Here is a 57,502-nt window from a genome sequence, read left to right on the forward strand (position 1 = left end):
CGAGCTTCGAGGCGCTGCGGCGGGGCTTCCGGTGGCTGGGTATGTGAGCGGTGTGGGACATGAGGACAACCGCTATCAGGGCTTCACGGTTCCCTTCAAGAAACGTGGGTTGCGCCACAGTTACGTTCGGAATCTCCTAATCCGCTTCCGTGGCGCCCTTATTGACGCCGTAACGGGCAAATCGGGCACGGCTCATCTGGCCCTTGATCACGGGTTTTCAATGAAACGCCCGAATTGCCCGACGCTTACCACCTCTTGACGCGCATGGCCAAGCCCCATGTTTTCGAGAGCTTCGGGGTGTGGCGCACGTCACAGATCCGTCTCACGAACGCTCGTGAACGGGCGCACGCGTCCACCGTCGTACGCCGGACCCCCCGACCGGGCGACGGGCGCTGTCTTTATCACCCGGATGCGTCCATCGCCAATTTGCCTGTAGTGACCATCACTTGATAGTGCGACACCCCCTCCGAGCAGCGATTTCCGGTCCGGATGTCACATCTGGTGATCACCTGGGCGCTTCGCGCAACAAGATCACCGCTCATCCGACTTCATGATCCTTCGTCAGGTGGTGGAGATCACAAAGTCGTTGCTGTACCCCGTGTCGCAGATCACAGAGGGGCGGGCATAAGATGCGGGGCAGCCGGGCTTGTGAACTGCCTCACATGGGGGCGATCTTTCACGGTCCGGCCGTGCGGTCCAACGGTCAAGGACGACTGGAAGGAGCGAGGAGCGTGAATGCGTACGCGCCCGTCCTCGTGCTCGGTGCCCTGGGTGCGGGGTTTGCGATCTTCTCCGTGGTCATGGCCACGCTTATCGGGCCAAAGCGGTACAACAGGGCAAAACTTGAGGCGTACGAGTGCGGCATCGAGCCGACACCCACTCCCGCCGGAGGCGGCCGCTTCCCGATCAAGTACTACCTGACGGCGATGCTCTTCATCGTCTTCGACATCGAGATCGTCTTCCTCTACCCCTGGGCCGTCACGTTCGACGCCCTGGGGCTTTTCGGGCTCGTGGAGATGCTGCTCTTCGTGCTCACCGTCTTCGTCGCCTACGCGTATGTGTGGCGTCGCGGCGGCCTGGAATGGGACTGAGGGGCTGAGGGGCACCTATGGGACTCGAAGAGAAACTCCCGAGCGGCTTTCTGCTGACGACGGTCGAACAGGCCGCGGGCTGGGTGCGCAAGGCGTCCGTGTTCCCCGCGACCTTCGGCCTCGCCTGCTGCGCCATCGAGATGATGACCACCGGAGCCGGCCGGTACGACCTGGCCCGCTTCGGCATGGAGGTCTTCCGCGGCTCACCGCGCCAGGCCGACCTGATGATCGTGGCCGGCCGGGTCAGCCAGAAGATGGCGCCGGTCCTGAGGCAGGTCTACGACCAGATGCCCAACCCCAAGTGGGTCATCTCCATGGGCGTCTGCGCCTCCTCGGGCGGCATGTTCAACAACTACGCGATCGTCCAGGGCGTCGACCACATCGTGCCGGTCGACATCTACCTGCCCGGCTGTCCGCCGCGCCCGGAGATGCTGCTCGACGCGATCCTCAAGCTCCACCAGAAGATCCAGGGCTCCAAGCTCGGCGTGAACGCCGAGGAAGCGGCCCGGGAGGCGGAGGAGGCGGCGCTCAAGGCGCTGCCGACGATCGAACTGAAGGGTCTGCTGAGGTGACCGACGCACGCGCGGCCGCCGGGCCGCAGAAGGCGACGACGGCCGCACCTCCGCGCCGCGTGGGCGGAGAAGGGAACAGGGCAGCACAGTGAGCGACGAGACACCCAATCCCGAGAAGGACCTCAGCGCGCAGAACCTGCCGGGGCAGCGGGGGGAGCACGGCGAGGAGGTCCGCGTCCAGCGCGGCATGTTCGGCGCCGACAAGGGCGGCGACACCTCCGGCTACGGCGGACTCGTCCGCTCGATCCGGCTCCCCGGACCGGCCTCCCGCCCCTACGGCGGCTGGTTCGACGAGGTGGCCGACGAACTCGAGGGCGCACTGGAGGAGCAGGGCCTGCTCCCCGGGAACGCCATCGAGAAGACGGTCGTCGACCGGGACGAGCTCACCTTCCACATCGAGCGGGAGCACCTCGTCCGCGTGGCCCGGACCCTCCGCGACGACCCGGCGCTCCGCTTCGAGCTGTGCACCGGCGTCTCGGGCGTCCACTACCCGGGCGACAAGGGCCGCGAGCTGCACGCCGTCTACCACCTGCGCTCGCTCACCCACGGCCGGCTGATCCGGCTGGAGACGTCCGCGCCGGACACCGACCCGCACGTGCCGTCGCTCGTCGCGGTCTACCCGACGAACGACTGGCACGAGCGCGAGACGTACGACTTCTTCGGCATCGTCTTCGACGGCCACCCCGCCCTCACCCGGATCATGATGCCGGACGACTGGCAGGGCCACCCGCAGCGCAAGGACTACCCCCTCGGTGGCATCGCCATCGAGTACAAGGGCGCCCAGATCCCGGCTCCGGACCAGCGGAGGTCGTACTCGTGAGCACTTCCCACGCGTCTCCTCGCGAGACGACAGAAGGCGCCGTCTACACGGTGACCGGCGGCGACTGGGAAGAGGTCGTTCAGTCCGCCGCGAAGGCCGACGACGAGCGCATCATCGTCAACATGGGCCCCCAGCACCCGTCCACCCACGGTGTGCTCCGGCTCATCCTGGAGATCGACGGCGAGACCGTCACCGAGGCCCGCTGCGGCATCGGCTACCTCCACACCGGCATCGAGAAGAACCTCGAGTACCGGACCTGGACGCAGGGCACCACCTTCGTCACGCGCATGGACTACCTCACCTCGTTCTACAACGAGACGGCGTACTGCCTGGGCGTCGAGAAGCTGCTCGGCATCACCGACCAGATCCCGGACCGGGCGAGCGTCATCCGCGTCCTGCTGATGGAGCTCAACCGGCTCTCCTCCCACCTGGTGTGCATCGCCACCGGAGGCATGGAGCTCGGCGCCACCACGATCATGATCTACGGCTTCCGGGACCGCGAGATGATCCTGGACCTGTACGAGCTGATCACCGGCCTGCGTATGAACCACGCGTTCATCCGCCCCGGCGGCCTCGCCCAGGACCTCCCGCCCGGCGCCGTCGACGCCGTGCGCGAGTTCGTGAAGACCATGAAGAAGAACCTGCCGGAGTACGACAAGCTCGCCACCGGCAACCCCATCTTCAAGGCCCGCATGCAGGACGTCGGCTACCTCGACCTCACCGGCTGCATGGCGCTCGGCGCCACCGGACCGATCCTGCGCTCGGCGGGCCTCCCGCACGACCTGCGCAAGACCGACCCGTACTGCGGCTACGAGAACTACGAGTTCGAGGTCCCCACCGCCGACACGTGCGACTCCTACGGACGCTTCCTCGTCCGCCTGGAGGAGATGCGGCAGTCCCTCCGGATCGTCGAGCAGTGCCTCGACCGGCTGGAGCCGGGCGACGTCATGGTCGGCGACAAGAAGATCGCCTGGCCCGCGCAGCTCGCGCTCGGCGCCGACGGCCTCGGCAACTCGATGGACCATATCGCGAAGATCATGGGCACCTCCATGGAGGCCCTGATCCACCACTTCAAGCTGGTCACCGAGGGCTTCCGGGTCCCGGCCGGGCAGGCGTACGCGGCCGTCGAGTCGCCCAAGGGCGAGCTCGGCGTGCACGTCGTCTCCGACGGCGGCACCCGCCCCTTCCGGGTCCACTTCCGCGACCCGTCCTTCACCAACCTCCAGGCCATGGCCGCGATGTGCGAGGGCGGCCAGGTCGCCGACGTCATCGTCGCCGTCGCCTCCATCGACCCCGTGATGGGAGGCGTCGACCGATGACCGACCAGATCAGTCTGGGCATGCCCCAGCTCCCCGCCCCCGCGTACCCGGCGGAGGTCCACGCCCGCCTGACCGAGGACGCGCGGGCGATCATCGACCGCTACCCGGACTCCCGCTCCGCGCTCCTGCCGATGCTGCACCTGGTGCAGGCGGAGGAGGGGCATGTCACCCGTACCGGCATGGCGTTCTGCGCCGAGACCCTCGGTCTGACCACCGCCGAGGTCACCGCCGTCGCCACCTTCTACACGATGTACCGGCGCAAGCCCTCCGGCGACTACCAGGTCGGCGTCTGCACGAACACGCTCTGCGCGGTCATGGGCGGCGACGCCATCTTCGAGGAGCTCAAGGAGCACCTCGCCGTCGGCAACAACGAGACCACCGACGACGGCAAGATCACGCTCGAGCACATCGAGTGCAACGCGGCCTGCGACTTCGCCCCCGTGGTGATGGTCAACTGGGAGTTCTTCGACAACCAGACCCCCGAGTCCGCCAAGGCGATGGTGGACGACCTGCGGGCCGGCCGGACCGTCGAACCCACCCGCGGCGCCCCGCTCTGCACCTTCAAGGAGACGGCCCGCATCCTCGCCGGCTTCCCCGACGAGCGTCCCGGCGCCGTCGAGGCCACCGGCGGCGCGGGCCCCGCCTCGCTCGTGGGCCTCCGACTCGCCAAGGGCGAGCAGCCGCACCACCGAATCGTCCACCCGCGCGGTGAGACCTCCGGTCAGGAGGGGGAGTGATGACCTTGGCCGCCGAGATCAACAACAGCAGCCCCGAGAAGCTCCTGTCGCCCGTCCTCTCCGCCTTCTGGGACCAGCCCGACTCCTGGACACTGGAGACGTACGAGCGGCACGAGGGATACCAGGGGCTCAGGCGGGCCCTCGCGATGAGCCCCGACGCCCTCATCGCGTACGTGAAGGAATCCGGCCTCCGCGGACGCGGCGGCGCCGGCTTCCCCACCGGCATGAAGTGGCAGTTCATCCCGCAGGGCGACGGCAAGCCGCACTACCTCGTCGTCAACGCCGACGAGTCCGAGCCCGGCACCTGCAAGGACATCCCGCTCCTCTTCGCCAACCCGCACTCCCTCATCGAGGGAATGATCATCGCCTGCTACGCGATCCGCTCCGAGCACGCGTTCATCTATCTGCGCGGCGAGGTCGTCCCCGTCCTGCGCCGCCTCCACGAAGCGGTGCGCGAGGCGTACGCCGCCGGTTACCTCGGCCGGGACGTCCTCGGCAGCGGGCTGAACCTGGACATCACCGTGCACGCCGGCGCGGGCGCGTACATCTGCGGTGAGGAGACCGCACTGCTCGACTCGCTCGAAGGGCGCCGCGGCCAGCCCCGGCTGCGCCCGCCCTTCCCCGCGGTCGCCGGTCTGTACGCCTGCCCCACCGTGGTGAACAACGTCGAGTCCATCGCGTCCGTTCCCGCGATCCTCAACCGGGGCAAGGAGTGGTTCACCTCGATGGGCAGCGAGAAGTCCCCGGGCTTCACGCTGTACTCGCTCTCCGGGCACGTCTCCTCGCCCGGCCAGTACGAGGCCCCCCTCGGCATCACCCTGCGCCAGCTCCTCGACATGAGCGGCGGCATGCGCCCCGGCCACCGGCTCAAGTTCTGGACGCCCGGCGGCTCCTCCACCCCGATGTTCACCGACGAGCACCTCGACGTGCCCCTCGACTACGAGGGCGTCGGCGCCGCCGGATCGATGCTCGGCACCAAGGCGCTCCAGTGCTTCGACGAGACCACCTGCGTCGTCCGGGCCGTCACCCGCTGGACCGAGTTCTACGCCCACGAGTCCTGCGGCAAGTGCACACCCTGCCGCGAAGGCACGTACTGGCTGGTCCAGCTGCTCCGTGACATCGAGGCCGGCAAGGGCAAGCTGTCCGACCTCGACAAGCTCAACGACATCGCCGACAACATCAACGGCAAGTCGTTCTGCGCCCTCGGCGACGGCGCTGCCTCGCCGATCTTCTCCTCGCTCAAGTACTTCCGCGAGGAGTACGAGCAGCACATCACCGGCCGCGGCTGCCCCTTCGACCCGGCCAAGTCGACCGCCTGGGCGGACAACCACAAGGAGGTGACCGCATGACCGTCACCACGCCCCAGCCCGCCGGCGGCGGCAACCCGGTCGTACCACGGGAGGATCTCGTCTCGCTGACGATCGACGGCATCGAGATCTCCGTCCCCAAGGGGACCCTGGTCATCCGCGCCGCCGAACAGCTCGGCATCGAGATCCCCCGCTTCTGCGACCACCCCCTCCTCGACCCCGCCGGCGCCTGCCGCCAGTGCATCGTCGAGGTCGAGGGCCAGCGCAAGCCGATGGCCTCCTGCACCATCACCTGCACCGACGGCATGGTGGTGAAGTCGCAGCTGACCAGCCCCGTCGCCGAGAAGGCCCAGCACGGGGTGATGGAGCTGCTGCTCGTCAACCACCCCCTCGACTGCCCGGTCTGCGACAAGGGCGGCGAGTGCCCCCTGCAGAACCAGGCCATGTCCCACGGGCAGGCCGAGTCCCGCTTCGAGGGCGTCAAGCGCACCTACGAGAAGCCGGTCCCGATCTCCACCCAGGTGCTGCTCGACCGGGAGCGCTGCGTCCTGTGCGCCCGCTGCACCCGCTTCTCCAACCAGGTCGCGGGCGACCCGATGATCGAACTCATCGAGCGCGGCGCCCTCCAGCAGGTCGGCACCGGAGAGGGCGACCCCTTCGAGTCGTACTTCTCCGGCAACACCATCCAGATCTGCCCGGTCGGCGCCCTCACCTCGGCCGCCTACCGCTTCCGCTCCCGCCCCTTCGACCTCGTCTCCTCGCCGTCCGTCTGCGAGCAGTGCGCCGGCGGCTGCGCCACCCGCACCGACCACCGGCGCGGCAAGGTCATGCGGCGGCTCGCCGCCGACGACCCGGAGGTCAACGAGGAGTGGATCTGCGACAAGGGCCGCTTCGGCTTCCGGTACGCCCAGCAGCGCGACCGGCTCACCACCCCGCTGGTCCGCAACGCCGACACCGGTGAACTGGAGACCGCGTCCTGGCCCGAGGCCCTGGAGGCGGCCGCCCGCGGTCTCGTCCGCGGCCGCACCGGCGTCCTCACCGGCGGCAGGCTGACCGTCGAGGACTCCTACGCGTACGCCAAGTTCGCCCGCGTCGCCCTCGACACCAACGACATCGACTTCCGGGCCCGGATCCACTCCGGCGAGGAGGCCGACTTCCTGGCCTCCGCCGTCGCCGGCCGCGGCCGCGATCTGGACGGCACAGGCGTCACCTACACCTCGCTCGAAGGCGCCCCGGCCGTCCTCCTCGTCGGCCTGGAGTCCGAGGAGGAGGCCCCCGGCGTCTTCCTGCGGCTCCGCAAGGCCTGGCGCAAGCACGGCCAGAAGACCTACGCAGTCGCCGCCTTCGCCACCCGCGGCCTGGAGAAGTCGGGCGGCACCCTGCTGCCCGCCGCCCCCGGCACCGAGACCGAGTGGCTCGACGCGCTCACCTCCCGGGTCGGTCTCGAAGGCGACGGACTCGCCGCCGCCGAGGCCCTCCGCCAGGACGGCGCGGTCCTCGTCGTCGGCGAGCGCCTCGCCGGCGTCCCCGGCGCCCTGACCGCCGCCCTGCGCGCCTCCGCCGCCACCGGCGCCCGGCTCGTGTGGATCCCGCGCCGCTCCGGCGAACGCGGAGCCGTCGAGGCCGGAGCGCTCCCCGCGCTGCTGCCCGGCGGCCGTCCCGCGACCAGCCCCCGCGCGCGCGAGGAGGTCGCCGCCGCCTGGGGCGTCCGCGAACTCCCGCACGGCTACGGCCGCGACACCGGCCAGATCGTGGAGGCCGCCGCCACCGGCGAACTCGCCGCCCTGCTCGTCGGCGCCGTGGAGGTCTCCGACCTCCCGGACCCGGCCCGCGCCCGGGAGGCCCTCGACGCGGCCTTCGTCGTCTCCCTGGAGCTGCGGCCCAGCGAGGTCACCGCCCGCGCCGACGTCGTCCTCCCGGTCGCCGCCGTCGCCGAGAAGCCCGGCACCTTCCTCAACTGGGAAGGCAGGGCCCGGATGTTCGAGGCCGCGCTCAAGCCCGAGCAGATGACCCGCCCGCTGGCCCCGGCCGACGCGCGCGTGCTCCACATGCTCGCCGACGCCCTCGACGCCCACCTGGCGCTGCCCGACCTCAGGGCCGTACGCCGGGAACTCGACCGGCTCGGCGGCTGGACGGAGGAGCGGGCCTCCGAGCCCGTCGAGCCCGGCCAGGCCGCGCCCCGTCCCGGCGACGGCGAGGCCGTCCTCGCCGGACACCGGATGCTGCTCGACCTCGGCCGGCTCCAGGAGGGTGACACCGCCCTCGCGGGCACCCGGCACGCGGCCGTCGCCCGGCTCTCCGCCGCCACCGCCGCCGACACCGGCGTCAAGGACGGCGACACCCTCGAAGTCACCGGCCCCGCGGGCTCCGTCGTCTTCCCGCTCCGGGTCACCGAGATGCCCGACCGCGTCGTCTGGCTCCCGCTGAACTCAGCCGGGCGCGGCGTCCTCTCCGACACCGGTGCCCACCCCGGCGACCTGGTCCGCATCGGCCCGGCGACCCCGAGCCCCGTCGATGCCACGGAGGTGCAGGCATGACCACGCCGCTCGCCGCCGAAGACCTGTCCATGTTCGGTACGGACCCCTGGTGGCTCGTCCTGATCAAGGCCGTCTTCTGCTTCGCCTTCCTGATGATCACCGTGCTGTTCTCCATCGTGTGGGAGCGCAAGGTCGTCGCCTGGATGCAGCTGCGCATCGGCCCCAACCGGCACGGCCCCTGGGGCCTCCTCCAGTCCCTCGCGGACGGCGTCAAGCTGATGCTCAAGGAGGACGTGATCGTCAAGAAGGCCGACAAGGTCGTCTACGTCCTCGCACCGATCATCGCGGCCATCCCGGCGTTCATGGCGATCGCCGTGATCCCCTTCGGCCCGGCCGGCAACGAGGTCTCGATCTTCGGCCAGCGCACCTCGATGCAGCTCACCGACCTGCCGATCGCGATGCTGTACGTCCTCGCGGTCGCCTCCGTCGGCATCTACGGCATCGTCCTCGCCGGCTGGTCATCCGGTTCCACGTACCCGCTGCTCGGCGGCCTGCGCTCCTGCGCGCAGATGATCTCGTACGAGATCGCGATGGGTGCGGCCTTCGCCTCCGTCTTCCTCTACTCCGGGTCGATGTCGACCTCGGCGATCGTCGAGGCGCAGGCGGACCGCTGGTTCGTGATCCTGCTGCCGGTCTCGTTCATCATCTACATCGTCACGATGGTCGGTGAGACGAACCGCGCCCCGTTCGACATGCCGGAGTCCGAGGGCGACCTCGTCGGCGGCTTCAACACCGAGTACTCGTCCATCAAGTTCGCGCTGTTCATGCTCGCCGAGTACGTGAACATGGTGACGGTCTCGGCCGTGTCGGTGACGCTCTTCCTGGGCGGCTGGCGGGCCCCGTACCCGGTCTCCACCTTCTGGGAGGGCGCGAACCACGGCTGGTGGCCGATGCTCTGGTTCGTCATCAAGGTGCAGCTGCTGCTCTTCTTCTTCATCTGGCTCCGCGGCACGCTGCCCCGCGTCCGCTACGACCAGCTGATGAAGCTCGGCTGGAAGGTCCTCATCCCGGTCTCCGTGGTCTGGCTGATGCTGGTCGCCACCGTCCGGGCGCTGCGGAACGAGAACATCGCCTTCGGCAACATCGTCCTCTACGTCGCCGGAGCCGTCCTCGGACTGCTGCTGCTCTCCTTCGTCGTCGATGTGTTCCGCGACCGGAAGGCCAAGGCCGCGGCGCCCCCGCCGGAGGACACCCGCTCCTTCGACCCGATGGCCGGCGGCTTCCCCGTACCGCCCAAGCCCGGACAGTCCCTGCCGCCCGTGCCCCGGCGCAGGCCACGGCAGGACCGGGACCTCGTTGTCAGCGGCGCCCCCGATACAGCTCCTGCGAGTGATGGAAAGGAGACGGACGGTGTCTGATTTCCAGAATCCGGTGGCCGGCTTCGGCGTGACCTTCAAGGCCATGTTCAAGAAGCGGCTGACCGAGCAGTACCCGGAGCAGCAGAAGACGACCGCGCCCCGCTTCCACGGCCGGCACCAGCTCAACCGTCATCCCGACGGTCTGGAGAAGTGCGTCGGCTGCGAGCTGTGCGCCTGGGCCTGTCCCGCCGACGCGATCTACGTCGAGGGCGCGGACAACACGGAAGAGGAGCGCTACTCCCCGGGCGAGCGGTACGGCCGCGTCTACCAGATCAACTACGCCCGCTGCATCCTCTGCGGACTCTGCATCGAAGCCTGCCCCACCCGGGCGCTGACGATGACCAACGAGTTCGAACTGGCCGACTCCTCCCGCGAGAACCTGATCTACACCAAGGAGCAGCTTCTCGCGGGCCTCGAGGACACCATGGTCGACTCGCCGCACGCGATCTTCCCGGGCATGACGGAGCAGGACTACTACCTGGGCCTGGTCGAAGGGGCCGCACCCGGGACCGTCCGTCAGGTCGCCGTGTCCAAGGGGGAGAAGGGCGAGCCGGAGGGGGCGGACTCATGAGCAACCTCGCGGCCTACGCGACCTCTTCGGGCGAGGCCTTCCAGTTCTGGGTCCTCGGCATCGTCGCCGTCATCGGCGCCCTCGGCACGATCCTGATGAGGCGGGCCGTGCACTCGGCCCTCTGCCTCGCCGGAACCATGATCATCCTGGCGGTCTTCTACCTGGCCAACGGGGCGTACTTCCTCGGCATCGTGCAGATCGTCGTCTACACCGGCGCGATCATGATGCTCTTCCTCTTCGTCGTCATGCTGGTCGGTGTCACGGCCGCGGACTCGCTGAAGGAGACCATCAAGGGACAGCGCTGGTGGGCCGTCGCCTGCGGCCTCGGCTTCGGCATCCTGCTCGCCGCCGGCATCGGCAACGCCTCGCTGAAGGAGTTCGCCGGACTCGGCGCCGCCAACAGCGCCCACGGCGGGAACGTCGAGGGCCTCGCCGCCCTCATCTTCACCAAGTACGTCTTCGCCTTCGAGATCACCGGCGCGCTCCTCATCACCGCCGCCGTCGGCGCGATGGTGCTCACCCACCGCGAGCGCACCGAGCGGGCCGCCACCCAGCGCGAGCTGGCCGAGCAGCGCGTGCGGGAAGGCAAGCACCTCCCGCCGCTCCCCGCGCCCGGCGTCTACGCCCGGCACAACGCCGTGGACATCGCCGGTCTGCTGCCCGACGGCACCCCGGCGGAGCTCACCGTCATGCAGACCCTGCGCAAGCGGGGCCAGATCCGGGACGTGTCCACCGAGGCCCTCGCCGACCTCAAGGCCCTGGAGCAGCGCTCCGAGGAGCGGCTCGGCCGGGACCGGGACGAAGAGGAGGCCACCCGGTGAATCCCGTCAACTACCTGTACCTCGCCGCTCTGCTGTTCACCATCGGTGCGGCCGGGGTGCTGATCCGGCGCAACGCGATCGTGGTCTTCATGTGCGTGGAGCTCATGCTCAACGCCTGCAACCTCGCGTTCGTCACCTTCTCCCGCATGCACGGAAACCTCGACGGCCAGATCATCGCCTTCTTCACGATGGTCGTCGCCGCCGCGGAGGTCGTCGTCGGGCTCGCGATCATCGTGTCCGTCTTCCGTGCCCGCCACTCGGCCTCGGTCGACGACGCCAGCCTGATGAAGCTGTGAGGGGCTGACCGTGGAAAATCTCATTGCGCTGCTCATCGGGGCACCCCTGCTCGGCGCGGCCGTCCTGCTCCTGGGCGGACGCCGGCTCGACAAGGTCGGGCACTGGATCGGCACGCTCCTCGCGGGCGCCTCCTTCGCCATCGGCCTCGCGCTCTTCGCCGACATGCTCGGCAGGAGCGCCGACGACCGGGCCCTGCACCAGCGGCTCTACACCTGGATCCCCGTCGAGGGCTTCCAGGCGGACATGGCCTTCCAGCTCGACCAGCTGTCGATGACCTTCGTCCTGCTGATCAGCGGCGTCGGCACGCTCATCCACGTCTACTCCATCGGGTACATGGAGCACGACGAGCGCCGCCGCCGCTTCTTCGGCTATCTCAACCTGTTCGTCGCGGCGATGCTCCTGCTCGTCCTCGCCGACAACTACCTGCTCCTGTACTTCGGCTGGGAGGGCGTCGGCCTCGCCTCGTACCTCCTGATCGGTTTCTGGCAGCACAAGCCCACCGCGGCGACCGCCGCGAAGAAGGCCTTCCTGGTCAACCGGGTCGGCGACATGGGCCTCTCCATCGCCATCCTGATCATGTTCACCACCTTCGGCACCTTCGCCTTCGGACCGGTGCTCGGGGCGACCGGCGAGACCAGCGAGGGCAAGCTGACCGCGATCGGTCTGATGCTGCTCCTCGCCGCTTGCGGCAAGTCGGCCCAGGTGCCGCTGCAGTCCTGGCTCGGAGACGCGATGGAGGGCCCGACCCCGGTCTCGGCCCTCATCCACGCGGCGACGATGGTGACCGCCGGTGTCTATCTGATCGTCCGCTCCGCCGACATCTTCAACGCGGCCCCCGACGCCCAGCTCGTCGTCACCGTGGTCGGCGCCGTCACGCTCCTCTTCGGTGCGATCGTCGGTTGCGCGAAGGACGACATCAAGAAGGCCCTCGCCGGCTCGACGATGTCGCAGATCGGCTACATGATCCTGGCCGCCGGCCTCGGCCCCATCGGCTACGTCTTCGCGATCATGCACCTGGTGACCCACGGCTTCTTCAAGGCCGGGCTGTTCCTCGGCGCCGGTTCGGTCATGCACGGCATGAACGACGAGGTCGACATGCGGAAGTACGGCGGCCTGCGGAAGTACATGCCGGTCACCTTCATCACCTTCGGCCTCGGCTACCTCGCGATCATCGGCTTCCCCGGCCTGTCCGGCTTCTTCTCCAAGGACAAGATCATCGAGGCGGCCTTCGCCAAGGGCGGCACCGAGGGCTGGATCCTCGGCGCGGTCACCCTGCTCGGCGCCGCCATCACCGCGTACTACATGACCCGCGTGATGCTGATGACCTTCTTCGGCGAGAAGCGCTGGGAGCCCGACGCGGACGGCAACCCGCCGCACCCGCACGAGTCGCCCAGGTCCATGGTCATCCCCATGGTCCTGCTCGCCGTCGGCTCCGTCGCCGCGGGCGCGATCTTCGAGTTCGCCGGGTTCGTCGAATGGCTGGAGCCGGTCACCGGATACGCCCACGGGCACTCGCCCCTCAGCGCCGCGGCCGTCACCACCGCCACCGTCGTCGTCATGGTGATCGGCGTCGGCCTCGCGTACGTCCAGTACGGGCGCAAGCCCGTCCCGGCCGTCGCCCCGCGCGGCTCGCTCCTCACCCGGGCCGCCCGCCGCGACCTCCTCCAGGACGACCTCAACCACGCCGTCTTCGTCCGCGGCGGCACCCACCTGACCCGCTCGCTCGTCTACGTCGACCACACCCTGGTCGACGGCGTGGTCAACGGCACCGCGGCCTCCGTCGGCGGACTCTCCGGCCGGCTGCGCAAGCTCCAGAACGGCTACGCCCGCACGTACGCGGTCTCCATGTTCGGAGGTACGGCGGTGCTGATCGCCGCGACCCTGCTGATGAGGGCGGTGTAACTTCCATGTCCTTCCCGCTCCTTACGGTCACGGCAGCGGTTCCGGCGGTCGGTGCGATCCTCACCGCCGCCGTCCCCGCCGCCCGCCGCACCGCCGCCAAGTGGCTGGCGCTGCTGGTCTCGCTCGCCACCCTCGTGCTCGCCGCCGTCGTCTTCGCACGGTTCGAGCCCGGCGGCGAGCGGTACCAGATGACCGAATCGCACTCCTGGATCAAGGACTTCGGGGTCCGCTACGAGCTCGGGGTCGACGGCATCGGGGTCGCGCTCATCGCGCTGACCGCGCTGCTGATCCCGTTCATCGTGCTCGCCGGCTGGCACGACGCCGACCCCCTGGAGACCTCCTCCAAGCGGTGGCGGCCCACCCAGGGCTTCTTCGCGCTGATCCTCATGGTCGAGGCGATGGTGATCCTCTCCTTCGAGGCCACTGACGTCTTCCTCTTCTACATCCTGTTCGAAGCCATGCTCATCCCGATGTACTTCCTCATCGGCGGCTTCGGCGACCGGGCCCACAGCGGCTCCGACGAGAACGCGGCGGCCCAGCGCTCGTACGCGGCCGTCAAGTTCCTCCTCTACAACCTGGTCGGCGGCCTCATCATGCTGGCCGCCGTCATCGGGCTCTACGTGGTCGCGGGGAACTTCTCGCTCACCGAGATCGCCGAGGCCCGGGCCAACGGCTCGCTGGAGATGGCGACCAGCACGGAACGCTGGCTGTTCCTCGGCTTCTTCTTCGCCTTCGCGGTGAAGGCCCCGCTCTGGCCGCTGCACACCTGGCTGCCGAACGCGATGGGGGAGGCGACCGCCCCGGTCTCCGTCCTCATCACCGCCGTCGTCGACAAGGTCGGCACCTTCGCGATGCTCCGCTTCTGCCTCGGGCTCTTCCCCGAGGCGAGCAAGTGGGCAACCCCGGCGATCGTCGTCCTGGCCCTCATCAGCATCGTGTACGGCGCGCTGCTCGCCGTGGGCCAGCGGGACATCAAGCGCCTGGTCGCCTACGCGTCGATCTCGCACTTCGGCTTCATCATCCTGGGCATCTTCGCGATGACCACCCAGGGCCAGTCGGGCGCCACGCTCTACATGGTGAACCACGGCATCTCGACGGCCGCCCTGATGCTCGTCGCCGGCTTCCTGATCTCCCGGCGCGGCTCGCGGCTCATCGCCGACTACGGCGGGGTGCAGAAGGTCGCCCCGGTGCTCGCCGGCACCTTCCTCATCGGTGGTCTGGCGACCCTGTCGCTGCCCGGACTGGCGCCGTTCGTCAGCGAGTTCCTCGTCCTGGTCGGCACGTACGCCCGCTACCCGGTGGCCGGTGTCATCGCCACCACCGGCATCGTCCTCGCCGCGCTCTACACCCTCGTCCTGTACCAGCGGACGATGACCGGGCCGGTGAAGGAGGAGGTGCGGGAGCTTCCCGACCTGCGGGTGCGCGAACTCGCCGTGGTCGTGCCGCTGATCGCGCTCCTGATCTTCCTCGGGGTCTTCCCGAAGCCGCTGACGGACGTCGTCAACCCCGCCGTGCAGCACACCATGTCCGACGTCCAGCAGAAGGACCCCCAGCCAGAAGTGGAGGCGGCCAAGTGAGTTCGATCGCCGTCGCATCCTCTGTCCACAGCCTGTGGACGACCGCCGCCGAACCGCTGGACAAGATCCCGGCACCGCACATCGAGTACGTCCAGCTCTCGCCCGTCCTCATCGTGCTCGGCGCCGCGATCGTCAGCGTCCTCGTCGAGGCCTTCGTTCCCCGCAAGGCCCGCTACTACAGCCAGGTCTTCCTCAGCGTCGTGGCGCTCGTCGCCGCCTTCGCCGCCATCGTCGGCCTCGCGGCCGGCGGCTACGGCTCCACCAAGGCCCACATCGCGGCCATGGGCGCCATCGCCGTCGACGGACCCGCCCTCTTCCTCCAGGGCACCATTCTCCTCGCCTCCGTCGTCGCGATCTTCACCTTCGCCGAGCGCAGGCTCGACCCGGCCGACCACGGCCACCGGGTCGACTCCTTCGCCGCCGAGGCCGCCGCAGTCCCCGGCAGCGACCACGAGAAGGCCGCCGTCAAGGCCGGGTTCACCACCACCGAGGTCTTCCCGCTCGCCCTCTTCGCCATCGCCGGCATGCTCGTCTTCCCGGCCGCCAACGACCTCCTGACGCTCTTCGTCGCCCTGGAGGTCTTCTCCCTCCCGCTCTACCTGCTCTGCGCCGTCGCCCGCCGCAAGCGGCTGATGTCGCAGGAGGCGGCCGTCAAGTACTTCCTGCTCGGCGCCTTCTCCTCGGCCTTCCTGCTCTTCGGAATCGCCCTGCTCTACGGCTACGCGGGCTCCGTCTCGTACGCCACCATCGCGCAGGTCGTCGACGGCTCGATCGCCACCGTCAACCCGGCGCTCGCCGACACCATGGGCAACGACGCACTGCTGCTCATCGGCTTCGCCATGGTCCTCACCGGGCTCCTCTTCAAGGTCGGCGCCGTGCCGTTCCACATGTGGACCCCGGACGTCTACCAGGGCGCCCCGACCCCGGTCACCGGCTTCATGGCCGCCGCGACCAAGGTCGCCGCCTTCGGCGCGCTGCTCCGTCTGCTGTACGTGGTGCTGCCGGGCCTCACCTGGGACTGGCGGCCGGTCATGTGGGGCGTCGCCATCGTCACCATGCTGGGCGGTGCGATCGTCGCCATCACCCAGACCGACATCAAGCGGCTCCTCGCCTACTCGTCGATCGCCCACGCGGGCTTCCTGCTCGCCGGTGTCATCGCCGCCACCCCCAGCGGCATCTCGTCCGTCCTCTTCTACCTGGGCGCCTACTCCTTCGTGACCATCGGCGCCTTCGCGGTCGTCACCCTCGTCAGGGACGCGGGCGGCGAGGCCACCCACCTCTCCAAGTGGGCCGGTCTCGGGCGTCGTTCGCCGCTCGTCGCGGCGGTCTTCGCGGTGTTCCTGCTCGCCTTCGCCGGCATCCCGCTGACCTCGGGCTTCTCCGGGAAGTTCGCGGTCTTCAAGGCGGCGGCGGAAGGCGGCGCCGGCGCGCTCGTCGTGGTCGGTGTGATCTCCTCGGCGATCGCCGCGTTCTTCTACATCCGGGTCATCGTGCTCATGTTCTTCAGCGAGCCGAAGGCGGACGGCCCCACGGTCGCGGTGCCCTCGGCCCTGACGACGGTCACGATCACGGCGGGTGTGGCGGTCACGCTGGTGCTCGGCTTCGCGCCGCAGTACTTCCTGGATCTCGCGAACCAGGCGAGCGTGTTCGTCCGGTAGCTCCGGCCGTACGCGTGAAGGGCCCGGCTCGGGGGCGAGCCGGGCCCTTCGTCGTACGCGGGGGTGACCCGGGGAGGTGTCCGTGCCATCGTGGAACCGCCCCAGTGGTCTGTACCAGTAGAGGAGAGGGGAGCCGCGCCATGAGCGGCACGACCGCCTTACCCGGGACCCCCTGCACCACCCCCAGGCCCGGCGACCCGCCCATGCACCGCCTGGAGGTCCGGCTGCCCGACCAGGTGCCCTTCGCCGTGGGGACCTTCGACACCATCGGCCCCATGTCCCGGGCCGCCTTCCCGCACCGGCACACCTTCTACGAGATCGTCCACGTCACCGCCGGGACCGGCACCCACGTCGTGGACCTCGCCCGCTGGGAGCTCCACCCGCCCCACCTGGGCCTCATCCTCCCCGGACAGCTGCACCACTGGGAGGACGCCCGGGGCCTGGACGGCACCGTCGTCCTCTTCACCGACGACTTCCTCCTCGACCACCCCGGCGACCGGGACCTCCTCCGCCGTCTCGGCGAGCGTCCCTGGCTCACCCTCGACGGACCCGCGCACGCGCGGACCGGCCGTCTGATGGGCGAACTCGTCGAGGAGTACGGACACGGCGCCGACGGCTTCGCGACCGTCCTGCGCTCCCTGCTGCACGTCCTCCTGGTCCGTACGGCGAGACTGCGCGGCCCCGGCACCCACGCGGCCCCACAGGGCCGACCCGCGGCCGTCGCCGGGGAGTTCGGCCGCCTGCTCGCCCGTACCGGAAGGGAAGGGCTGACCGTACGGGAGTGCGCCGAGCTGATCGGGGTCACCCCGGGCTACCTCGCCGAGGCCGTCAGGACCGCCACGGGCCGCACCCCCGGCGCGCTGCTCCGCGAGGCGCGCTCCAGGGAGGCCCAGCGGCTGCTCGTCGGCACCGGGCTGTCGATCCGCCAGGTCGCGGACCGGGTCGGTTTCGACGACCCCGCGTACTTCTGCCGCTTCTTCCGCCGCGAGACGGGACTCAGCCCCGGGGACTTCCGGAGGTCACACGAGCACAAGCACGGCGACCGGCAGGAGCACCAGCGGAAGCACCGCGGTCGGAAACACCACGACCGCCGTGATCCGTCCATCGAAGGCGGCGCACGGTCCGCCTAGGTTCGATGCCGACCCCCCTCAGCCCCCACGCGAGGAGCAGGCAGGCATGGACAACGAGACCAGTACCGGGCACGTCACCCGTAAGGCGGTGCTGCGGGCCGCGCTCGCGGCCGGCATCGCGGCGCCCACGGTCCTCATGGGCGTACCGGCGCTCGCCCGTACCCTCACCGCGGGAGAGGCGGCGCCCGCGCTCACCCCGGAGTGCGACGACGGCGACGACCCGACGGTGCCGCAGACCGAGGGCCCGTACTTCAAGCCCAACTCGCCGCTGCGCACGAGCCTGTTGGAGTCGGGCACGGTCGGCGTCCGTCTGACGGTGAGCGGCTACGTCTTCGGGCTCGCCTGCCGGCCGATAGCCGGCGTCCTGCTCGACTTCTGGCAGGCCGATACCAACGGCGCCTACGACAACACCGGCTTCCGGTTCCGCGGGCACCAGTTCACCGACGCCCAGGGCGCGTTCAGGCTGACCACGATCGTGCCCGGCCTCTACCCGGGCCGCACCCGGCACCTCCACGTCAAGGTGCAGGCGCCCGGCCGCCCGGTGCTCACCTCGCAGCTCTACTTCCCGGGTGAGCCCCGCAACAACACCGACAGCATCTTCGACGCCCGGCTCCTGATGACCGTGCGGGACGCGGGCGCGGCCAAGGAGGCGGCCTTCGACTTCGTCCTGAACGTGCCGCAGACCCCCGGACCGACGCCGACGGCCACCGCCACCACCCAGCCGCCCGGCGGGAGCTGGGCCGCCGGGACCGCCTACCGGGCGGGGGACCGGGTCACGTACGGCGGCCCGGCCTACGTGTGCCTGCAGGCACACACGGGCCAGGCCGGCTGGGAGCCGCCGAACGTGCCCGCGCTCTGGCGGGCCGTGTAGGCGGGCCGGTCAGGCCGAGGGGACGATCCGGCCCCGGACCTCGCCCAGCCCCACCCGCGTGCCGTCCGGGCCCGGCGCCCAGGCCGTCATGACGACCTCGTCGCCGTCCTCCAGGAACGTCCGCTTGCCACCGGCGAGTTCGATCGCGTCCCGGCCGTTCCAGGTGAGTTCGAGCAGCGAACCGCGCTGGTCCACCTCGGGCCCGGAGACCGTCCCCGAGCCGTACAGGTCACCCGTGCGCAGCGAGGCGCCGTTCACCGTCATGTGGGCGAGCTGCTGCGCGGCCGTCCAGTACATGGTGGAGAACGGCGGCTCGGCCACCCGCTCGCCGTTGATCTCCACCGTGATCCGCACGTCGAAGCCGCCCGGCTCCTCCTCACCCGCGTCGTCCAGGTACGGAAGGAGCGGGAAGTCCCGCGCGGGCGGGGCGGTCCGGGCGGCGTCCAGCGCCTCCAGGGGCGTCACCCACGCCGCCACCGAGGTCTGGAACGACTTGCCCAGGAACGGGCCGAGCGGCACGTACTCCCAGGCCTGCACGTCCCGCGCCGACCAGTCGTTGAGCAGCGTCAGACCGAAGACGTGCTCCCGGAAGTCGGCGAGCGCGACCGGTGTCCCCAGCTCCGACGGGGTGCCGACCAGGAAGCCGACCTCCGCCTCGATGTCCAGCTTGACGGAAGGGCCGAAGACCGGCGCCGGGTCCGACGGGGCCTTCCGCTGCCCCGAAGGGCGTACGACATCGGTGCCGGAGACCACGACCGTGCCCGCGCGACCGTGGTAACCGATCGGCAGGTGCTTCCAGTTGGGGGTCAGCGCGTCGCCGTCGGGGCGGAAGATCCTGCCCACGTTCGTCGCGTGGTGCTCGCTCGCGTAGAAGTCGACGTAGTCCGCGACCTCGTACGGCAGATGCAGCGTCACGGCGTCGAGCGGGTGCAGCAGCGGCTCGATGTCCGCCCGGTGCGCGGGCACCGTCACCCAGGCGGTGAGCGCCCGGCGGACGTCACGCCAGGTGGTCCGCCCGGCCGCGAGCAGCGGGTTGAGGCTCGGCCGGTCGAGGAGTGCCGCGTACGGGGAGCCGAGCGCGTGCGCCGCGGCACCCGCGTCCAGCACGTGCCCGCCGATCCGGACGCCGAGCCGGCGCCGGTCGGGCTCGTCGGCGGTGGAGAAGACGCCGTACGGGAGGTTGTGCGGGCCGAAGGGATCGCCTTCGGCCAGGTCGAGCGGGCTGTGCTCGGACATCGGTACGTGCCTCGCTTTCCACGGGTGTGGGGGACACGTTACGGGGCGCGCTGTCGGGCGTGGATGACATGGATCACACAGAAAGTGCGGCCTCCGTGGGCAACTGTCCGGCTTGATCCGCTTTACGTCTCCCGGGGGCGTCCGGCCCCGATCCGAGCTGCGAGAACAGGTCTCCCCATCTGTGGTTTCCCGCCATACGATCACGGTGGTGGCGCGCCGCGTGAAGGTACCGCAGGCGCACACCCCGTATTTCTTCATCCTTCCCTGACCAGGAAAAAGGTCCCGCACTGTGAAGATTCGTCGCATCCTCGCGACCGCCGTGGCCGCCGCTGTGACCACACCGGTCGTGTTCCTCTCGGCCGCGCCCGCCTTCGCCGACACGAAGCCGACGCCCGCGTCGACGCAGAAGACCACGCCGGGTGACGAAGACCCCGACTTCGACGAGTACGAGAAGCTCGTCGCCGCCGTCGCGAAGGCGGAGGCGAAGGTCGAGGGCCTGGAGAAGCAGCGCGAAGCCGTCGAGAAGAAGATCGACGCCGAAGACGTCGGCGAGGCCGTCAAGACCGAGCTGGCCGAGGCGAAGAAGGCCCTTGAGGCCGCCAAGGCCGCCAAGACCGCGGCCGACGAGACGCTGGCCAAGGCCGAAGAGGCGCTGAAGAAGCTCCTGGAGACCCCGGCCGAGGGCCAGGAGCCGCCCACCGAGCAGCAGAAGGCGGACGCCGAGAAGGCCGTCGCCGACGCGAAGAAGGCCGTCGAGGCCGCCGAGGCCGCCAAGACCGCCGCGCAGCTCCGGTTCGACGCCGCCGACGAGGCCTACGACGACGCCGAGGTGGAGCTCTTCCGTCAGCTCGGCCGCATCGACAAGGAACTGAAGACGGCGAAGGAGGAGCTCGCCGCCGCCGAGAAGGCCCTGGAGGAGTTCGAGGACGGCGGCTTCGGGGACTGCAAGGAGGACGACGCCGTCAAGGTCGCGCTCTCCGGTCCCAAGACGGTCACCGTCGGCACGAGCGCCGTCTTCTCCCTGCGCATCACCAACAACGCCGACCGGGTCCTGGACCAGGTCGGCGCCTACGCCGCCGCGGCCGCCCTCCCGGACGGTGAGGCGCCGATCGACGACGACGGCTTCTTCGAGCGGTACATCGACGTCGAGTGGACCGGCGCCGGCAACCCGCACTGGACGCCGATCAACGAGGAGTTCGACACCATCGAGGTCGGCACGATCGCCAAGGGCGGCCACGCCGACGTGAAGCTGCGCCTCACGCTCGACGCCAAGACCCCGGTCGGCCCCGGTGTCGCCTTCGCCGTCGGCGCGTACGAGAACAACGACAAGACCTGCGGCATCGGTGAGGAGTACGCGAGCGCGGACTTCGACATCCTCGCGGCCAAGACCGACAAGCCGAAGCCGGAGCCCAAGCCGACCCCGTCGGAGACCACCGCGACGCCCACCCCGGCGCCCACCAGCGGTGGCAACGGCAACACCGCCCAGCAGGGCGGTTCCTCGAACACCCCGGTGAAGGGCAACCTCGCCGCCACCGGCGCGAACGAGAACCTCACCCAGCTCGGCCTCGCGGCCGCCGCGACCGTCGCCCTCGGCGCCGGCGCGCTGGTGATCGCCCGCCGCCGCAAGGCCGGCGCGAGCGCGTAACCCCCCCGTTCCCCCCGTACGGCGTGTGCTCAGCCCGCCGTACGGGGGATCGTCTTCTCCCACGTCCGGTGGAAGACGACCTCCCCGCCCTCCTTGCACACCACCTCGTTCGTCGTGAAGAACGCGTCCGCGTCGCAGGTGATCTCCGAGCGGGTGTCGACCGTGACGTCCCAGGCCAGCTCCGGGCGGTGGAGGCGGATGGTCCACTCCGAGCGCGTACGGGCGGACAGCGGGCCGCTCTCGTCGATCGTGTACGTCTCGACCGCGTCCTCCGTGAACTCCAGGCCGTCCGGGTACACGCGCGTGCCGCCGTACTTCGGGTCGACCTCCAGAGTCCATTCGCCCTTCGCCACGTCCCTGACCACCACCCGCTCCGGGCGCGGTTCCTCCAGGGTGCGCGGGAAGACCACGCCGAGCGGCTCCGACTGCTCCGGCTCCTCCCAGGTGACGGAGTCCTGCGTGGGGCGGCGGACCGGAAGGGTCAGCGAGGAGCCCGCCGGGTCGAGGGTGAAACCCGCCGCGTCCGGCTGCGGCCAGATCCACGGCCAGTACGTGGACGAGACCGCGAGACGCACCCGGTGGCCCGGAGCGAAGGCGTGGCCGATGCCGTTCAGCTCCAGCACGAAGCTCTCCGTCTCGCCGATCTGCGCCTCCACGGCCCGGTCACGGCCGTAGCGGGCGGAGAAGTTCAGCACGCCCCGGGTGACCAGGGTGGAGGAGCCGTCGGGGGCGATGTCGCAGAGCCGGGCGACGACCTGTCCGGTCGGGGCGGCCGTCCGCAGGGCGAGGCTCACCGACGGGCGGCCGAGGATCTCCAGGGGGCCGCCGTCCTCCGGGACGGGGAAGTCGAAGCAGGCCGAGTGGGCGTCCTCGTCGCGCTGGTCGGGCGGCAGGTCGGCGTCGTTGCCGAAGGGGAAGAAACGGCCCGCGTCGAGCCCGGTCTGCTGCGGCGAGTCGACCACGACCGGCACGCCCTGGAAGGCGTACGTCACGGGGGTGACGTGCGGGGAGGGCCAGGCGGGGTCGGTGACCCAGCGCCCGGGCAGCTCGTCGTACACCGTCGCCGGCAGGTGCGAGTCGCTGATCCAGGAGCGGAGCAGCGGCTCGGCCATCACGTCGTTGTCGGCGTCCTTGAGGTGGTGGTCCCACCAGCGCAGGGTCTCCTGGAGGAAGCCGATGGCCGGTCCGGGCGGCAGGCCGCGGTCCGGGTACTGGTGCGACCAGGGGCCGATGATGCCGCGCACCCGGTCCTGGGGGAGGTGCTGGGCGAGCCGCAGGACGGTGTCGCGGTACGGGTCGTGCCAGCCGCCGACGGCGAGGACGGCGGCCCGGATCGCGCCGTAGTCCTCGCAGACGCTGCCGTGCCGCCAGTACGCGTCGCGGGTCTGATGGGAGAGCCAGGTGTGCAGGAATGGTTCCACGGCCTCCAGGCGCTCGAGCCACATCGCGCGCCACTCCTCGCCCACGTGCAGCGGGTCGGGCGGGCGGCAGACGAAGGCGAGCATGGTGGCGGCCCAGGCGTGCATGTCGACGGCGAGGACCGAGCCGCCCATGTAGTGGACGTCGTTGTCGTAGCGGTCGTCGGTGGAGCAGACCGTCACGATCGCCTTGAGCGGCTCGGGGGCCAGCGCGGCGATCTGGAGGGAGTTGAAGCCACCCCAGGAGATGCCGAACATGCCGACCTTGCCGGTGCACCACGGCTGCTCGGCGAGCCAGTTCACGACGGCCACGCCGTCGGCGAGCTCGACCGGGTCGTACTCGTCGCCGGGCAGGCCCTCGCTGTTGCCGTGGCCGCGGACGTCGACCCGTACGGACGCGTAGCCGTGCCCCGCGTACCAGGGGTGGCGCTGCCAGTCCCGGGGCGCCGTCCAGTCGGTGAGCCGGTACGGCAGGTACTCCAGGAGCGCCGGGACGGGCTCGTCGGTGAGCGGCCGCCACACGCGCGCGTACAGCTGGGTTCCGTCAGGCAGAGGGATGCGGAGGTCCTCGTGGCGGGTCTCGTACGGGAAGTCGGTACGGATCTTCGTCATCAGGTCACCTCAAGGGACGGGCGGGCGGTCCTCAGTGGACGGGGTGCATGGTGCGGCGCAGCCAGGGCGCCAGGGCGATCACGACGAGGCCGACGGCCACGGCCACGGCGCCGTTCACGCCGAAGTAGACGGGCTTGGAGACGTCGTCGTAGAGCTTCACGGTCTGCGCCTGGATTCCGTTGGCGAGCGCGAGGGAGAGGAACCAGAGCGACATGGTCTGGCTGGAGAAGGCCTTCGGTGCGAGCTTGCTGGTGGCGGACATCCCGGAGGTCTCCAGGAGCACGTCACCGAGGCCGAGGAGGAGGTACGAGCCGACGATCCACCAGGCGGCCATCTGGTACGTGTCGTCGGCGTGCCCGGAGGTGGGCAGGACCATCAGTAGGAACGACAGGCCGCCGAGGATCACACCGAAGGCGATCTTGTTGGAGGCGTGCGGCTGCTTGTGCCCCATCCGGGCCCAGACGGCGGCCACGACGGGCGCCAGGGCCACCTCGAAGGCGCCGAGCGCGGAGGCGTACCAGCTCGCCGGGAAGTCGAAGCCGAGGATGGTCGTACGGGCGTTGGTGGACGCCAGCAGGATCATCGTCGAGTACGCCTGGAAGAGGATGAAGTTGAAGACGACCGAGGCCAGGAAGAGCACGATGTACGGCCTGAGGCGGCCCCGTTCCTCCGCGGTGACCCGGGGGCTCGTGAACATGACCCAGAAGTAGACGACCGGCGCGATCACCGAGATCACGGTCAGCACGTCCACGAAGCGGTCCATGGTCAGCCAGCCCACGAGCGCGAGGACGGTGGCGACGGCGGCCACGACGACCGCGCCGGCGATCATCAGCCGGACCGCCTTCCGCATGGCCTCGGGGGCCAGCGCGAACTCGGCGGAGTGCTTGCGGCCGGCCAGGTGACGGCGGCCCGCCACGTACTGGATCAGGCCGAGCGTCATGCCGAGCGCGGCGGCCGAGAAGCCCCAGTGGTAGCCCTTGTGGTCGGCGAGCCAGCCGGTGATCAGCGGGCCGGCGAACGCGCCGATGTTGATCGCCATGTAGTAGAGCGCGAAACCGGCGTCCCGGCGGTCGTCGTCCGTCCGGTACAGCTTGCCGACCATGGTCGCCACGTTCGGCTTGAGCAGTCCGGTACCCGCGCTGATCAGGCCGAGGCCCACCCAGGTCATGGCGGCCGTCGGCACGGCCATCGCGTAGTGGCCGCAGGCGATCAGGATGCCGCCCCAGAGGACCGCGCGGTACGAGCCGAGGATGCGGTCCGCGAGCCAGCCGCCGGCCACCGAGACCAGGTAGACGAGCGTGCCGTACGCGGCCGAGACCGAGGCCGCGGTGCCCGACGCCATGCCGAGGCCGCCGTCGGAGACGGCCGCGGCGAAGTAGAGGACGAGGATCGCCTGCATGCCCAGGAACGAGAACCGTTCCCAGACCTCCAGGCCCGAAAGGGTCAGCAGGCCCCGGGGGTGCCCGAAGAAGGCGCGGTCGTCCTCGGGGGGCGGCTGCTCGCTGTTCGTATCGGAGTCGATCATTGTTCGGGACAAAGGGCATACTCCTGGTCGTATGAGCTGATCCCGAACATACCGGGGGTGACGGGAAGGCGCCCACGGTGATCGAAAGGTGACCGGATACGCTGGCTTGAGTGAATCGAGCGACACATCGACAATCCATGTGATCGTCAGCGTGATCGCCGGCAATCCGTGTGACCGATTCGTGGGAACGTCAGCAGGCGTCAGCAGACAGGAGACCCCCTCGTGACCGTCGTCGGGCCGTTCGGTCTTAGCGTGCGGGACCAGGCTCTTGAGGCCGATGTCCAGACCGGTTTGGCGGCAGTGGAGGCGGGCCTCCTCGACGCCACCAAGAGCGATGTCCCCTTCATCACGGAGGCCGCGCAGCACCTCGTCCTGGCCGGTGGCAAGCGGTTCCGCCCCCTGCTCGTGATGCTCTCCGCCCAGTTCGGAGACCCCTACGCGCCCGGCGTCGTGCCCTCCGCCGTCGTCGTCGAACTCACCCACCTGGCCACGCTCTACCACGACGACGTCATGGACGAGGCCGACGTCCGGCGCGGCGTCGACAGCGCCAACACCCGCTGGGGCAACTCGATCGCCGTCCTCACGGGTGACTTCCTCTTCGCCCGCGCCTCGCACACGCTCGCGGATCTCGGTCCCGAGGCCGTACGCATCCAGTCCGAGGCGTTCGAACGGCTCGTCACCGGTCAGATCCTGGAGACCGCGGGCCCGCAGGAGGGCCGCGACCCGGTCGACCACTACCTCGACGTCCTCGGCGGCAAGACCGGCTCCCTCGTCGCCGTCTCCTGCCGCTTCGGTTCGATGATGTCCGGCGCCGACGAGAGCGTCGTCGACATCCTCACCCAGTACGGCGAACGGCTCGGCGTCGCCTTCCAGCTCGCCGACGACGTCCTCGACATCGCCTCCGACTCCCACGAGTCCGGCAAGACCCCCGGCACCGACCTCCGCGAGGGCATCCCCACCCTGCCCGTCCTGCACCTGCGGGCCGCGGCCGCCGCGCACGGCCGCCCCGAGGACCTGGAGCTCGTCGAGCTCGTCGACGGCGACCTCACCGACGACGACCGCCACGCCGAGGTCCTGCGCCGCCTGCGCGCCCACCCGGCCCTGGAGCAGGCCCGCAAGGACACCGTGCGGTACGCGGAGGAGGCCCGCGCGATGCTCGCGCCGCTGCCCGACGGGTACGCCAAGGCGGCGCTCGCGGAGATGTGCGACGCGGTGGTGCACCGGGCGGGCTGAGGCCCCCGGAGTGATGTGCGGGCGGGGCCGGCGCGGTCCGCCGTACGGCGGCCCGTCTCGGGGTCGGGTCATCCCGAAGCAGTACGTGAGGTTGATCCCCGGGGCTGACGCTTCCGCCCCTCCCTTTTGGTGAGATGGAGACATCGACCACGAGGGCCCGTGAAGGGCACGGAGGTAGGGGAGACCATGGCAGAGTCCCGTAAGGCGAGCCGGTACATCGTCCCGGTCGCGGTGGCAGGAGTTGCCGCGGCGACCATCGGCCTTGTCCCGGCGCTGGCGGCGTCCGGCGACCCCGATCTGCCGGAGATCACCGCCCAGCAGCTCATCGAGAAGATCGCCGCCTCCGACACGCAGACGCTCTCCGGCACGTTCCGGATCTCCACCGACCTGGGGCTGCCCCTGGAGGGCCTGACGTCCGGCCTCGGCGGCCTCGCCGGGGGCATGGGCGGCGGTGCCGGCGGCGGCGCGTCCGTCGACCCCTCCGAGCGGCTGACCCAGCTCGTCTCCGGCAGCCACACCCTGCGGGTGTCCGCGGACGGCCCGGAGCGCCAGAAGCTGACGCTGCTCGACGGCTCCGACGAGTACAGCCTGATCCACAACGGCGACGACGTCTGGGCGTACGACAGCAAGTCCAAGGAGGTCTTCCACGAGAAGGCCCCGGCGGACGCGGACGCCCCCGGCGCCCACGACGGCCCGAAGGACAAGGAGCTGCCGGGCACGCCCAAGCAGCTCGCGGACGAGGTCCTGAAGGCAGCGGGCGACACCACGTCGATCACCGTCGACGGGACGGCGAAGGTGGCCGGCCGGGACGCGTACCAGCTGGTGATCAAGCCGAAGCAGTCCGGTTCGACGGTCCAGTCGATCAAGATCGCGGTGGACGCGGCGAACGGCACCCCGCTGAAGTTCACCCTCGCCTCGGTCGAGGGCGGCAAGCCCGTCGTCGACGCGGGCTTCACGAAGGTCGACTTCTCGAAGCCGGCGGCCTCCGACTTCACCTTCAAGGCGCCGGAGGGCGCGAAGGTGACCGAGGGCGGCGCGGAGAAGGCGGCGGGCGAGAAGGGCGATCCGTTCGGCGGCCAGCTGCCGCCGGGCCTCGAGGACGTGTTCGGCGGCTTCGGCCCCGGCACGGGCCCCGGCACGGGCTCCGACAAGGGCGGCGTGAACGTCATCGGCGAGGGCTGGACCACGATCGCGAAGATCGACTCCGGGGCGCCGGCGCCCCGGACCGACGAAGCGCCGAAGGAGTTCCAGGGGCTCCTGGACTCCCTCGGCGACAAGGTCACCGGAAAGTTCGGCTCGGGCACCGTCTTCAAGACGAAGATCGTGAACGCGCTCCTCACCGACGACGGCAAGGTCTACGTCGGCGCGGTCACGCAGGACGCGCTGGTGAACGCGGCGAACGCCGGCAAGTAGAGCTTCACGTAAGACAGTTGGGACCCCGGGCGGGTCGGGGGCGATGTTCACCGACCCGCCCGGGCGTTCTTGTGCGTCCGGCCCGAGGCGCTACGGCCCCGGGGCCGCGGCGCTACGGCCTTACGGGAACGTCAGCTTGAAGCCGCTGATGTAGCCGGTGTCGGCCGAGGCCTTGTCCTGGACGCGGAGCTTCCAGGCACCGTTGGCGACCTCGGAGGAGGCGTTCACGGTGAAGGTCTGGACGATGTTGTCGGCGCTGCCGCCCGACCGGTTGGACAGGCTGTAGACCGAGCCGTCCGGGGCGACGAGGTCGACGACCAGGTCACCGCGGTAGGTGTGGACGATGTCCACGCCGACGGCGAGGTTGCTCGGGGCGTTGCCCGTGACACCCGTGACGTTGACCGTCGAGGTCACCGCGGCGCCGTTGTCCGGGACGGACACGTCGGCCGTGTTCTCGAAGACCTTGCCGGTGGGCGGCGTGGTCGTGCCGGCGGACAGCGTCCAGATCGCGTGCGCGATCGCGTCGCTGTTGCGGTCGAGAGCGGTGTCGTTGATGTTCGCCGTCGTGTCGCAGGAAGAGTGGTAGCAGCGGTCGAAGGCCGTGGCCGTACCGCCCCACTTCTGCACCTGCGCACTGGACTTGACCCGGCTCGCGCCCGTGAACAGGCCCCCGACGGGGACGCCGACGTTCTTGAAGGAGGCGTGGTCGGAGCGGCCGTCGCCCTCCGTCTCGATCTCTGTCGGGACGCCCAGACCGGCGAAGTAGTTCTTGAACGTCGTCTCGATCGTCGGGTCGTCGTCGTAGACGAAGTAGCCCGGGTTCGGCGAGCCGATCATGTCGAAGTTCAGGTACCCGGAGAGCTTGGCGCGCTCGGTGGTGGGCAGCTGCGCCACGTAGTACTTCGAGCCGACGAGACCGAGCTCCTCTGCGCCCCACCAGCCGAAACGCAGGTGCTTGGTGGGCTGGTAGCCGGAGCGGGCGACGGCGAGGGCGGTCTCGAGGACGGCCGCGGAGCCTGAGCCGTTGTCGTTGATGCCGGGACCCGAGGTCACGGAGTCCAGGTGCGAACCGGCCATCAGGACCTGGTTCGGGTCACCGCCGGGCCAGTCGGCTATCAGGTTGTAGCCGGTGGAACCGCTGGAGGTGAACTGCTGGACGGTGGTGGTGTATCCGGCCGCGTCCAGCTTGGCCTTCACGAAGTCGATGGACGCCTTGTAGCCGGTACGGCCGTGGGCGCGGTTGCCGCCGTTGGCGGTGGCGATCGACTGGAGGTCCGTCAAGTGCTGCTTGACGTTGGCCAGCGGGATGTCGGGGGCGGCGACGGCCGCGGCCGGGTTGGCCGAGGCGGTGGTGCCGGTGAGCCCGGCGAGGGCGAGCGCCGCGACAGCGGCGACCGCGGTGGCTTTGGTGATACGTCTGGGCACGGAGATGTTCATCTGTGGGGGCTCCGGATTCCGAACGGGGATGGGACGGAACGTGCGAGACGCCTCGGGCTTGGGTGCCACGAGGCGCTGGAGCTGTGCGAGTGCTTGTACGGTTTTCAGTTGTCCGGGTGTTCAGATGTTCTGTTGTGCGTGCTGAATGTTCAGTGAGATTTTGACTCCGCGTCAAGAGCGGAAACCGGTCAGACACGTTCGCTCACCGAACACGTACGTCTGCGACGGCCTGACGGGGGTGCTGGGGTGGGGTGTCGGGGGTGGGCCGGGTTCGTGGGTCTCGGGTGCGGCCGCCCTCTTTCCGAGTGTGGCGTCCTGCACCACCGCGTCAAGGGCGCCTTCGGCGTCGCTGCGCGATGGGCTGTGCCCACCCTTGACCCGGTGGTGCAGGCCGCCTTTTCACACTCGGAGGGCGGCCGGGGGCGGGGCCGCGCGGGGGGTCCGGGCAGTGGCCACGCGCCGTGGGCGCCTTGCGGGCCGGTGGGGTGGGGCTGGGTTCGCGGTCGGGGTGGACGGGATTCCGTCGACTCGTGCGTGGTGCGCGTTGTTGAGTGGGGCGGCCCGGCTTGGCTTGGCGACTGCCCACCGTCGTCGGGTGGGGTTCAGGCCCCGCTGGTCGCTGTCCGGTGGGTGGTGGGAGCGGGTGGCGAGAGTTTCCTGCACTTCATCGCCCGATAAGGGCGATTCACCCCATTCACCCGTCCCTCCCCGGTGGGTTACTCGGAGTAATGTCGAGTTACTTGCGCTTCGACCCGCCGGGAGTGACCAGCGGGGCTTGAAGCCCCGCCATCAACCGGCTTTTCGTCGCTGAGCGCCGCCCGGCCGCCCCATTCAACGACCGCGCACCCCGTACGAGTCGGCGGATCCCCACCGGCCCCGGCCGCGAACCCAGCCCCACCCCACCGGGCCGCAAGGCGCCCACGGTGAGTGGCCACTACCCGAAGCCCGGCGTGGACCCCGTCCCCCGGACCGCCCTCCGAGAGTGTCTTCGCTCCTGGAGGTGGTGGGTCAAGGGTGGCCGAAGGCCATCGCGCAGCGACGCGACCGCAGGGAGCGCCCTTGACGCGCCGCCGGAAGGAGCGACTCTCGGAAAGAGGGCGGTCCCACCAGAAGCCAACCCACCCGGCCCACCCCCAGGACCCAACACCCGCACCACCACTCCACCCCCACTACTCCACCCCACCCCTCCATCAAGATCATCCGACGTGCAGAATGACCCGTATGCCTACCTCGAACACTCCGAAAGCGGCAATAATCGACGACGCCCCGATGGTCAGCGGCGTCCTGGCGCGTGCCTTCGGCGACGACCCGATGATGCGCTGGTTCTTCCCCCACGACGCCTCGCGTGAGGCCGGGCTCGGGCGGTACTTCACCACCCTCTTCACCCGCCAGTACGGCCTGCACGGCGTCTGCGAGCGCACCGATTCGGCCGCCGCCTTCTGGGTGGCTCCCGAAGGGCAGGACAAGGCCGTCCCCGACGCCGAAACCGTCCAGGAGCTGCAGGCGATCCTCGGTGACCGCGCCGACCTGTTCCGGCAGGCCGTCGAGGCCGCCGCCGGGCACACGCCCCCCGAGCCCCACTGGTACCTCGCCGTCATCGGCGCCGACCCCGCCGCGCGTGGCCAGGGCCACGGCTCCGCGCTGCTGCGTTCCGGCCTCGCCCGGGCCGACGCCGCCGACATGCCCGTCTACCTGGAGTCCTCCAATCCGGACAACCTCCCCGTCTACGGGCACTTCGGCTTCGCCGTCCTCGGCGAGGCCTCCCTGCCCGGCGGTGGCCCCACCCTCTGGGCCATGCGGCGCGCGCCCCGCGACCCGTCCGGCGGCTGACCTTCCCCGAGGGGGTGAAGAGGGCGGCGGTCGCGAGTCGTCCGGCGTAGGGTCGGCATCCCGGCCGCCGTCTCCCTCGGAGGAACGTCCCTCATGAAGATCGCCGTCCTCGGCACCGGCGAAGTCGGCCGCCGACTCGCCACCAGGTTCGCCTCCCTCGGCCACGAGGTCGCCCTCGGCTCCCGTACCGCCGACAACGCCGAGGCCGTCAAGTGGGCCGACGAGTTCGGCGGCGAGCGCGGCGGGCACGGCACCTTCGCCGATGTCGCCGGGCCCGCCGAGCTCGTCGTCAACGCCACCGGCGGTCTCGTCTCCCTGACCGTCCTGCAGTCCGTGGGCGCGGACAGGCTGCGCGGCAAGGTCCTTCTCGACGTGTCCAACGGGCTCGACTTCTCCGAGGGCTTCCCGCCCAAGGTCGTCACCCCCGACGGCGTCAGCGTGGCCGAGCAGCTCCAGCGTGCCTTCCCCGAGACGCGGGTCGTGAAGTCGCTGAACACCATGACCAACACGGTCATGGTCGAGCCCGGTCGTGTCCCCGGCCACCACAACGTCTTCCTCAGCGGCGACGACGAGGACGCCAAGGCCGTCGTCGCCGGTCTGCTCGGCTCCTTCGGCTGGTCCCCGGACCGGATCCTCGACCTCGGCGACCTGACGAGTGCCCGCGCCACCGAGCAGCTCGTGCAGCTCTGGCTGCGGCTCTACGGGATGCTCGGCACCGGCGACTTCAACTTCTCGGTCGTCACCGCGCCGGCCCCGGCACCTACCGCCTGATCTCCTGCGGACGCTGTCCGCGCAGGTGGTCCAGCAGGCCCGCGGGCTCCGGGTACGGCTCCTCGCGCGGGAGCAGGAGCCGGGCCGCTTCCAGGTCGCCCGAGCGGACCCGTTCATGGACCCGGTGCGCGAGGGGGGTCACGTCGCGTACGGAGACCGTCCACTCGTCCGCGTACCGGCGGGACGCCTCGCCCGTAAGGCCGAGCTGGAGCGAGCGGTACGGGAGTGCCCGGAGGTGCGGATCGCGCTCCGGGTCCCACTGGACCCGGGCCGGTGACTGCCGCAACTCCCTCTTCCAGGTGGCCTGGTCGGGGTGGAACCCGCGCTCGTAGTGGGAGAGGCAGGCGTTCCGCAGGGCCCATTCGAAGCCCTCGCGGGTGATCTCCACGGCGAGGACGGTCTCCTGGCCCTCTTTCTCGCCCCAGCCCGAGCGGTACATCATCCACAGGAACGACGGCTTGATCCATGTCATGCGGTCCCGCTTCCAGACGGCCGGAAACCGTCCCTCGCGGGCGGCGGGCAGGCCGATCTCGGGCCGGTACGCCTGGTAGACGGTGACCGTACGGTCGGTGTGGAGCGCGCGGATCCGGTACTTCGGCTCGTCGATGGCCGACTTCGTCTCTTCCATGCCACGAGGATGGGCGATGGCCGTGGGCGGTGCCACTGGTTATCCGCGGGCCGGGGCCGCTGCGTACGGGCCCCTCAGGACACCGCCGCCGCCTCGCGGGTGTCGTACTCCTCCCGTGCCGCCGCGACCTCGTTCTGGTGCTGCTCGGTCCAGGTGACGAGGGAGCGGATCGTGGTGTGCAGCGTGCGGCCCAGGGGCGTCAGCTCGTACTCGACGCGGGGCGGGACGACCGGGTGGACGGTGCGCTTCACGAGGCCGTCGCGTTCCAGCTGGCGCAGGGTCACGGTCAGCATGCGCTGGCTGACGCCGTCGATCGCGCGCTTGAGTTCGGTGAAGCGCAGCACCCGGCGGTCGAGGAGGGCGATGACGAGGAGCGACCACTTGTCGGCGACCCGGTCGAGGATCTGCCGTACCTCGCAGTCCTCCCGTGTGTCCCACTGGAAGGGGTCGGGATCCCCGTCGTCCCCGTACGTGCCCGTGCAGTGACTCGGCGGCTTCGACGTGGCTTCTCGCATGGCACCCGATGGTTCCGCAGGGTGGGGTCGGTCACAAGAAGGAACCGACCTCCTGGGTCGGTATCCGGCCACCCCCGTGGGACTTTCGGAGGCCCCGGACGTCCTGGACGCTGCGACCAAGGTCACGGCCTGGATGCCCCCGTACGCACCTAATGTGGAGGGATGAACGATTCGCCCGGCTGCCCGCTGTTCGAGGTCGCCGCCACGTATCTGCCCCGGCTCTCGGAGATGACCTCCGAGCCGGGGCTCGCGGCCGCCGTCGACCAGCACGCCGCCGCCGTGTGCGACGCCCTGATCCCGGCCCAGCGGGGGCCGAGGGCCCGGACCGTCCGGCGGGAGGAGCTGGCCGACTACGTCCTCGGGTTCACCGACTGGCTGACCGGGGCCGACTGGACCGAACCCGTCGGCCACGACTTCGCGACCCTCCGTCTGACGGCGGTCTGCTGGCTGATCCGGGAGCACGACCTGCTGGACGCCTGAGGTCAGGGTGCCTGCCGGGCGGGGGTCCCCGCCGCGGGTGCCGCGGCGGGCTCGACCGCTTCGGCCCCGACCGCTTCGGCCCCGACCGTTCCGGGTTCCGCCACCGCCACCGCCTCGGCTGTCGCCTTCGCCGCCTCCATCGCCGCCCTGCTCCGGCGGGCCGTGCGCAGGGCGTCCCAGGTGAGGATGGTCAGGGCCAGCCATACGAGGGAGAAGCCCGCCCAGCGCTCCGGCGGCATCTCCTCGTGGAAGTAGAGGACCCCGAGGAGGAACTGGAAGGTCGGCGCCAGGTACTGGAGGAGGCCGAGCGTCGACAGCGGTACGCGGATCGCTGCCGCCCCGAAGCAGACGAGTGGCACCGCGGTGACGATGCCGGTGGCGGCGAGCAGGGCCGTGTGTCCGCCGCCGTGGGAGCCGAAGGCGAGGGTGCCCTGGCTGCCGAGCCAGACGAGGTAGCCGAGGGCCGGCAGGAACTGGACGGCGGTCTCGGCGGCGAGCGACTCCAGGCCGCCGATGTTGACCTTCTTCTTCACCAGGCCGTAGACCGCGAAGGAGAAGGCGAGGGTCAGGGAGATCCAGGGTGGCTGCCCGTATCCGATCGCCAGGACGAGGACGGCGGCGAAGCCGATGCCGACGGCCGCCCACTGCGCGGGGCGCAGTCGTTCCTGGAGGACGAGGACGCCGAGGGCGATGGTGACGAGCGGGTTGATGAAGTAGCCGAGGGACGCCTCGACGACATGGCCCGTGTTGACGGACCAGATGTAGAGGCCCCAGTTCACCGTGATGACGGCGGCGGCGACGGTGATCAGGGCGAGCTTGCGCGGGCTGCGGACGAGCTCGCGGATCCAGCCCCAGCGGCGCACCGCGAGCAGGGCGACGCCGACGAAGACCAGGGACCACACCATGCGGTGGGCGAGGATCTCGACCGATCCGGCGGGCTTGAGAAGGGGCCAGAAGAGCGGGACCAGACCCCACATTCCGTAGGCGCCGATCCCGTAGAGCAATCCTGCTCGTTCCTCGTTCTCCGTCTTCACCGGACCTCCCGCCCTGTGCCGCGCTGTCCTGTCGAAGGTAGCGCCGCACGGGGCGGGTTGTCATGCCCGTACCGCTATACGGTCATGACCGCGGGAGGTGGCGGTCAGGAGCGGGTCAGGGCTTCCTTGATCGTCACGGCGATCGGGGTGGTCGGGCGGCCGATCAGGCGGGCCAGGTCGCCCGTCCGGCGGGCGAGCGCGCCGTGCTCGACGGCCCGGTCGACGTCGACCAGGATCTCGGCGAAGGGGGCCGGGACGCCGGCGCCGGTGAGGATCGCGAGGTGCGCCTCGGCGGGCACGTTGCTGTACGTGATCTCCTGGCCGGACTGGGCGGCGATCTCGGCCGCGTACTCGGCGAAGGACCAGGCGGTGTCGCCGCTCAGCTCGTACGCCTTGTTCAGGTGCTCCTCGGCGGGGCCGGCCAGGACGGCGGCCGCGGCGGCGGCGTAGTCGGCGCGGGTGGCGGAGGCGATCCGGCCCTCGCCGGCGTTGGCGACGACGGCGCCGTGGGCCAGGACGGGGGCGAGGTTCGCGGTGTAGTTCTCGGTGTACCAGCCGTTGCGGAGGAAGGTGTACGGCAGTCCGGAGCCGAGGATCAGCCGCTCGGTGACCTTGTGCTCGGCGGCCAGGTCGAAGTCGGCCTCGTCGCCGCCGAGGATGCCGGTGTACGCGAGCTGGGCCACGCCCGCCGCCTTGGCGGCGTCGATCACGGCGGTGTGCTGGGCGACGCGCTGCCCGACCTCGCTGCCGGAGATGAGGAGCACCCGGTCGCCGGTCTCGAAGGCCCCGGCCAGGGTCTCCGGCTTGCTGTAGTCCGCGATCCGCAGCTCTACACCGCGCTCCGCGAGGTCGGCGGCCTTCGCCTTGTCGCGGACGACGGCGACGACGGACTCGGTGGGGACGGTGGGGTTCGAGAGGAGGGCGTCGATGACGAGACGGCCGAGCTGGCCGGTGGCTCCGGTGACGACGATGCTCATGGTGCGTCCTTTTCCCGTGGGGTGCGATGGGCGATGCACTCACCGTACGTCGGGCGCTAACCAAAAGAAAGTACCCACTTTGAGGTAAGGTACTGGCATGGCAGTAAGTGCGCGAGCCGAGAAGCCCGACGTGAACCAGCAGATGTGCCCCTCGCGGCTCGTCCTGGAGCACGTCACCAGCCGCTGGGGCGTCCTGGTCCTGGCTGCCCTCCTGGAGCGCTCGTACCGTTTCAGCGAGCTGCGCCGGCACATCGGCGGCGTCAGCGAGAAGATGCTCGCCCAGACGCTCCAGACCCTGGAGCGCGACGGCTTCGTCCACCGCGACGCCAAGCCCGTCATCCCGCCCCGCGTCGACTACAGCCTCACCGAACTCGGCACCGGCGCGGCCCACCAGGTCTGGGAACTGGCCCGCTGGTCGGAGCGCAGGGTCGTGGAGGTCGAGGAAGCCCGCGTCCGGTACGACGCGTCACGTCGCGAGCCCGCCACGAATCCGTCCCAATGATGTTGTAAGCGCGGCGAGTTGTCGGTGCCGGGCCGTACGATCTGCTCACCGTTCGTGGGGAAACCGTGAGGGACCGTGGGGGAACTGTGGCGTACGGGGACCGAAGACTGTGGCGTGCCTGCTGTGTCGTACTGGTGGGCGGACTGATGGCCGCCGGCTGCACCAGCGGCGGGGAGAAACCCGACGGCAAGGGGAGTACGGGAAAGACGGCGGCCCCGACCAAGGCCCCGACCACCGCACCGACCGTGACGGCCGCACCGACCGAGCTCGACTTCACGCCGGACCCGAAGCGAGCGCCGAAGACCGAGGCGGAGGCCAGACGCATCGCCCTGGCCGTCGTCGCGGGGCCCGACGCCTGGGCCCCGGGCTACGTCAAGCGCACCCCTCACCTCAGCGACCCGGACTACTGGCCCGTCCTCGGCGACACCTGCTCCTGGGAGACCGGGACCCGGCCGGCCGACGTCCTCGCCAGTGTGACCGCGTACAGCGAGCTCCCCGCCGTCGGCGGCAAGGGTGTCCTGCGGGTCGCCGCCACCGTCACCGTGCACCGCACCGAGTCCGACGCCGACTGGGAGATGGCCTCGACCCTCGAAGAGGCGCTGCGCTGCCCCGATCAGAAACTCCGCGACGGCGAACGGATCACCGAGCTCATGTCGCTCGGCAACCCCTTCGGCGTCGGGGGCAACGCCACCGCCGACGACTCCCTCCGGGAAGGCGGCTCCTACGTCAACGACGCGGTGAAGGGCAAGCAGTTCTACAGCTGGTACCAGTCCCGGATCGGACAGGTCACCGTCGCCACCGTCGTCAAGGGAGCCCCCGGCTACCGCGAGATGAACGACGGCACGACCACCGGCACGAGCCAGGCGCAGGTCCGGGCGCTCGTCACCATGCTCGAACGCGCCAAGGATGAGCTGGAGGTCCAGTCGTGAGCCCCACCGCCCCGCAGTCCCGGCCCGAGCCCGGCGCCCTCCAGCCACTGCTGCCCTCCGATCCGTCGGCGATCGCCGGATACCGGCTCCTCGGCCGCCTCGGTGCCGGCGGCATGGGCGTGGTCTACCTCGGCCGGACCGCCGTCGGCGAACTCGCCGCCGTCAAGGTCACCCACGCCGACCAGGCCGACCAGCCCGACTTCCGGGCCCGGTTCCGCCGCGAGGTCGAGGCCGCCCGCCGGGTCTCCAGCCCCTGGGCCGTACCCGTCATCGGTGCCGACCCGGACGCCCCCGAGCCGTGGATGGCCACCGCCTTCGTCGCGGGACCCTCCCTCGGCGAGGCCGTCACCGCGCACGGCCCGCTGCCCGAGCGGAGCGTCCGCCTGCTCGGCTGGTCCGTCGCCCGCGCCCTCGCCGCCGTCCACGCGGCCGGGCTCGTCCACCGGGACGTCAAGCCCGGAAACGTCCTCCTCGCCGTCGACGGCCCGCGCCTCATCGACTTCGGCATCGCCCGCGCCACCGGGGAGACCGCGCTCACCGCCACCGACATGATCGTCGGCACCCCCGGCTTCCTCGCCCCCGAGCAGGCCGAGGCCCGCGTCGACGCGATCGGCCCGGCCGCCGACGTCTTCGCGCTCGGCTGCCTCCTCGGGTACGCGGCCACGGGCCGCCCGCCCTTCGGCACCGGCGCGGTCGACGCCCTGATGTACCGGACCGTCCACGACGAGCCCGACCTCACCGGTGTCCCCGACGAGCTGCTCGACCTCGTCCGGGCCTGCCTGGCCAAGGACCCGGGCGCCCGGCCCACCGCGGCCGAGATCGGCGTCCGGCTCGTGGAGGACAGCCCCGGCGACGGCGTCGACTGGCTGCCCGCCCCCGTCGTCCGGACCATCGCCGAACGCTCCGCCCGGATGCTCGCCCTGCCGGAGATCGACGTCACCGAGTCGGGCGGCAGCACAGGCCAGGCCGCCCCGGAGAAGAGCAGACGCGGCTTCCTGCTGCTCGCCTCGGGCGCCGCCGTCCTGGCCGTCGGCGGCGGCGCGGCGGCCGTCTGGGCGGGGCGCGACGACGAGCCGGACGGCAAGAACGGCGGCAAGACGGCCGCCCCGCCCCGCACCAGCTGGACCATCGGCGTCCTCGCCGACCTGTCCGGCCCGGCCAAGGACATCGGCCGGGCCCAGGAACGCGGCGCCCGCCTGGCCGTGGAGCAGTTCAACGCCCGCAAGGACAAGCCCTTCACCCTCGGCCTCAAGGTCGTCGACGACCGGGGCGACTCGGCCCGGGCCCTGGCGACCGCCAGAGCCCTCACCACCGACCCCGGGGTGCTCGCCGTCCTCGGTCCCACCACCGATGCCGTCGCCCAGGCCGTCGTCCCCGCCTTCGAGGAGGCCGGGATCCCCCTGATCACGGTCTCGGCCGGATACAACCTGCTCACCCTCCGAGCGGGCACCGCGCAGAACGAGACGGTCCTGCGCGCCATCCCGAACCACATCAGCGCGGGCACCCACCTCGCCTTCGCGGTCACGCTGCTGCCCCGGATCCGCCGCCCCGGGGTGCTGGAGGACCGGACCGAGGACCACTACAGCTGGCAGGTCACCGGCGGCGTGCGCTTCGGCTTCGGGCAGGCCGGCATCACCCCGCACTACCGGGTCGTCCCGGCCCACGCGCGCGCGTACCGCCGCGTGCTCGGCGAGATGATCGACGCGGGCATCGACGCCTACATCCACTGCGGTGTCACCGAGACCGCCGTCCTCGCCGCCCGTGCGCTCAACGAACTCGGCTTCACCGGCCCGAGGTTCACCGGGCAGGCTGTCTTCGGCCAGGATTTCCTCCGGCAGGCCGGGGCCGCCGCCGAGGGATGGTTCGTGTGCGCGCCCGTCGCCGACCCGGCCGTACAGAAGACGGCCGCAGCCTTCAGCGCCGCCCATCGCAAGCGGTACGGCGCGGCCCCCGCGTACTACGCGGGCGAGTCGTACGACGTGGTCACGATGACCATCGCGCAGCTGACGGCCCAGGCGAAGGCCGGCGGCAAGCCCGCGCGCAAGGGGCTGTGGGCCGCGCTGCGCAAGCAGAACTACAAGGGCGCCATGGGTGGTTACAACTTCACCGAGTCGGGCGATCTGGGCATGGGGGGCACCTTCGTCTTCGCGGTGCAGAACGGCGCGTACAAGGCGATCGGCTCCGCGCCCCTGCTGCCGCACAAGCCCGAGAAGAACGACGAGAAGGCCTGAACTCGTGCAACCGCTGCGCAAGGCCGACCCGTCGACGATCGCCGGATACCGGCTCCTCGGCCGTCTCGGCGCCGGCGGCATGGGCGTGGTCTACCTCGCCCGTACCGCCGGCGGGACGCTCTCCGCGCTCAAGCTCATCCGGGCCGAGCACGCCGCGGACCCCGGTTTCCGGGAGAGGTTCCGTCGCGAGGCCGTGGCCGCCGAGCGGATCACCGGCCGCTGGGTCGTCCGCGTCCTCGGCTCCGATCCGGAGGCCCGGGAGCCGTGGCTGGCGACCGAGTTCGTGCCGGGCCCCTCGCTCGCCGAGGCCGTCGCGCTGCACGGTGCCCTGCCCGAGCCGACCGTACGGGCCCTGGGCGCCCGGCTGGCGTCCGCGCTCGACGACATGCACGGGGCCGGGCTCGTCCACCGGGACGTCAAGCCCGGGAACGTCCTCCTCGCCCTCGACGGTCCCCGCCTCATCGACTTCGGCATCGCCAGGACCGCCGGGGCGACCGCGCTGACCGCCACCGACGCCATGATCGGCACGCCCGGCTTCCTCGCCCCCGAGCAGGCCAGGGCCGCCGGGGCGGGCGAGGTCGGGCCCGCCAGCGACGTCTTCTCGCTCGGCTGCGTCCTCGCGTACACGCTGACCGGTGAGCGGCCCTTCGGTACGGGCGGGGTGGCGGCCGTCGTCTACCGCACCGTCCACGAGGAACCCGACCTCGACGGCGTACCGTCCGCGCTTCTCCCGCTGGTCGGCGCCTGCCTCGTCAAGGACCCGGCGGACCGGCCCACGGCGGCCGAGGTACGGGCCTCGCTGGGCGGCGGGGACGGCCCGGCGGGGGACTGGCTGCCGCCCGGCCTGCCCGCCCTCATCGCCCAGCGCTCCTCACGGGTCCTGGACCTACCCGTCGCCGAGCCGACCATGCTGGTGGACCCCGGGCAGCCCCGGGCGATGTCGCGGCGGCGCGTCCTCGTCGCGGGATCGGCCGCCGCGGTGGCGGGAGCCGGCGGTCTGACCGCCTGGCTGCTGAGCCGCACATCGGGCGGCGCCGGCCCGGGAACGGGCGGCACCGCCGCCCCGCTCGCCACGTACACGATCGGCGTCCTCACGGACCTGAGCGGCCCCACCAAGGCCGACGGCCGCGGGCAGGAACGCGGAATCCGGCTGGCCGTGGAGGAGTTCAACGCCCTCCGCGACCGCCCCTTCGACGTGCGCCTGCGGGTCGAGGACGACGCCGGGAAACGGGACCGCGCCAAGGCCGGGGCCCTCGCCCTGCTGAAGGTCCCCGGGCTGGTCGCGGTCCTGGGGCCGACGCTCACACCGACCGCCGTCGCCGCGGGAGACGAACTCGCTTTCAGCGGGGTGCCGTTGGCGAGCGTGGTCGCCGACGTCCCGGCCGGTCAGATCAAGGGTCAGGAGACGAAGACCAACTACATCCAGCCGCGCACGATCCAGGACATGATGACGGTCCCCTTCGGCCGCTACCTCACCGAACACGGGGCGGTGCGGACCGCCGTCGTGGAGGACCGGGCCGGGGGCGAGTACAGCTGGTTCGCCGTCAAGAACATGAAGGAGTACCCGCCGTCGGGCGAGAAGGGCGGGGCCGTGACCGCCCACGCCGTCGAGGCGGACAGCGAGGACTTCGGCGCCGCCGTGAGGGCCGCCCTCGCGACCGACCCGCAGGGCGTGATGTACGTGGGGACGTCACCGCGCCGGGCCGCCCTGTGTGCCAGGGCGCTGCGCGACCAGGGGTACCGGGGGCCCCGCGGCAGCGTCGAGCACGTGCTCCAGCCGGAGTTCCTCACCGTCGCCGGCGCGGCCGCCGAAGGCTGGTACTTCGGTACGGGCTATGTCGACCCCGACGGGCTTCCGAAGGCGAAGCGGTTCGCCGTCGCGTACCGCAGACGCTGGGGTCTCGCCGGTACGGCACCCGTCGACCGGTTCGCCACAGAGGCGTACGACGTCGCGAACTGGACGTTCCAGGCGGTGCGCACGGCGGCCGCGAACAACGCCGAATCGGTGACCTCGGGCGTCCGGAACAGCCTGCTTCAGACTCCGTACCAGGGGCTCGCCAAGACGTACTCGGCCCAGGCGAACAAGGACACGCCCACCGCGTTGCTGGGCCTGTACCTCTGGCAGGTGAAGAGCGGGGTGCCCCGCTTCCTCGGGTCCTTCGACGAGGCGGCACGCGCGGGGACGTGACGCGGCCGGAGCGCACGGAGGGCCCGGTCCGCCGGTGCGGACCGGGCCCCGTCGCGATCGCTCTAGCCGACGACCGTCCACGTGTCGTTGCCCGCCAGCAGCTGGCTCAGGTCGCCCTTGCCGTGCCGTTCCAGGGCCGTCTCCAGCTGGTCCGCCATCAGGGTGTCGTACACGGGCCGTTCCACCGACCGGAACACCCCGATGGGCGTCTGGTGGAGGGTGTCCGGGTCCGCCAGGCGGGAGAGGGCGAAGGCCGTGGTGGGAGTCGCGGCGTGGGCGTCGTGGACCAGGATCCGCGACGCGTTCTCCGGGGTGACCAGGACGACCTGGAGGTCGCCGGTGACCGGGTCGCGGAGGACGCCCTTCTCGTTCTCGGCGCCGAAGCGGATCGGCTGCCCGTGTTCGAGGCGGATGACCGCTTCCCTGGCCTGGTCGTTGTCCTTGAGGACCTCGAAGGCGCCGTCGTTGAAGATGTTGCAGTTCTGGTAGATCTCGACGAGCGCCGTGCCGTTGTGGTCGGCGGCCTGCCGCAGGACCTCGGTGAGGTGCTTGCGGTCGGAGTCGACCGTGCGGGCCACGAAGGAGGCCTCCGCGCCGAGGGCGAGCGACACCGGGTTGAAGGGCGAGTCCAGGGAGCCCATCGGCGTCGACTTGGTGATCTTGCCGACCTCGGAGGTGGGGCTGTACTGGCCCTTGGTCAGCCCGTAGATCCGGTTGTTGAACAGCAGGATCTTGAGGTTGACGTTGCGCCGGAGGGCGTGGATGAGGTGGTTGCCGCCGATGGAGAGGGCGTCGCCGTCGCCCGTGACGACCCAGACGGACAGGTCGCGGCGGGAGGTGGCGAGGCCGGTCGCGATGGCCGGGGCGCGGCCGTGGATCGAGTGCATCCCGTAGGTGTTCATGTAGTACGGGAAGCGGGAGGAGCAGCCGATGCCGGAGACGAAGACGATGTTCTCCTTCGCCAGGCCCAGCTCGGGCATGAAGCCCTGGACGGCGGCCAGGACCGCGTAATCACCGCAGCCGGGGCACCACCGCACCTCCTGGTCCGACTTGAAGTCCTTCATGGACTGCTGCGCCTCGGCCCTGGGGACTAGGTGGAGGAGGGACTCACTCATCGATGGCCTCCTTGAGAGCTGCGGCGAGCTGCTCGGCCTTGAACGGCATGCCGTTGACCTGGGTGTGGCTGCGGGCGTCGACGAGGTACTTCGCCCGGACGAGGGTGGCGAGCTGGCCGAGGTTCATCTCGGGCACGACGACCTTGTCGTACCGCTTCAGGACCTCGCCGAGGTTCTTCGGGAAGGGGTTGAGGTGTCTCAGATGGGCCTGGGCGATGTGGCCGTTCTCCCGGCGGATGCGGCGGACGGCCGCCGTGATCGGTCCGTAGGTGGAGCCCCAGCCGAGGACGAGGGTCCGTGCGCCGTCCGGGTCGTCGACCTCGATGTCGGGGACGTCGACGCCGTCGACCTTGGCCTGCCGGGTGCGGACCATGAACTCGTGGTTGGCGGGGTCGTACGAGATGTTGCCGGTGCCGTCCTGCTTCTCGATGCCGCCGATGCGGTGTTCGAGACCGGGGGTTCCGGGGACGGCCCACGGGCGGGCCAGGGTCTCCGGGTCGCGCTTGTACGGCCAGAAGACCTCGGTGCCGTCGGCCAGTTCGTGGTTCGGTCCGGTGGCGAACCGCGTCCGGAGGTCGGGGAGTTCGTCGACATCCGGGATGCGCCAGGGCTCGGAGCCGTTGGCGAGGTAGCCGTCGGAGAGCAGGAAGACCGGCGTGCGGTACGTGAGGGCGATCCGGGCCGCCTCGATCGCCGCGTCGAAGCAGTCGGCGGGCGTCTTGGGGGCGACGATCGGGACCGGCGCCTCGCCGTTGCGCCCGTACATCGCCTGGAGCAGGTCGGCCTGCTCGGTCTTGGTGGGCAGGCCGGTGGACGGGCCGCCGCGCTGGATGTCGACGATCAGCAGCGGCAGCTCCAGGGAGACCGCGAGCCCGATCGTCTCGGACTTGAGCGCCACGCCGGGTCCGGAGGTGGTCGTCACGCCGAGCGCGCCGCCGAAGGCGGCCCCCAGGGCGGCGCCGATGCCGGCGATCTCGTCCTCGGCCTGGAAGGTGCGGACATCGAAGTTCTTGTGCTTGCTGAGCTCGTGGAGGATGTCCGAGGCCGGGGTGATGGGGTACGAGCCCAGGTACAGCGGCAGGTCCGCCTGGCGTGCGGCGGCGATCAGGCCGTACGAGAGGGCCAGGTTCCCGGAGATGTTCCGGTACGTGCCGGTGGGGAAGGCCCGGGTCGCGGGGGCGATCTCGTAGGAGACGGCGAAGTCCTCGGTGGTCTCGCCGAAGTTCCAGCCGGCCCGGAAGGCGACGATGTTCGCCTCCGCGATGGCGGGCTTCTTCGCGAACTTCTGCCGCAGGAAGGTCTCGGTGCCCTCGGTCGGCCGGTGGTACATCCAGGAGAGCAGCCCGAGCGCGAACATGTTCTTGGAGCGCTCGGCCTCCTTCCGGGAGAGACCGAAGTCCTTGAGGGCCTCGACGGTCAGCGTGGTGAGCGGCACCGGGTGGACCCGGTAGCCGTCCAGCGAACCGTCTTCGAGCGGCGAGGTCGCGTATCCGACCTTCGCCATGGCGCGCTTGGCGAATTCGTCGGTGTTGACGATGATCTCGCCACCGCGCGGCACGTCCCCGATGTTGGCCTTGAGGGCGGCGGGGTTCATCGCGACCAGCACGTTCGGGGCGTCGCCCGGCGTCAGGATGTCGTGGTCGGCGAAGTGCAGCTGGAAGGACGAGACGCCCGGCAGGGTTCCGGCGGGTGCCCGGATCTCGGCCGGGAAGTTCGGCAGCGTGGAGAGGTCGTTCCCGAAGGACGCCGTCTCCGAGGTGAAGCGGTCACCTGTCAGCTGCATGCCGTCACCGGAGTCACCCGCGAAGCGGATGATCACCCGATCGAGACGGCGTACTTCCTTCTCGGTGCCGTGGTGCGGCTTCGCCGGGGCGCTGCGCTGCTCCCCGAGCAGGGCCTCACCGGCCTCGCTACTGACCTGGCTGGTCACTGAACTGGACCTCCCTCGCGGCAAGGGGACTCTCCGCCGGAGGCGGGAGAAGGCTCGGGATGCGGTCGGCCGATCACCGTCCGTCCCGAGGCCCACCCTACGACGGTAAGGAGGGCCCTCCCGGGACTTCTCACATCATGGACCTCTTTTTGAGACGCCCTCTTGCCCTGAATTGTCACGTTCTGTCGCCACCCGGAGTGTTCCGGAAAGCCGGATTCCGCCTCATTCTCTGGACCTGGGGCCCCTGGAGGGCCCGTACCGGCCGCCATCCGGGGTGCGACTCCCGGACGGCGGCTCCCACGTCATCTGACAGGGTGTCAGATGATCAGGATTTCAGATACGTCAACACCGCCAGTACCCGTCGGTGATCGCCGTCACTCGGTGAGAGACCCAGCTTCAGGAAGATGTTGCTGATGTGCTTCTCCACCGCGCCGTCGCTCACGACCAGCGCCTTCGCGATCGCCGAGTTGGTCCGGCCCTCCGCCATCAGACCCAGGACCTCCCGCTCGCGCGGCGTCAGGTTCGCGAGCACGTCCTGCTGACGGCTCCGCCCCAGCAGCTGCTGCACGACCTCGGGGTCCAGCGCCGTACCGCCGCCGGCGACCCGCACCACGGCGTCCACGAACTCCCGGACCTCCGCGACCCGGTCCTTCAGCAGATACCCGACCCCCCGGCTGGAACCGGCCAGGAGTTCGGTGGCGTACTGCTCCTCCACGTACTGCGACAGCACGAGCACACCGAGTCCCGGATGCTCCTTGCGCAGCCGCACGGCCGCGCGGACCCCCTCGTCCGTGTGCGTCGGCGGCATCCGCACGTCGGCGACGACGACATCCGGCAGCGCGCCCTCCGCGGCGAGCCCGGCCACGGTCTCGACGAGCGCCTCACCGTCCCCCACGCCGGCGACCACGTCATGCCCGAGATCGGTGAGCAGCCGGGTCAGTCCCTCCCGCAGCAGCACGGAATCCTCCGCGATGACCACCCGCACGCGCCCGACCCCTTGATCCACACCCACGCCCAACAGCCCCCATGCCTTCTTGCCCGAGTACTTCCCACGACTCGGCCAGCATCGCAGGGTCGCCTCGCGTTGTACTCATATCCGGGAGGAGGCCTGTCACATCCCGGGAGGCCGCCCACACCCGCGCCACCCGCGCACGCCGCCGTGCGCGGGTGCCCGAGGGCCCCCGCGCACGGCGGCGCCCCGGAGCCCCAGGGCCCCGGGGCGGCGAGCCCGGCGCGGCCTCACGCCCGCCAGGGCAGCTCCACCGTCACCGTCGTGGGACCGCCCTCCGGCGAGTCCACGGCGAGCACCCCGTCGACCGCCCCCACCCGGTCGGAGAGCGAGGACAGGCTCCGCCCGGTCACGACATGAGCCCCGCCGACCCCGTCGTCCCGCACCTGAAGCATCAGCCGGTCGCCGGTGCGCCACACGTCCACCCAGGCCCGCCGCGCCCGCGCGTGCGTCGTGACGTTCCGCAGCAGCTCCGAGACGGTGAAGTACGCGATGCCCTCGATCGCGGCGACCGGCCGCGCCGGCAGATCGACGTCCACCGACACCGGGACCACGCACCGCGAGGCCACCGCCGACAGCGCCGCGTCCAGACCCCGGTCGGTGAGGACCGCGGGGTGGATGCCCCGGGCGAGGTCCCGCAGCTCCTGGAGCGCGAGCTTCACCTCGCCGTGCGCCTCGTCGACGAGTACCGCCGCCGCCTGCGGGTCCTTCGCGAGCTTCTCCTTCGCGAGCCCGAGATCCATGGCGAGCGCGGCGAGCCGGGCCTGCGCCCCGTCGTGCAGATCGCGTTCGATGCGCCGCAGGTCCGCCGCCGCGGTGTCGACGACCACGCCCCGGTCCGACTCCAGCTCGGTGACGCGGGAGGCGAGCCGGGAAGGGCCGAGGAGCCCGGCGACGAGGAAGCGGTCGACGGCGACGAACCCGCGCAGGAGCCAGGGGCCGGCCATCACGAAGAGCAGCCCGACGAGACTGGTGACGGTGATCTCGAAGGGGGAGTCGAGGTAGAGGTCGTGGGTCCCGTCGCCGTACAGCTGGATCCCGTCCTGCCCGAGGTACGCGGGGAAGGTCCACTTCCACAGCGGATACGTGAAGAGGCTCCAGCCCCAGGCCCAGAAGGCCACGGTCACGGAGAACGAGACGATCGCCCACGGCATGTGCACGATCGCGTACAGCAGGTGCCGCCAGGACGCCCCGCTCTTCAACATGGCACCCATCCAGGAGAAGGCCCCGCCGGTCCGGCCCCGCACCGGTTCGGGCGCCCGCACGTCGACGTCGAGCAGGGCACGTGCCCGGGCCCGCTCGACGGCGCCGAAGCCCCGGCACATGGCGAGCGCCCCGGCGAGGATCGGCACGCCGAGGAAGGTGATGAGCAGCCCGGCGCCTGCCGAGACGAAGGCGATGGAGAGCGCGAACCAGCAGACGCTCAGCGGAAGCCCGATCAGGACGTAGAGCAGCGCACGCCACGTGCGGCCCTCGAACGGCGCGCGGATCGCGGCGGGGAGGTGGGAGGCCATCGCTGGGTCCTTCTCTGCTCAGGGAGGGGGCGGGCGGTACGTATCCCAGGGTTCCGCCTCGGGCCTCCCGGGACCATGAGGCGGGTGGGCGTCCGTGTGCGGGGGTTTTCCCTACCCCGGGGGTACGGGAACGGGGTACGGGCGCGGGGTACGGGAACGGCGTACGGGCGCGGCGTACGGGCGCGGGATGCGCGAGGTCCGGTGCCCGCTCAGGGCGGTCCGGCTCGGCGACGGGCCGCCACGCCGAACGGGCCGGCGGGGGAGCGAACGGTGTTCGCTCCCCCGCCGGCCCGCGCACGCGGCCACCCGTGTCCGGCCCCGCACCCCGCCCAGGTGCCCGCGGCGGCCCGGGCGGTCACGCCCCCGGGCGGGCCCGCCACGGCAGTTCCGCCGTCACCGTCGTCGGACCGCCCGCCGGGGAGTCCAGGACGAGCAGGCCGTCGACCGCCCCGAGCCGTTCCGCGAGACCCGCGAGGCCCGTGCCGCCGTCGAAGCGGGCCCCGCCCGCCCCGTCGTCCCGAACCTGGAGCAGCAGCCGGTCCTTCGCCCGCCACACCTCCACGGACGCCGACCGCGCCCGCGCGTGCTTCGAGACGTTCTGGAGCAGCTCCGAGACCGTGAAGTACGCGATGCCCTCGATCGCCTCCGCCGGCCGCTCCGACAGATCCACCGTCACCTTCACCGGCACCGTGCAGCGCGCCGACACCGACGACAGCGCGGCGCTCAGCCCGCGGTCGGTGAGGACGGCCGGGTGGATGCCCCGGGCGAGGTCCCGCAGCTCCTGGAGCGCGAGCTTCACCTCGCCGTGCGCCTCGTCGACCATCGCGGCGGCCGTCTCGGGATCGTCGAGGAGCTTCTCCTTCGCGAGGCCGAGCCCCATCGCGAGCGCCACGAGGCGCGCCTGCGCCCCGTCGTGCAGGTCCCGTTCGATGCGCCGCAGGTCCGCCGCCGCGGTGTCGACGACGACACCCCGGTCCGACTCCAGCTCGGCGATCCGCCGCTCCAGTTCGTCGGAGGGGGAGAGGAGACCGCGGACCATGCCGCGGTCGGCGTTGGCCATGCCCCGCGACAGGAAGGGCAGGACGGGCCAGAGCACGATCAGGGAGACCAGCGCGATCGTGAACGTCACGATCCCCCAGGGCAGCCGGATCAGCCCGTACAGCTGCGTCCGCCAGGCCACCGGGTCCTTGAGCGTGCCCCACAGCCAGCCGAAGAAGCCGCCGCGCGACGGCAGCGGGGACGGTTCGGCGATCTCGACCCCGAGCAGCCCCCGGGCCCGCGCCCGCTCCGACCGGCCGATGAGGCGCGCGCCGCCGAGCCCGAGGGCGAGCAGCGGGAGCCCGATGACGGTGACGGACAGGCCGACGCCGAGGAGCACGCTCACGACCGCGTAGACGAAACCGGCCAGCGCGGTGAAGAGATTGGAGAGGAGGAAGACGATCTCCTTCCAGGTCTCCTTCCCGTAGGCGGTGCGCCGGGGCGGGCGGGGACGCGGGGGCGTGGTGACGGCGGCCACGGAGGACTGGGCGGGATCAAGATCGGCGGTCATGCTCTCCAGCCTGCCGGTCGGGGGCCGCGCGACGCCATGGGGGAGGTGGGTGAGCGGCAGGGGGGATATCCCCACCAGGGGCCTGCCCGGCTCTCCGACGGGGCCGTACGAGGGCGGCACGCGAGTGGCCCGGGCCCGTGCGAGAACTCGCCGGAACCCTGTACTCGCGCGGTGTGGGCACCGTGCGAGGGCCGTGCGAGGACCGTGCTCACGCGACTGCTTACGGTCTCTTTAGCAGGGCCTAGACTCGCGTCCGTACAGAAGTGACTCATGAGACACCGAGACCGAGGGGCGGACGGACGTGCGGGAACCGACCGTTGTCGCGGCCGAAGCGACGGGCGCGGCGGACTACTTCCAGACGTACTCCGTCGTCGGCCTGCTCGCCGTCGTCGGCGTGCTCTTCGTCGCCGTGGCGTTCGGCGCGGGCCGACTGCTGAGGCCTGTCGTGCCGACGCCCGAGAAACTCCTCACCTACGAGTGCGGTGTCGACCCCGTGGGGGAGGGCTGGGCGCACACCCAGGTCCGCTACTACGTGTACGCCTTCCTCTACGTCGTCTTCGCCGTCGACTCGATCTTCCTCTTCCCCTGGGCGACGGTCTTCGCCGCGCCCGGTTACGGCGCCACGACCCTGGTCGAGATGTTCGTCTTCCTCGGCTTCCTGGCCGTGGGGCTGCTCTACGCGTACAGGAAGGGCGTCCTGGCATGGACGTAACACCCCTGCCCACACCCCTGCCCGCCCCGAAGCTGGGGCCGCTGGCCCGCCTGGCCCCCGAGCCGATGAAGGTGGTCCTGAACTGGGGCCGCCGCTACAGCCTGTGGGTCTTCAACTTCGGGCTCGCGTGCTGCGCGATCGAGTTCATCGCCGCGTCGATGGCCCGGCACGACTTCATCCGGCTCGGCGTGATCCCGTTCGCGCCGGGCCCGCGCCAGGCCGACCTGATGATCGTCTCGGGCACGGTGACGGACAAGATGGCGCCGGCGGTGAAGCGGCTCTACGAGCAGATGCCGGAACCGAAGTACGTCATCTCCTTCGGCGCCTGCTCCAACTGCGGCGGCCCCTACTGGGACTCGTACTCGGTCACCAAGGGCGTCGACCAGATCATCCCGGTCGACGTGTACGTGCCGGGATGCCCGCCGCGCCCCGAGGCGCTGCTCCAGGGCATCCTCAAGCTCCAGGAGAAGATCGCGCGGGAGAGCCTGGCGGAGCGGTACGCGAACACCGGCGGCCCGTCGGTCACGCAGCTCACGAGCCCGCTGGTGGAGGGGCCGTCGACGACGCGACCGGCGGGCGGGAACCCGCCGGCGGAGAGCCCGGGGGCCGAGGCATGACGGCGTACGACTCCCTCCCCGGCTCCGTGACGGAGGTCTTCGGCGAGGAGGCGACGGCGGAGCAGGCGTACGACCTGCTGACCGTCGACGTCCCGCCGGGCTCCTGGCTCACGGCGCTGGAGACCGCCCGGGACACGCTCGGGTGCACCTACTTCGACTGGCTGAGCGCGGTCGACGAGCCGGGCACGGGCTTCCGGGTCTGCGCGCACGTGGCCGCGGTGGGGGAGGGGCGTCCGCGCCGCCTCCTGCTCCGGACGACGGTCCCGCACGCCGCTCCCGCCCTGCCCACGGCGATCGGTGTGTACGCGGGCGCGGGCTGGCACGAGCGCGAGACCCACGAGATGTTCGGCGTCGACTTCACCGGTCACCCGCACCTGGTGCCGCTGCTCCTCCCGGAGAACTTCGAGGGCCACCCGCTGCGCAAGGACTTCGTCCTCGCGGCCCGCGTCGCGAAGGCGTGGCCGGGCGCCAAGGAGCCGGGCGAGTCGCACGAGGGCGGCCCGAAGCGCCGCCAGATGCTCCCCCCGGGCGTCCCGGACCCCAACGAATGGGGCCCCCTCAAGGGCCAGCTGCCCCCTGCGCCGGCGCGTCCGGCCCGAGCGGCGGCGGGCGACCGCCCGGCCCGCCGGACCCGCTCGGTGACGGAGGGCTCGGCGACCCAGCCGGAGACCCCGACGGCGCCCGCGGCGGACACCACCCGCCCGCCGCGCCGCTCGCGCTCGGTGTCGGAGGGCTCGGCGAGCCAGGCGGAGCCGTCGGCCGTGGAGCCGGAGACCCCGACGACGCCCCCGGCGGACACCACCCGCCCGCCGCGCCGCTCGCGCTCGGTGTCGGAGGGCTCGGCGAGCCAGGCTGCCGCGAGCCCGGAGCCGTCGGCCGACACTCCGCCCGCGGCGGCCCGCCCGCCACGTCGCACCCGCTCGGCCGCCGACGGCTCGGCGAGCCGGTCGACCCCGGACGCCCCGTCCGCCCCGTCCGCCCCGGACGGCTCCGCGCCCCGCGCGGAGGCCGCGCCGCCGCGTACCCGCAGTGCGGACGCTCCCTGGCACCACGCCCGCCCGGCCTTCGACGAGGGGCCGACGCCTCCGCCGTCCCCGGCGGAGCCTGCGGCTCGGACGGCGCCCGAGCCCGAGGACGCACCCGAGCCGGGAGACGAGCCGACGGCGCCCGAGCCCGAGGCAGCACCCGAGCCGGAGACCCGGGCCGAGCCCGAGCCGGAGACCCCGGCCGCACCCGAGCCCGACGCCGACGCCCCCCTCGTGGCGCCGGCCCCCGGCGCCCCGCCCAAGGACGGGCCCACCGGCCCCACCGGTCCGGAAGACCCCACAGGCCCCAGCAGCCCCGCCAGTCCCACCGGCCCCACCGGTCCGGCCGAACCCACCACCCCCGCCGGAGGCGATCCCGCGTGAACGACGTACTCGACGTCGCCCTCCGGCTTCTCGTCGTCTTCGCCGTCTTCCTCGTCCTGCCGCTCGTCGTCGGCCAGACCGAGCACAAGGTCATGGCCCACATGCAGGGCCGTCTCGGCCCCATGTACGCCGGTGGCTTCCACGGCTGGGCCCAGCTCGTCGCCGACGGTGTGAAGTTCGCGCAGAAGGAGGACATCGTCCCCAAGGACGCCGACCGGCGGGTCTTCCAGCTCGCGCCGGCCGTCGCCCTTCTCCCGTACCTCCTCGTTCTCGTCGCGATCCCGATCGGTCCGAGCGAGGGCGCCGTCGGGCAGGTCGTCGACGCCGGCATCTTCTTCGTGCTGGCCGTGATGGGCGTCGGCGTCCTCGGCAGCCTGATGGCCGGCTGGGCTTCCGCGAACAAGTTCTCGCTGCTCGGCGGGCTCCGTACCGCCGCCCAGCTCCTCGCGTACGAACTCCCCATGCTCCTCGCCGCCGCCTCCGTCGCGATGGCCGCCGGCACGGTCTCCCTCCCCGGCATCCTCAACGCCTTCGAGTGGTGGTGGGTGCCCTGGCAGATCGTCGGCGCGCTCGTCTTCTTCGTGGCGGGCCTGGCGGAGCTCCAGCGGCCGCCGTTCGACATGCCCGTCGCCGACTCGGAGATCATCTTCGGCGCGTACACCGAGTACACCGGTCTCCGGTTCGCGCTCTTCCTGCTCGCCGAGTACGCCGGCATCGTCGTCCTGTGCAGCCTCACCACCGTCCTGTTCCTCGGCGGCTGGCACGGGCCCTTCGGCGCGGACGGTCTCGGCTGGGTCTGGACCCTCCTCAAGACCGCGATCCTCGCGTTCGTCGTGATCTGGCTGCGGGTGAGCTACCCGCGCCTCCGTGAGGACCAGCTCCAGAAGCTCGCCTGGACGACCCTCGTCCCGCTCGCGCTCGCGCAGATCGCGCTCACCGGCATCATGAAGGTGGCGATCCAGTAATGGCCATTCCCGGCTCCGGCCTCGCCAAGGGCCTCGCCGTCACCCTCCGCACGATGACGAGGAAGACCGTCACCGCGCAGTACCCGGACGTCCAGCCCGAGCTGCCGCCCCGCACTCGCGGGGTCATCGGGCTGTTCGAGGAGAACTGCACGGTCTGCATGCTCTGCGCCCGTGAGTGCCCCGACTGGTGCATCTACATCGACTCCCACAAGGAGACGGTGCCGGCGGCCGCCCCCGGTGGCCGCGAGCGCAGCCGGAACGTCCTCGACCGTTTCGCCATCGACTTCTCCCTCTGCATGTACTGCGGTATCTGCATCGAGGTGTGCCCGTTCGACGCGCTGTTCTGGTCGCCCGAGTTCGAGTACGCGGAGACCGACATCCACGAGCTGACCCACGAGCGCGACAAGCTCCGCGAGTGGATGTGGACGGTTCCCGAACCGCCCGCCCTCGATCCGCGCGCCGAGGAGCCGAAGGAGATCGCGGCAGCCCGCAAGGCGGTCGAGAAGGCCGCCGCCGCGGCCCAGGCCGAGGCAGAGGCCGCGGCCCGGACCCAGGCCGAGGGGGACCAGCCGTGATCCTCGCCGCCGCCCAGCACCTCGCTCACGCCGCCCAGCAGGCCGCCCCGCAGCCCGTGCTGAACCAGCAGACCCATGGCTTCCTCTCGCCCACCGGCGTCGAGATCGCCTTCCTCCTCGTGGGCCTCGTCACCCTCGGCGCCGCCCTCGTCACCGTCACCACCCGCCAGCTCGTCCACGCCGCGCTCTGGCTGGTCGTGGCGCTGGGCGGGCTCGCCGTCGAGTACCTGCTCCTGACGGCCGAGTTCATCGCCTGGGTCCAGGTCCTGATCTACGTCGGTTCCGTCGTCGTCCTCCTGCTCTTCGGGCTCATGCTCACCAAGGCCCCCATCGGCCACTCGCCGGACGCCGACTCCCGCAACAGACCGGTCGCCGCGGCGGTCGCCCTCGCCGCCGCGGGCGCGCTCGTCTGGGTGGTCGTCGACGCGTTCCGTACGACCTGGATCGACCTCGACGGAGCCGTGCAGGGCTCCACCGAGGTGTCCGGCCAGATCCTCTTCCGGCACTGGGTGCTGCCCTTCGAGGCGCTGTCCGTGCTGCTGCTGGCCGCCCTGGTCGGCGCCATCGTGCTCTCCCGCAGGAAGAAGGAGGAGCAGCGCTGATGCACCTCGCCTACCCGGCCGTCCTCGCCGCCCTCCTCTTCGCCATCGGCGTGTACGGCGTCCTCGCCCGCCGCAACGCGATCCTGGTCCTGATGTCCGTCGAGCTGATGCTCAACGCCGTCAACCTCAACCTGGTCGCCTTCGACGTCTGGCTCCGCGACACCCTGCACGCCGGTCAGGCCCTCACCCTCTTCACCATCGCCATCGCCGCCGCGGAGATCGGCATCGGTCTGGCGATCGTCCTGATGGTCCACCGCAACAAGGGCACCTCGGACATCGACCGGCTCCGTGACACGGCGGAGCCGCCGCAGCCCTGGGACGGCGCGCCCGAGGACGGCACGACCACCGACGACACGCCCACCGGCGAGAAGGCCGAGGCCACCGCGTGACCACCACGACCCTCGCCGTCCTCGTCCCCGTCCTCCCCTTCCTCGGCTCCGTCGCCGGACTCCTGCTGGGCCGCACCGCCCCCGGCTACGTCCGCCCGCTGGCCGTGCTGCCCGCCCTCGCCGCCACGGTCCTGGCCGTGCTCGTCGCCGTACGGCAGGGCGGCGGGAAGGCGATCGAGGCCGCCACCGAGCTCACCCCCACCGGCTCGGTCCCCATCGACCTGGCCCTGTACATCGACGGTTTCGCGGCCCTCGTCGCGGTGCTCGTCGGCGTCGTCGCCACCTGTGTGCAGGTCTACTCGACCGGATACCTCCGCGAGGACCCGCGCTACCCCTCGTACGCCGCGCTCGTCTCCCTCTTCACCTCCGCGATGCTGCTCGTCGTCTACTCCGGCGACCTGATGGTGCTGCTGGTCGGCTGGGAGATCATGGGCATCTGCTCGTACTTCCTCGTCGGCCACTACTGGGAGACCCCCGAGGCGCGGGCCGCCTCCCTGAAGGCCTTCCTCGTCACCAAGCTCGGTGACGTCCCCTTCCTCATCGGTCTCTTCGCGCTCGCCGCCGACGCGGGCACGTTCCGGATCACGGGTGTCCTCGGCGCCGTCGTGAGCGGCGGCCTCGACCACCCCACCCTGATCGCGCTGCTGCTGCTCGCCGGTGTGGCCGGCAAGTCGGCCCAGTTCCCGCTGCACACCTGGCTCCCGGACGCCATGGCCGGCCCCACCCCCGTCTCCGCGCTCATCCACGCGGCGACGATGGTCGCCGCCGGCATCTACTTCACGGCCCGGCTGCTGCCCGTCTTCGCCGCCTCCGCCGCCGCGATGACGGTGCTCGCCGTGATGGCCGCGATCACGATGGTCGGCTCGGCGCTCGCCGCGCTCGCCCAGGACGACATCAAGCGGGTCCTCGCCTACTCGACGATCGGTCAGCTCGGCTACATGGCCGGTGCCCTGGCCGTCGGGGACCGCGGGTCCGCCGTCTTCCACCTCCTCTCGCACGCCGCCTTCAAGGCCCTGCTCTTCCTCGCCGCCGGCACGGTCATCCACGCCGCCGGTACGAACTCGCTGACCGCCATGTCCCGCATGAGCGGCCTCGCGAAGCGCATCCCCGACGCGTACTGGACGATGACCGTCGCCCTGCTCGCGCTCGCCGCGATCCCGCCCTTCGCCGGCTTCTTCTCCAAGGAGGCCGTGCTGGTGGCCGCCGAGCACACCGCGCTCGGGGACCGCACGGTCGCCCCCGCGGGGGCCGGCTGGACCGTCCTCGTCGCCGGGCTGCTGACCGCCCTGCTCACCGCCGCGTACGCGCTCCGCCTCTGGCTGCGGACCTTCCGCGGCCGGGGCGCCGAGGCCCCGGACCACGGACGCCAGCCGCTCGCCATGACGTCCGTCCTGTGGGTGCTCGCGATCCCCTCCGTGGGCTTCGGACTGACGGTCACGTACCTCGACGACTGGTTCGACGGGAACGACCTCACCCCGACCCTGACCACGGCCGTCCTCGGCACCGGCCTCGCCGCCGCCGGAGCCGTGATCACGTACGCGGTCTGGCGCACCCTCGCCGCCCGGACCCCGGTGACCGCCGCCGCCCCGCACGTGGCCCACCCCGACGCCGACGCCGGTCTCGTCGAGGCCGAGGCGCTGCGCCTGCCGCACCCCGCCGAGGACCCGGCCGACCCCGGCCGCGCCCTCCTCGGCCCGCTGCACGGTCCCGCCGCCGACGGCTTCCACCTGGACGCCGTCTACCGGACGGCGTTCGTCCGCCCCGTCCTCGCCGCCGCGTCCCTGGTCCGTTTCCTGGACCGCGAGGTCGTCGACACCTACGTCCGCGCCGCGGGCACCTCCGCCAAGGGTCTCGGCTGGCTCGTCCGCCGCGCCCAGACCGGCAACGTGCAGACCTACCTCAGCGCCCTGCTCGCCGGCTCCGTCGTCCTGGCGATCGTCGCCGTCGCCCTCGCCAACGCCGTCGCCGGAGCGTGAGCCGTGATCGATATCAGCGAATCCGTGATGCAGTTCCTTCTGGCGTTGATCGTCGCCGGACCGCTCCTCGGCGCGGTCGCCGCCCTGCTCCCCGCCCCGCCGGGGCTGAAGGGGAAGTCCCCGGACCAGGCCGTGCTCCGCCACGGCGTCACGGTCACCGGGGTGATCCTGCTGGCCGCGATCGTCCTCGCGCTCGGCTTCGACCACGACCAGCCGTCGAGGATGCAGGCAACGACGGACATCAGCTGGATCCACGCACTCGACGTGCGGATCCACCTCGGTGTCGACGGCATCTCCCTCCCCCTCCTGGTCCTGACCGCGCTCCTGAGCTTCCTCTGCGCGCTGTACAGCTACTTCAAGATGCCCGCGGGCCCTTCCCCCAAGGGCTTCGTGGCGCTGCTCCTCGTCCTGGAGTCCGGCACCCTCGCCACCTTCGCCGTCCTCGACCTGATCCTGTTCTTCCTGGCCTTCGAGATGGTCCTCGTCCCGATGTACTTCCTCATCGCCCGCTGGGGCGGCGAGGCCAGGCAGGCCGCGGCCTGGAAGTTCATCCTCTACACGCTGCTCGGCTCCGTCGTCATGCTGCTCGGCCTGCTCCTCATCGGAGTGAAGGCGGGCACCTTCGACATGGTGGCACTGGCCACTGACAACGGCCGGGGACTGACCACATCCGTGCAGGTCATCGCCGTTCTCGCGATCGGTCTCGGGCTCGCGGTGAAGACCCCGATGTGGCCGCTGCACAGCTGGCTCCCGGACGCCCACACCGCCGCCCCGACGGTCGGCTCGGTCCTCCTCGCCGGCGTCCTGCTCAAGATGGGCACATACGGTTTCGTCCGGATCGTCCTGCCGATCGCCCCCGACGGCATGCGGGTCTTCGCCCCTTACCTGGCCGCGTTCGCCGTCGCCGGGATCATCTACGGATCGCTCGCCTGCCTCGCTCTCGTACGGCCCGGCAACAAGGGCGACCTCAAGCGCCTCATCGCCTACTCCTCCGTCGGCCACATGGGCTTCGTGCTCCTCGGCATCGCCACCATGACCCCCACCGGCGTCAACGGCGCGCTCTTCGCCAACGTCGCCCACGGCCTCGTCACCGGCCTGCTCTTCTTCCTGGTCGGCGCGGTCAAGGACCGGTACGGCACCGCCGACCTCGACACCCTCGCGGGAGCCACCGGCGCCGCCCTCTACGGCCGCGCCCCGCGTCTCGGCGCCCTCCTCGCCTTCGCCGCCGTCGCCTCCCTCGGTCTGCCCGGCCTGGCCGGCTTCTGGGGCGAGATGCTGGCCCTGTTCGGGGCCTTCGAGCCGGCCCCGGGCCTCAGCCGGCCCGCGTTCCTCACGTTCATGGCGATCGGCGCCTTCGGGACCCTGCTCACCGCCGCGTACCTCCTGCTCGTCGTCCGCCGCGTCTGCATGGGCGGCCCCCGCCCCGCGGGCGAGACGCCGATCGCCGACGTCCAGGGGTACGAGTTCGCCGCCTGGACCCCGCTCGTCGCCCTCACCGTCCTCGCCGGACTCTGGCCCGCGGTCCTCCTCGGCCTCACCGACCCGGCCGTCCAGCAGCTCCTCGCCGGAGGCACCCGATGACCCCCTTGACGGCGCTCGCCGGCGAGTCGCTCGTCCAGTCCGTCGACTGGCTGACGATCGCGCCCCCCACCCTCACGGCCGTGGTCGCCCTCGTCGTGCTCGTCGCCGACCTGTTCGTCCCCGAGGAGCGCAAGCGGCTCCTCGGCTGGACCGCGATCGCCGGTCTGGTCGCCGCCCTCGCCCTTCTCGTGCCGCTGCGGGCCGGCGACCGCTCCACCTTCTGTCTCACCGCGGACACCCAGGTCGACGCGTGCAGCTACACGGCCGACCACTTCACCCTGGCCATCCAGCTGCTCGTGCTCGGCGGCGCGCTCGTGACGGCGCTGCTCTCCGTGACCGAGACCCGCGAGAGGCTCCCGGCCGGCGAGTACTGGTTCCTGCTGCTGT

Annotated in this window: 50 protein-coding genes (2 of these 50 only partly in view); 36 read left to right on the top strand and 14 right to left on the bottom strand. The window is 71.2% G+C overall.

What is annotated here, in order from left to right; genetic code table 11:
• On the bottom strand, positions 1-61 hold the 5' end (the start) of the coding sequence (locus tag OG392_RS21235; RefSeq protein ID WP_329281752.1) for a C40 family peptidase. It extends 824 nt beyond the left edge of the window; the window shows 61 of its 885 coding nt (coding positions 1-61); it begins with the start codon at positions 59-61; its stop codon lies beyond the left edge, outside the window.
• Positions 62-731: 670 nt separating this feature from the next.
• On the opposite strand from OG392_RS21235, the gene OG392_RS21240 reads away from it, so the two are divergent.
• The 16 genes from OG392_RS21240 to OG392_RS21315 all read left to right on the top strand — a co-directional run bounded on the left by OG392_RS21240 (position 732) and on the right by OG392_RS21315 (position 18,568).
• Positions 732-1,091, top strand: a complete 360-nt coding sequence (locus OG392_RS21240) for an NADH-quinone oxidoreductase subunit A (RefSeq protein WP_019888619.1) — start codon at positions 732-734, stop codon at positions 1,089-1,091.
• 17 nt (positions 1,092-1,108) lie between these two features.
• Positions 1,109-1,663: a NuoB/complex I 20 kDa subunit family protein gene (locus OG392_RS21245; protein WP_319310819.1), complete on the top strand. Its 555-nt coding sequence runs from the start codon at positions 1,109-1,111 to the stop codon at positions 1,661-1,663.
• Positions 1,664-1,751: 88 nt separating this feature from the next.
• Entirely contained in the window at positions 1,752-2,483 is a 732-nt protein-coding gene (locus OG392_RS21250; RefSeq protein WP_329281756.1) for an NADH-quinone oxidoreductase subunit C, read from the top strand.
• Positions 2,480-3,802 (top strand): NADH-quinone oxidoreductase subunit D, encoded by a 1,323-nt coding sequence (locus OG392_RS21255; RefSeq protein ID WP_329281758.1) that lies wholly within the window; start codon positions 2,480-2,482, stop codon positions 3,800-3,802. Before OG392_RS21250 ends, OG392_RS21255 begins: the two co-directional genes overlap by 4 nt.
• Positions 3,799-4,539: an NADH-quinone oxidoreductase subunit NuoE gene (gene nuoE, locus OG392_RS21260; protein WP_329281760.1), complete on the top strand. Its 741-nt coding sequence runs from the start codon at positions 3,799-3,801 to the stop codon at positions 4,537-4,539. The genes OG392_RS21255 and nuoE overlap by 4 nt, the downstream gene beginning before the upstream one ends.
• Positions 4,536-5,888, top strand: a complete 1,353-nt coding sequence (nuoF, locus tag OG392_RS21265) for an NADH-quinone oxidoreductase subunit NuoF (protein WP_106975816.1) — start codon at positions 4,536-4,538, stop codon at positions 5,886-5,888. The genes nuoE and nuoF overlap by 4 nt, the downstream gene beginning before the upstream one ends.
• Entirely contained in the window at positions 5,885-8,383 is a 2,499-nt protein-coding gene (locus OG392_RS21270; protein ID WP_329281764.1) for an NADH-quinone oxidoreductase subunit G, read from the top strand. Before nuoF ends, OG392_RS21270 begins: the two co-directional genes overlap by 4 nt.
• Entirely contained in the window at positions 8,380-9,741 is a 1,362-nt protein-coding gene (gene nuoH, locus OG392_RS21275; RefSeq protein ID WP_329281767.1) for an NADH-quinone oxidoreductase subunit NuoH, read from the top strand. The genes OG392_RS21270 and nuoH overlap by 4 nt, the downstream gene beginning before the upstream one ends.
• Positions 9,716-10,312, top strand: coding sequence for an NADH-quinone oxidoreductase subunit NuoI (gene nuoI / locus OG392_RS21280; RefSeq protein WP_329281770.1), 597 nt, complete (start codon positions 9,716-9,718; stop codon positions 10,310-10,312). The genes nuoH and nuoI overlap by 26 nt, the downstream gene beginning before the upstream one ends.
• Positions 10,309-11,133 (top strand): NADH-quinone oxidoreductase subunit J, encoded by an 825-nt coding sequence (locus OG392_RS21285; RefSeq protein WP_329281772.1) that lies wholly within the window; start codon positions 10,309-10,311, stop codon positions 11,131-11,133. Before nuoI ends, OG392_RS21285 begins: the two co-directional genes overlap by 4 nt.
• Positions 11,130-11,429: an NADH-quinone oxidoreductase subunit NuoK gene (nuoK, locus tag OG392_RS21290; protein WP_017239464.1), complete on the top strand. Its 300-nt coding sequence runs from the start codon at positions 11,130-11,132 to the stop codon at positions 11,427-11,429. Before OG392_RS21285 ends, nuoK (OG392_RS21290) begins: the two co-directional genes overlap by 4 nt.
• A 10-nt stretch (positions 11,430-11,439) precedes the next feature.
• Positions 11,440-13,332, top strand: a complete 1,893-nt coding sequence (nuoL, locus tag OG392_RS21295; RefSeq protein WP_329281775.1) for an NADH-quinone oxidoreductase subunit L — start codon at positions 11,440-11,442, stop codon at positions 13,330-13,332.
• Between the two features lie 5 nt (positions 13,333-13,337).
• Entirely contained in the window at positions 13,338-14,909 is a 1,572-nt protein-coding gene (locus tag OG392_RS21300) for an NADH-quinone oxidoreductase subunit M (RefSeq protein WP_329281777.1), read from the top strand.
• On the top strand, positions 14,906-16,567 hold the full coding sequence (gene nuoN / locus OG392_RS21305; protein WP_329281779.1) for an NADH-quinone oxidoreductase subunit NuoN: 1,662 nt from the start codon (positions 14,906-14,908) through the stop codon (positions 16,565-16,567). Before OG392_RS21300 ends, nuoN begins: the two co-directional genes overlap by 4 nt.
• Before the next feature lie 140 nt (positions 16,568-16,707).
• On the top strand, positions 16,708-17,697 hold the full coding sequence (locus tag OG392_RS21310; RefSeq protein WP_329281780.1) for a helix-turn-helix domain-containing protein: 990 nt from the start codon (positions 16,708-16,710) through the stop codon (positions 17,695-17,697).
• Positions 17,698-17,743: 46 nt separating this feature from the next.
• Positions 17,744-18,568, top strand: a complete 825-nt coding sequence (locus OG392_RS21315) for a dioxygenase family protein (protein ID WP_329281783.1) — start codon at positions 17,744-17,746, stop codon at positions 18,566-18,568.
• A gap of 9 nt (positions 18,569-18,577) precedes the next feature.
• Here the strand turns inward: OG392_RS21315 and fahA are convergent, their stop codons facing one another.
• On the bottom strand, positions 18,578-19,804 hold the full coding sequence (fahA, locus tag OG392_RS21320; RefSeq protein ID WP_329281786.1) for a fumarylacetoacetase: 1,227 nt from the start codon (positions 19,802-19,804) through the stop codon (positions 18,578-18,580).
• A 289-nt stretch (positions 19,805-20,093) separates the two neighbouring features.
• Between fahA and OG392_RS21325 the strand changes: the two genes are divergently transcribed.
• Positions 20,094-21,449, top strand: a complete 1,356-nt coding sequence (locus OG392_RS21325; protein ID WP_329281788.1) for a peptidase — start codon at positions 20,094-20,096, stop codon at positions 21,447-21,449.
• A gap of 29 nt (positions 21,450-21,478) precedes the next feature.
• Here OG392_RS21325 and OG392_RS21330 read toward each other — a convergent pair whose 3' ends face one another.
• Both OG392_RS21330 and OG392_RS21335 read right to left on the bottom strand, forming a co-directional pair.
• Entirely contained in the window at positions 21,479-23,479 is a 2,001-nt protein-coding gene (locus OG392_RS21330) for a CocE/NonD family hydrolase (protein ID WP_329281790.1), read from the bottom strand.
• A 31-nt stretch (positions 23,480-23,510) separates the two neighbouring features.
• Positions 23,511-25,004: a peptide MFS transporter gene (locus OG392_RS21335; protein ID WP_329287384.1), complete on the bottom strand. Its 1,494-nt coding sequence runs from the start codon at positions 25,002-25,004 to the stop codon at positions 23,511-23,513.
• Between the two features lie 222 nt (positions 25,005-25,226).
• On the opposite strand from OG392_RS21335, the gene OG392_RS21340 reads away from it, so the two are divergent.
• Both OG392_RS21340 and OG392_RS21345 read left to right on the top strand, forming a co-directional pair.
• Positions 25,227-26,237, top strand: a complete 1,011-nt coding sequence (locus OG392_RS21340; protein ID WP_329281792.1) for a polyprenyl synthetase family protein — start codon at positions 25,227-25,229, stop codon at positions 26,235-26,237.
• Positions 26,238-26,423: 186 nt separating this feature from the next.
• Positions 26,424-27,650, top strand: coding sequence for a LolA family protein (locus OG392_RS21345; RefSeq protein WP_329281794.1), 1,227 nt, complete (start codon positions 26,424-26,426; stop codon positions 27,648-27,650).
• A 120-nt stretch (positions 27,651-27,770) separates the two neighbouring features.
• Here OG392_RS21345 and OG392_RS21350 read toward each other — a convergent pair whose 3' ends face one another.
• Positions 27,771-29,087 carry a M28 family metallopeptidase gene (locus OG392_RS21350; RefSeq protein ID WP_329281796.1) on the bottom strand — a complete coding sequence of 439 codons (1,317 nt, stop codon included), beginning with the start codon at positions 29,085-29,087 and terminating at the stop codon, positions 27,771-27,773.
• A 1,212-nt stretch (positions 29,088-30,299) separates the two neighbouring features.
• Between OG392_RS21350 and OG392_RS21355 the strand changes: the two genes are divergently transcribed.
• Both OG392_RS21355 and OG392_RS21360 read left to right on the top strand, forming a co-directional pair.
• Complete coding sequence (locus OG392_RS21355) at positions 30,300-30,917, top strand: GNAT family N-acetyltransferase (protein ID WP_329281798.1); 618 nt, start codon at positions 30,300-30,302, stop codon at positions 30,915-30,917.
• A gap of 93 nt (positions 30,918-31,010) precedes the next feature.
• A complete protein-coding gene (locus OG392_RS21360; RefSeq protein WP_329281800.1) occupies positions 31,011-31,688 on the top strand; it encodes an NADPH-dependent F420 reductase in 678 nt (225 codons plus the stop codon).
• Here OG392_RS21360 and OG392_RS21365 read toward each other — a convergent pair.
• Entirely contained in the window at positions 31,678-32,316 is a 639-nt protein-coding gene (locus tag OG392_RS21365; protein ID WP_329281802.1) for a DUF4291 domain-containing protein, read from the bottom strand. The two genes, OG392_RS21360 and OG392_RS21365, sit on opposite strands and share 11 nt — an antisense overlap.
• Positions 32,317-32,390: 74 nt before the next feature.
• Positions 32,391-32,831, bottom strand: coding sequence for a winged helix-turn-helix transcriptional regulator (locus OG392_RS21370; protein WP_329281804.1), 441 nt, complete (start codon positions 32,829-32,831; stop codon positions 32,391-32,393).
• A gap of 162 nt (positions 32,832-32,993) precedes the next feature.
• Here OG392_RS21370 and OG392_RS21375 point away from each other — a divergent pair, with 162 nt between their 5' ends.
• Positions 32,994-33,311, top strand: a complete 318-nt coding sequence (locus OG392_RS21375) for a DUF6401 family natural product biosynthesis protein (RefSeq protein ID WP_329281806.1) — start codon at positions 32,994-32,996, stop codon at positions 33,309-33,311.
• A gap of 2 nt (positions 33,312-33,313) precedes the next feature.
• Here OG392_RS21375 and rarD read toward each other — a convergent pair whose 3' ends face one another.
• Together rarD and OG392_RS21385 are read right to left on the bottom strand one after the other, a co-directional pair.
• The gene (gene rarD, locus OG392_RS21380; protein ID WP_329281808.1) at positions 33,314-34,345 is read right to left on the bottom strand and encodes an EamA family transporter RarD; all 1,032 of its coding nucleotides are present in this window, start codon (positions 34,343-34,345) and stop codon (positions 33,314-33,316) included.
• 104 nt (positions 34,346-34,449) lie between these two features.
• A complete protein-coding gene (locus tag OG392_RS21385) occupies positions 34,450-35,322 on the bottom strand; it encodes an SDR family oxidoreductase (RefSeq protein WP_329281810.1) in 873 nt (290 codons plus the stop codon).
• 97 nt (positions 35,323-35,419) lie between these two features.
• On the opposite strand from OG392_RS21385, the gene OG392_RS21390 reads away from it, so the two are divergent.
• The 4 genes from OG392_RS21390 (at position 35,420) to OG392_RS21405 (ending at position 41,172) form a co-directional block, all read left to right on the top strand.
• Positions 35,420-35,824, top strand: coding sequence for a winged helix-turn-helix transcriptional regulator (locus tag OG392_RS21390; RefSeq protein ID WP_329281812.1), 405 nt, complete (start codon positions 35,420-35,422; stop codon positions 35,822-35,824).
• Between the two features lie 134 nt (positions 35,825-35,958).
• Entirely contained in the window at positions 35,959-36,753 is a 795-nt protein-coding gene (locus tag OG392_RS21395; protein ID WP_329281814.1) for a hypothetical protein, read from the top strand.
• Positions 36,750-38,984 (top strand): bifunctional serine/threonine-protein kinase/ABC transporter substrate-binding protein, encoded by a 2,235-nt coding sequence (locus OG392_RS21400; protein ID WP_329281816.1) that lies wholly within the window; start codon positions 36,750-36,752, stop codon positions 38,982-38,984. Before OG392_RS21395 ends, OG392_RS21400 begins: the two co-directional genes overlap by 4 nt.
• Before the next feature lie 4 nt (positions 38,985-38,988).
• Positions 38,989-41,172, top strand: coding sequence for a bifunctional serine/threonine-protein kinase/ABC transporter substrate-binding protein (locus OG392_RS21405; RefSeq protein ID WP_329281818.1), 2,184 nt, complete (start codon positions 38,989-38,991; stop codon positions 41,170-41,172).
• A 62-nt stretch (positions 41,173-41,234) separates the two neighbouring features.
• Here the strand turns inward: OG392_RS21405 and OG392_RS21410 are convergent, their stop codons facing one another.
• The 5 genes from OG392_RS21410 to OG392_RS21430 all read right to left on the bottom strand — a co-directional run bounded on the left by OG392_RS21410 (position 41,235) and on the right by OG392_RS21430 (position 48,289).
• Positions 41,235-42,287 (bottom strand): 2-oxoacid:ferredoxin oxidoreductase subunit beta, encoded by a 1,053-nt coding sequence (locus tag OG392_RS21410; RefSeq protein WP_329281820.1) that lies wholly within the window; start codon positions 42,285-42,287, stop codon positions 41,235-41,237.
• The gene (locus OG392_RS21415; protein WP_329281822.1) at positions 42,280-44,217 is read right to left on the bottom strand and encodes a 2-oxoacid:acceptor oxidoreductase subunit alpha; all 1,938 of its coding nucleotides are present in this window, start codon (positions 44,215-44,217) and stop codon (positions 42,280-42,282) included. The genes OG392_RS21410 and OG392_RS21415 overlap by 8 nt, the downstream gene beginning before the upstream one ends.
• A gap of 325 nt (positions 44,218-44,542) precedes the next feature.
• Positions 44,543-45,202, bottom strand: a complete 660-nt coding sequence (locus tag OG392_RS21420) for a response regulator transcription factor (RefSeq protein WP_329281824.1) — start codon at positions 45,200-45,202, stop codon at positions 44,543-44,545.
• A gap of 254 nt (positions 45,203-45,456) precedes the next feature.
• Positions 45,457-46,740 carry a sensor histidine kinase gene (locus OG392_RS21425; RefSeq protein WP_329281825.1) on the bottom strand — a complete coding sequence of 428 codons (1,284 nt, stop codon included), beginning with the start codon at positions 46,738-46,740 and terminating at the stop codon, positions 45,457-45,459.
• A 355-nt stretch (positions 46,741-47,095) separates the two neighbouring features.
• Positions 47,096-48,289 carry a sensor histidine kinase gene (locus OG392_RS21430; protein WP_329281827.1) on the bottom strand — a complete coding sequence of 398 codons (1,194 nt, stop codon included), beginning with the start codon at positions 48,287-48,289 and terminating at the stop codon, positions 47,096-47,098.
• Between the two features lie 301 nt (positions 48,290-48,590).
• Here OG392_RS21430 and OG392_RS21435 point away from each other — a divergent pair, with 301 nt between their 5' ends.
• The 10 genes in view from OG392_RS21435 to OG392_RS21480 are tightly spaced (at most 56 nt apart) and all read left to right on the top strand, a layout consistent with a single transcriptional unit that may run on beyond the window.
• Positions 48,591-49,001 carry an NADH-quinone oxidoreductase subunit A gene (locus OG392_RS21435; protein ID WP_329281829.1) on the top strand — a complete coding sequence of 137 codons (411 nt, stop codon included), beginning with the start codon at positions 48,591-48,593 and terminating at the stop codon, positions 48,999-49,001.
• Positions 48,992-49,618: an NADH-quinone oxidoreductase subunit B gene (locus tag OG392_RS21440; protein ID WP_329281831.1), complete on the top strand. Its 627-nt coding sequence runs from the start codon at positions 48,992-48,994 to the stop codon at positions 49,616-49,618. Before OG392_RS21435 ends, OG392_RS21440 begins: the two co-directional genes overlap by 10 nt.
• Positions 49,615-51,027, top strand: coding sequence for an NADH-quinone oxidoreductase subunit C (locus OG392_RS21445; protein ID WP_329281833.1), 1,413 nt, complete (start codon positions 49,615-49,617; stop codon positions 51,025-51,027). The genes OG392_RS21440 and OG392_RS21445 overlap by 4 nt, the downstream gene beginning before the upstream one ends.
• Positions 51,024-51,992, top strand: coding sequence for a complex I subunit 1/NuoH family protein (locus OG392_RS21450; RefSeq protein WP_329281835.1), 969 nt, complete (start codon positions 51,024-51,026; stop codon positions 51,990-51,992). The genes OG392_RS21445 and OG392_RS21450 overlap by 4 nt, the downstream gene beginning before the upstream one ends.
• Entirely contained in the window at positions 51,992-52,567 is a 576-nt protein-coding gene (locus OG392_RS21455) for a NuoI/complex I 23 kDa subunit family protein (protein ID WP_329281837.1), read from the top strand. The genes OG392_RS21450 and OG392_RS21455 overlap by 1 nt, the downstream gene beginning before the upstream one ends.
• Positions 52,568-52,623: 56 nt before the next feature.
• Positions 52,624-53,169, top strand: coding sequence for an NADH-quinone oxidoreductase subunit J family protein (locus OG392_RS21460; RefSeq protein WP_329287386.1), 546 nt, complete (start codon positions 52,624-52,626; stop codon positions 53,167-53,169).
• Positions 53,169-53,558: an NADH-quinone oxidoreductase subunit NuoK gene (gene nuoK, locus OG392_RS21465; RefSeq protein WP_329281840.1), complete on the top strand. Its 390-nt coding sequence runs from the start codon at positions 53,169-53,171 to the stop codon at positions 53,556-53,558. Before OG392_RS21460 ends, nuoK (OG392_RS21465) begins: the two co-directional genes overlap by 1 nt.
• A complete protein-coding gene (locus OG392_RS21470; protein ID WP_329281842.1) occupies positions 53,555-55,534 on the top strand; it encodes an NADH-quinone oxidoreductase subunit 5 family protein in 1,980 nt (659 codons plus the stop codon). The genes nuoK (OG392_RS21465) and OG392_RS21470 overlap by 4 nt, the downstream gene beginning before the upstream one ends.
• 27 nt (positions 55,535-55,561) lie before the next feature.
• On the top strand, positions 55,562-57,115 hold the full coding sequence (locus tag OG392_RS21475; RefSeq protein ID WP_329287387.1) for a complex I subunit 4 family protein: 1,554 nt from the start codon (positions 55,562-55,564) through the stop codon (positions 57,113-57,115).
• A protein-coding gene (locus OG392_RS21480) for an NADH-quinone oxidoreductase subunit N (protein ID WP_329281844.1) crosses the window boundary here: on the top strand, positions 57,112-57,502 show its beginning. It continues 1,148 nt past the right edge of the window; 391 of the gene's 1,539 nt are visible here — the first part of the coding sequence; its start codon is at positions 57,112-57,114; its stop codon lies beyond the right edge, outside the window. Before OG392_RS21475 ends, OG392_RS21480 begins: the two co-directional genes overlap by 4 nt.

This window comes from Streptomyces sp. NBC_00691 (assembly GCF_036226665.1).
Classification (GTDB): Bacteria; Actinomycetota; Actinomycetes; order Streptomycetales; family Streptomycetaceae; genus Streptomyces.

What these genes read in the sequence shown, in the direction of transcription:
- OG392_RS21245 (WP_319310819.1), top strand. Translation starts at nt 1,109, where the DNA reads ATGGGACTCGAAGAGAAACTCCCGAGCGGCTTTCTGCTGACGACGGTC.
- nuoE (WP_329281760.1), top strand. Translation starts at nt 3,799, where the DNA reads ATGACCGACCAGATCAGTCTGGGCATGCCCCAGCTCCCCGCCCCCGCG.
- OG392_RS21270 (WP_329281764.1), top strand. Translation starts at nt 5,885, where the DNA reads ATGACCGTCACCACGCCCCAGCCCGCCGGCGGCGGCAACCCGGTCGTA.
- nuoH (WP_329281767.1), top strand. Translation starts at nt 8,380, where the DNA reads ATGACCACGCCGCTCGCCGCCGAAGACCTGTCCATGTTCGGTACGGAC.
- nuoI (WP_329281770.1), top strand. Translation starts at nt 9,716, where the DNA reads ATGGAAAGGAGACGGACGGTGTCTGATTTCCAGAATCCGGTGGCCGGC.
- OG392_RS21285 (WP_329281772.1), top strand. Translation starts at nt 10,309, where the DNA reads ATGAGCAACCTCGCGGCCTACGCGACCTCTTCGGGCGAGGCCTTCCAG.
- OG392_RS21300 (WP_329281777.1), top strand. Translation starts at nt 13,338, where the DNA reads ATGTCCTTCCCGCTCCTTACGGTCACGGCAGCGGTTCCGGCGGTCGGT.
- OG392_RS21310 (WP_329281780.1), top strand. Translation starts at nt 16,708, where the DNA reads ATGAGCGGCACGACCGCCTTACCCGGGACCCCCTGCACCACCCCCAGG.
- OG392_RS21315 (WP_329281783.1), top strand. Translation starts at nt 17,744, where the DNA reads ATGGACAACGAGACCAGTACCGGGCACGTCACCCGTAAGGCGGTGCTG.
- fahA (WP_329281786.1), bottom strand. Translation starts at nt 19,804, where the DNA reads ATGTCCGAGCACAGCCCGCTCGACCTGGCCGAAGGCGATCCCTTCGGC.
- OG392_RS21330 (WP_329281790.1), bottom strand. Translation starts at nt 23,479, where the DNA reads ATGACGAAGATCCGTACCGACTTCCCGTACGAGACCCGCCACGAGGAC.
- OG392_RS21335 (WP_329287384.1), bottom strand. Translation starts at nt 25,004, where the DNA reads ATGATCGACTCCGATACGAACAGCGAGCAGCCGCCCCCCGAGGACGAC.
- OG392_RS21345 (WP_329281794.1), top strand. Translation starts at nt 26,424, where the DNA reads ATGGCAGAGTCCCGTAAGGCGAGCCGGTACATCGTCCCGGTCGCGGTG.
- OG392_RS21350 (WP_329281796.1), bottom strand. Translation starts at nt 29,087, where the DNA reads ATGAACATCTCCGTGCCCAGACGTATCACCAAAGCCACCGCGGTCGCC.
- OG392_RS21355 (WP_329281798.1), top strand. Translation starts at nt 30,300, where the DNA reads ATGACCCGTATGCCTACCTCGAACACTCCGAAAGCGGCAATAATCGAC.
- OG392_RS21360 (WP_329281800.1), top strand. Translation starts at nt 31,011, where the DNA reads ATGAAGATCGCCGTCCTCGGCACCGGCGAAGTCGGCCGCCGACTCGCC.
- OG392_RS21365 (WP_329281802.1), bottom strand. Translation starts at nt 32,316, where the DNA reads ATGGAAGAGACGAAGTCGGCCATCGACGAGCCGAAGTACCGGATCCGC.
- OG392_RS21370 (WP_329281804.1), bottom strand. Translation starts at nt 32,831, where the DNA reads ATGCGAGAAGCCACGTCGAAGCCGCCGAGTCACTGCACGGGCACGTAC.
- OG392_RS21375 (WP_329281806.1), top strand. Translation starts at nt 32,994, where the DNA reads ATGAACGATTCGCCCGGCTGCCCGCTGTTCGAGGTCGCCGCCACGTAT.
- OG392_RS21385 (WP_329281810.1), bottom strand. Translation starts at nt 35,322, where the DNA reads ATGAGCATCGTCGTCACCGGAGCCACCGGCCAGCTCGGCCGTCTCGTC.
- OG392_RS21390 (WP_329281812.1), top strand. Translation starts at nt 35,420, where the DNA reads ATGGCAGTAAGTGCGCGAGCCGAGAAGCCCGACGTGAACCAGCAGATG.
- OG392_RS21410 (WP_329281820.1), bottom strand. Translation starts at nt 42,287, where the DNA reads ATGAGTGAGTCCCTCCTCCACCTAGTCCCCAGGGCCGAGGCGCAGCAG.
- OG392_RS21425 (WP_329281825.1), bottom strand. Translation starts at nt 46,740, where the DNA reads ATGGCCTCCCACCTCCCCGCCGCGATCCGCGCGCCGTTCGAGGGCCGC.
- OG392_RS21430 (WP_329281827.1), bottom strand. Translation starts at nt 48,289, where the DNA reads ATGACCGCCGATCTTGATCCCGCCCAGTCCTCCGTGGCCGCCGTCACC.
- OG392_RS21440 (WP_329281831.1), top strand. Translation starts at nt 48,992, where the DNA reads ATGGACGTAACACCCCTGCCCACACCCCTGCCCGCCCCGAAGCTGGGG.
- OG392_RS21445 (WP_329281833.1), top strand. Translation starts at nt 49,615, where the DNA reads ATGACGGCGTACGACTCCCTCCCCGGCTCCGTGACGGAGGTCTTCGGC.
- OG392_RS21455 (WP_329281837.1), top strand. Translation starts at nt 51,992, where the DNA reads ATGGCCATTCCCGGCTCCGGCCTCGCCAAGGGCCTCGCCGTCACCCTC.
- nuoK (WP_329281840.1), top strand. Translation starts at nt 53,169, where the DNA reads ATGCACCTCGCCTACCCGGCCGTCCTCGCCGCCCTCCTCTTCGCCATC.
- OG392_RS21475 (WP_329287387.1), top strand. Translation starts at nt 55,562, where the DNA reads ATGCAGTTCCTTCTGGCGTTGATCGTCGCCGGACCGCTCCTCGGCGCG.